General features: G+C 58.5%; 49 protein-coding genes, 1 tRNA gene and 2 pseudogenes (1 of these 52 running past the window's edge). 25 read left to right on the top strand and 27 right to left on the bottom strand.

Features of this window, described 5'->3' with window-relative positions:
- Positions 1-137 precede the first annotated feature (137 nt).
- The 6 genes from QRN38_RS11570 to dibA form a co-directional block, all read right to left on the bottom strand.
- Entirely contained in the window at positions 138-1,118 is a 981-nt protein-coding gene (locus QRN38_RS11570) for a sulfate/molybdate ABC transporter ATP-binding protein (RefSeq protein ID WP_003380252.1), read from the bottom strand.
- A gap of 2 nt (positions 1,119-1,120) precedes the next feature.
- A complete protein-coding gene (gene cysW / locus QRN38_RS11565) occupies positions 1,121-1,993 on the bottom strand; it encodes a sulfate ABC transporter permease subunit CysW (protein ID WP_003380253.1) in 873 nt (290 codons plus the stop codon).
- Between the two features lie 13 nt (positions 1,994-2,006).
- The gene (gene cysT / locus QRN38_RS11560) at positions 2,007-2,828 is read right to left on the bottom strand and encodes a sulfate ABC transporter permease subunit CysT (RefSeq protein WP_005763424.1); all 822 of its coding nucleotides are present in this window, start codon (positions 2,826-2,828) and stop codon (positions 2,007-2,009) included.
- A 94-nt stretch (positions 2,829-2,922) separates the two neighbouring features.
- Positions 2,923-3,939 carry a sulfate ABC transporter substrate-binding protein gene (locus tag QRN38_RS11555; RefSeq protein WP_011103091.1) on the bottom strand — a complete coding sequence of 339 codons (1,017 nt, stop codon included), beginning with the start codon at positions 3,937-3,939 and terminating at the stop codon, positions 2,923-2,925.
- Positions 3,940-4,085: 146 nt separating this feature from the next.
- Positions 4,086-4,268: a sulfur starvation response protein OscA gene (gene oscA / locus QRN38_RS11550; RefSeq protein ID WP_002551397.1), complete on the bottom strand. Its 183-nt coding sequence runs from the start codon at positions 4,266-4,268 to the stop codon at positions 4,086-4,088.
- A 190-nt stretch (positions 4,269-4,458) separates the two neighbouring features.
- Positions 4,459-6,390: a phosphodiesterase DibA gene (gene dibA, locus QRN38_RS11545; RefSeq protein ID WP_005763420.1), complete on the bottom strand. Its 1,932-nt coding sequence runs from the start codon at positions 6,388-6,390 to the stop codon at positions 4,459-4,461.
- A gap of 156 nt (positions 6,391-6,546) precedes the next feature.
- Here dibA and desA point away from each other — a divergent pair, with 156 nt between their 5' ends.
- Both desA and QRN38_RS11535 read left to right on the top strand, forming a co-directional pair.
- A complete protein-coding gene (gene desA / locus QRN38_RS11540; RefSeq protein ID WP_044393593.1) occupies positions 6,547-7,731 on the top strand; it encodes a delta-9 fatty acid desaturase DesA in 1,185 nt (394 codons plus the stop codon).
- 133 nt (positions 7,732-7,864) lie between these two features.
- The gene (locus QRN38_RS11535; RefSeq protein ID WP_005763415.1) at positions 7,865-8,863 is read left to right on the top strand and encodes a GGDEF domain-containing protein; all 999 of its coding nucleotides are present in this window, start codon (positions 7,865-7,867) and stop codon (positions 8,861-8,863) included.
- A gap of 219 nt (positions 8,864-9,082) precedes the next feature.
- Here the strand turns inward: QRN38_RS11535 and QRN38_RS11530 are convergent, their stop codons facing one another.
- From QRN38_RS11530 to QRN38_RS11510, 5 genes and pseudogenes are all read right to left on the bottom strand, one after another.
- Positions 9,083-10,474 carry a response regulator gene (locus QRN38_RS11530; protein WP_057417511.1) on the bottom strand — a complete coding sequence of 464 codons (1,392 nt, stop codon included), beginning with the start codon at positions 10,472-10,474 and terminating at the stop codon, positions 9,083-9,085.
- A gap of 156 nt (positions 10,475-10,630) precedes the next feature.
- Complete coding sequence (gene gabT, locus QRN38_RS11525; RefSeq protein WP_024420637.1) at positions 10,631-11,911, bottom strand: 4-aminobutyrate--2-oxoglutarate transaminase; 1,281 nt, start codon at positions 11,909-11,911, stop codon at positions 10,631-10,633.
- A 183-nt stretch (positions 11,912-12,094) separates the two neighbouring features.
- Positions 12,095-13,537, bottom strand: a complete 1,443-nt coding sequence (gene gabD, locus QRN38_RS11520; RefSeq protein WP_003380270.1) for an NADP-dependent succinate-semialdehyde dehydrogenase — start codon at positions 13,535-13,537, stop codon at positions 12,095-12,097.
- A gap of 263 nt (positions 13,538-13,800) precedes the next feature.
- The gene (locus QRN38_RS11515) at positions 13,801-14,436 is read right to left on the bottom strand and encodes a LysE family translocator (protein ID WP_005613755.1); all 636 of its coding nucleotides are present in this window, start codon (positions 14,434-14,436) and stop codon (positions 13,801-13,803) included.
- Positions 14,437-14,478: 42 nt separating this feature from the next.
- Positions 14,479-15,737, bottom strand: a pseudogene (locus QRN38_RS11510) (FAD-dependent monooxygenase).
- Between the two features lie 169 nt (positions 15,738-15,906).
- Between QRN38_RS11510 and QRN38_RS11505 the strand changes: the two are divergent.
- Positions 15,907-15,983 (top strand) — tRNA-Arg (locus QRN38_RS11505).
- Positions 15,984-16,016: 33 nt separating this feature from the next.
- On the opposite strand, the gene QRN38_RS11500 is transcribed toward QRN38_RS11505, so the two are convergent.
- Positions 16,017-16,379, bottom strand: a complete 363-nt coding sequence (locus QRN38_RS11500) for a hypothetical protein (protein WP_154072977.1) — start codon at positions 16,377-16,379, stop codon at positions 16,017-16,019.
- Between the two features lie 334 nt (positions 16,380-16,713).
- On the opposite strand from QRN38_RS11500, the gene QRN38_RS11495 reads away from it, so the two are divergent.
- From QRN38_RS11495 to QRN38_RS11455, 9 genes are all read left to right on the top strand, one after another.
- Positions 16,714-17,430: a hypothetical protein gene (locus QRN38_RS11495; RefSeq protein ID WP_007247164.1), complete on the top strand. Its 717-nt coding sequence runs from the start codon at positions 16,714-16,716 to the stop codon at positions 17,428-17,430.
- A 77-nt stretch (positions 17,431-17,507) separates the two neighbouring features.
- Positions 17,508-17,951, top strand: coding sequence for a hypothetical protein (locus QRN38_RS11490; RefSeq protein WP_005763400.1), 444 nt, complete (start codon positions 17,508-17,510; stop codon positions 17,949-17,951).
- Positions 17,952-18,624: 673 nt separating this feature from the next.
- The gene (locus QRN38_RS11485; RefSeq protein ID WP_010207484.1) at positions 18,625-20,541 is read left to right on the top strand and encodes a hypothetical protein; all 1,917 of its coding nucleotides are present in this window, start codon (positions 18,625-18,627) and stop codon (positions 20,539-20,541) included.
- 614 nt (positions 20,542-21,155) lie between these two features.
- Positions 21,156-21,491 carry a hypothetical protein gene (locus QRN38_RS11480; protein WP_005737305.1) on the top strand — a complete coding sequence of 112 codons (336 nt, stop codon included), beginning with the start codon at positions 21,156-21,158 and terminating at the stop codon, positions 21,489-21,491.
- A 157-nt stretch (positions 21,492-21,648) separates the two neighbouring features.
- The gene (locus QRN38_RS11475) at positions 21,649-22,413 is read left to right on the top strand and encodes a hypothetical protein (protein WP_007247161.1); all 765 of its coding nucleotides are present in this window, start codon (positions 21,649-21,651) and stop codon (positions 22,411-22,413) included.
- A 183-nt stretch (positions 22,414-22,596) separates the two neighbouring features.
- Complete coding sequence (locus QRN38_RS11470) at positions 22,597-22,962, top strand: histone-like nucleoid-structuring protein, MvaT/MvaU family (protein ID WP_007247160.1); 366 nt, start codon at positions 22,597-22,599, stop codon at positions 22,960-22,962.
- Between the two features lie 320 nt (positions 22,963-23,282).
- Positions 23,283-24,110: a M24 family metallopeptidase gene (locus tag QRN38_RS11465; protein ID WP_007247159.1), complete on the top strand. Its 828-nt coding sequence runs from the start codon at positions 23,283-23,285 to the stop codon at positions 24,108-24,110.
- A 220-nt stretch (positions 24,111-24,330) separates the two neighbouring features.
- Positions 24,331-24,687, top strand: coding sequence for a DUF4190 domain-containing protein (locus tag QRN38_RS11460; RefSeq protein ID WP_007247158.1), 357 nt, complete (start codon positions 24,331-24,333; stop codon positions 24,685-24,687).
- Positions 24,688-24,703: 16 nt separating this feature from the next.
- Positions 24,704-25,144 (top strand): DUF805 domain-containing protein, encoded by a 441-nt coding sequence (locus QRN38_RS11455; RefSeq protein WP_005760632.1) that lies wholly within the window; start codon positions 24,704-24,706, stop codon positions 25,142-25,144.
- Between the two features lie 100 nt (positions 25,145-25,244).
- Here QRN38_RS11455 and QRN38_RS11450 read toward each other — a convergent pair whose 3' ends face one another.
- The 4 genes from QRN38_RS11450 to QRN38_RS11435 all read right to left on the bottom strand — a co-directional run bounded on the left by QRN38_RS11450 (position 25,245) and on the right by QRN38_RS11435 (position 28,958).
- The gene (locus QRN38_RS11450) at positions 25,245-25,430 is read right to left on the bottom strand and encodes a hypothetical protein (protein WP_032641371.1); all 186 of its coding nucleotides are present in this window, start codon (positions 25,428-25,430) and stop codon (positions 25,245-25,247) included.
- 383 nt (positions 25,431-25,813) lie between these two features.
- Positions 25,814-26,689, bottom strand: coding sequence for a hypothetical protein (locus tag QRN38_RS11445; protein ID WP_007247157.1), 876 nt, complete (start codon positions 26,687-26,689; stop codon positions 25,814-25,816).
- A gap of 206 nt (positions 26,690-26,895) precedes the next feature.
- On the bottom strand, positions 26,896-27,486 hold the full coding sequence (locus tag QRN38_RS11440) for an anthranilate synthase component II (RefSeq protein WP_054069122.1): 591 nt from the start codon (positions 27,484-27,486) through the stop codon (positions 26,896-26,898).
- Entirely contained in the window at positions 27,483-28,958 is a 1,476-nt protein-coding gene (locus tag QRN38_RS11435; protein WP_010202849.1) for an anthranilate synthase component I family protein, read from the bottom strand. Before QRN38_RS11435 ends, QRN38_RS11440 begins: the two co-directional genes overlap by 4 nt.
- A 709-nt stretch (positions 28,959-29,667) precedes the next feature.
- Between QRN38_RS11435 and QRN38_RS11430 the strand changes: the two genes are divergently transcribed.
- Together QRN38_RS11430 and QRN38_RS11425 are read left to right on the top strand one after the other, a co-directional pair.
- Complete coding sequence (locus QRN38_RS11430; RefSeq protein ID WP_007247099.1) at positions 29,668-30,342, top strand: HAD family hydrolase; 675 nt, start codon at positions 29,668-29,670, stop codon at positions 30,340-30,342.
- A gap of 235 nt (positions 30,343-30,577) precedes the next feature.
- Positions 30,578-31,711, top strand: a complete 1,134-nt coding sequence (locus QRN38_RS11425) for an ImmA/IrrE family metallo-endopeptidase (RefSeq protein WP_007247100.1) — start codon at positions 30,578-30,580, stop codon at positions 31,709-31,711.
- Between the two features lie 36 nt (positions 31,712-31,747).
- Here QRN38_RS11425 and QRN38_RS11420 read toward each other — a convergent pair whose 3' ends face one another.
- Positions 31,748-32,002 (bottom strand): hypothetical protein, encoded by a 255-nt coding sequence (locus QRN38_RS11420; protein ID WP_005771123.1) that lies wholly within the window; start codon positions 32,000-32,002, stop codon positions 31,748-31,750.
- An 83-nt stretch (positions 32,003-32,085) separates the two neighbouring features.
- Complete coding sequence (locus QRN38_RS11415) at positions 32,086-32,556, bottom strand: Lrp/AsnC family transcriptional regulator (protein WP_005613713.1); 471 nt, start codon at positions 32,554-32,556, stop codon at positions 32,086-32,088.
- Between the two features lie 395 nt (positions 32,557-32,951).
- Here QRN38_RS11415 and QRN38_RS11410 point away from each other — a divergent pair.
- From QRN38_RS11410 to QRN38_RS11370, 9 genes and pseudogenes are all read left to right on the top strand, one after another.
- A pseudogene (locus tag QRN38_RS11410) lies at positions 32,952-34,101 on the top strand (cysteine desulfurase family protein).
- A 1,179-nt stretch (positions 34,102-35,280) separates the two neighbouring features.
- Positions 35,281-36,102, top strand: a complete 822-nt coding sequence (locus tag QRN38_RS11405; protein WP_122223202.1) for an energy transducer TonB — start codon at positions 35,281-35,283, stop codon at positions 36,100-36,102.
- 71 nt (positions 36,103-36,173) lie between these two features.
- Positions 36,174-36,860, top strand: a complete 687-nt coding sequence (locus tag QRN38_RS11400) for a MotA/TolQ/ExbB proton channel family protein (RefSeq protein ID WP_010220340.1) — start codon at positions 36,174-36,176, stop codon at positions 36,858-36,860.
- Positions 36,860-37,261, top strand: a complete 402-nt coding sequence (locus QRN38_RS11395) for an ExbD/TolR family protein (protein WP_005739842.1) — start codon at positions 36,860-36,862, stop codon at positions 37,259-37,261. Before QRN38_RS11400 ends, QRN38_RS11395 begins: the two co-directional genes overlap by 1 nt.
- 99 nt (positions 37,262-37,360) lie before the next feature.
- Positions 37,361-40,186, top strand: coding sequence for a TonB-dependent receptor (locus tag QRN38_RS11390; protein ID WP_057418409.1), 2,826 nt, complete (start codon positions 37,361-37,363; stop codon positions 40,184-40,186).
- Positions 40,187-40,330: 144 nt separating this feature from the next.
- Positions 40,331-42,214, top strand: coding sequence for an extracellular solute-binding protein (locus QRN38_RS11385; protein WP_057418408.1), 1,884 nt, complete (start codon positions 40,331-40,333; stop codon positions 42,212-42,214).
- Between the two features lies 1 nt (position 42,215).
- Positions 42,216-43,283 (top strand): microcin C ABC transporter permease YejB, encoded by a 1,068-nt coding sequence (locus QRN38_RS11380; RefSeq protein WP_005739846.1) that lies wholly within the window; start codon positions 42,216-42,218, stop codon positions 43,281-43,283.
- Positions 43,283-44,305 (top strand): ABC transporter permease, encoded by a 1,023-nt coding sequence (locus tag QRN38_RS11375; protein WP_011103059.1) that lies wholly within the window; start codon positions 43,283-43,285, stop codon positions 44,303-44,305. Before QRN38_RS11380 ends, QRN38_RS11375 begins: the two co-directional genes overlap by 1 nt.
- A gap of 1 nt (position 44,306) precedes the next feature.
- Positions 44,307-45,890 (top strand): ABC transporter ATP-binding protein, encoded by a 1,584-nt coding sequence (locus QRN38_RS11370; RefSeq protein WP_007247108.1) that lies wholly within the window; start codon positions 44,307-44,309, stop codon positions 45,888-45,890.
- Positions 45,891-45,905: 15 nt separating this feature from the next.
- On the opposite strand, the gene QRN38_RS11365 is transcribed toward QRN38_RS11370, so the two are convergent.
- The gene (locus QRN38_RS11365) at positions 45,906-47,402 is read right to left on the bottom strand and encodes a methyl-accepting chemotaxis protein (protein WP_044392594.1); all 1,497 of its coding nucleotides are present in this window, start codon (positions 47,400-47,402) and stop codon (positions 45,906-45,908) included.
- A 445-nt stretch (positions 47,403-47,847) separates the two neighbouring features.
- Here QRN38_RS11365 and QRN38_RS11360 point away from each other — a divergent pair, with 445 nt between their 5' ends.
- Entirely contained in the window at positions 47,848-48,306 is a 459-nt protein-coding gene (locus QRN38_RS11360; protein ID WP_007247110.1) for an REP-associated tyrosine transposase, read from the top strand.
- A gap of 28 nt (positions 48,307-48,334) precedes the next feature.
- On the opposite strand, the gene QRN38_RS11355 is transcribed toward QRN38_RS11360, so the two are convergent.
- From QRN38_RS11355 to gabT (QRN38_RS11345), 3 genes are all read right to left on the bottom strand, one after another.
- Positions 48,335-48,823, bottom strand: a complete 489-nt coding sequence (locus QRN38_RS11355) for an Lrp/AsnC family transcriptional regulator (RefSeq protein WP_002555947.1) — start codon at positions 48,821-48,823, stop codon at positions 48,335-48,337.
- 47 nt (positions 48,824-48,870) lie between these two features.
- Complete coding sequence (locus QRN38_RS11350; RefSeq protein WP_057418407.1) at positions 48,871-49,527, bottom strand: HAD family hydrolase; 657 nt, start codon at positions 49,525-49,527, stop codon at positions 48,871-48,873.
- A gap of 81 nt (positions 49,528-49,608) precedes the next feature.
- A complete protein-coding gene (gene gabT / locus QRN38_RS11345; RefSeq protein WP_057418406.1) occupies positions 49,609-50,913 on the bottom strand; it encodes a 4-aminobutyrate--2-oxoglutarate transaminase in 1,305 nt (434 codons plus the stop codon).
- Between the two features lie 284 nt (positions 50,914-51,197).
- Between gabT (QRN38_RS11345) and QRN38_RS11340 the strand changes: the two genes are divergently transcribed.
- Positions 51,198-52,127, top strand: coding sequence for a 2-hydroxyacid dehydrogenase (locus QRN38_RS11340; protein WP_057418405.1), 930 nt, complete (start codon positions 51,198-51,200; stop codon positions 52,125-52,127).
- 65 nt (positions 52,128-52,192) lie between these two features.
- Here QRN38_RS11340 and QRN38_RS11335 read toward each other — a convergent pair whose 3' ends face one another.
- The 5 genes from QRN38_RS11335 to QRN38_RS11315 form a co-directional block, all read right to left on the bottom strand.
- Positions 52,193-53,650, bottom strand: a complete 1,458-nt coding sequence (locus QRN38_RS11335) for an NAD-dependent succinate-semialdehyde dehydrogenase (RefSeq protein ID WP_057418404.1) — start codon at positions 53,648-53,650, stop codon at positions 52,193-52,195.
- Positions 53,651-53,764: 114 nt separating this feature from the next.
- Positions 53,765-54,922, bottom strand: coding sequence for an acetylornithine deacetylase (gene argE, locus QRN38_RS11330; RefSeq protein WP_024666697.1), 1,158 nt, complete (start codon positions 54,920-54,922; stop codon positions 53,765-53,767).
- Positions 54,919-56,073 carry an NAD(P)/FAD-dependent oxidoreductase gene (locus tag QRN38_RS11325; protein WP_057418403.1) on the bottom strand — a complete coding sequence of 385 codons (1,155 nt, stop codon included), beginning with the start codon at positions 56,071-56,073 and terminating at the stop codon, positions 54,919-54,921. Before QRN38_RS11325 ends, argE begins: the two co-directional genes overlap by 4 nt.
- Positions 56,070-57,479, bottom strand: coding sequence for an FAD/NAD(P)-dependent oxidoreductase (locus tag QRN38_RS11320; protein ID WP_024666699.1), 1,410 nt, complete (start codon positions 57,477-57,479; stop codon positions 56,070-56,072). Before QRN38_RS11320 ends, QRN38_RS11325 begins: the two co-directional genes overlap by 4 nt.
- Positions 57,458-57,671, bottom strand: partial view of a (2Fe-2S)-binding protein gene (locus QRN38_RS11315; protein WP_003382315.1) — the 3' portion only. 98 nt of this gene lie beyond the right edge of the window; the window shows 214 of its 312 coding nt (coding positions 99-312); its start codon lies beyond the right edge, outside the window — the gene reads right to left on this strand; its stop codon occupies positions 57,458-57,460. The genes QRN38_RS11320 and QRN38_RS11315 overlap by 22 nt, the downstream gene beginning before the upstream one ends.

Genomic DNA, 57,671 nt, shown 5'->3' with positions numbered 1-57,671 from the left:
TGAAGATGTATCGCCCGGAATGGAGCTTTCGTGGACAAGCGAAGCGTCGCCCGGTCCACTCCCACGGCCTTCGGCCAGTATCAAAAGCGAACCTGAGTACAGCGATTGACGCTGGAGCATCGCTCCAGCGCAGGCCATCAAAGCTTCTGCCACACCTTCGGCTTGAAGAACAGTGTCTCGCCCTTCGCCAGCCCGACCAGGCTGTCGTGGTCTTTCACCACTTCGGCCTCAATCAGTTCGTTCTGCCCTTCTACCTTCAGCGTCACCCGTGTGGTCGCGCCCAGCGGGCGGATGTCGCGGACTTCGGCTGCATGGTGGTCTTCGATTTCCTGGCGTGACAACGAGACTTCGTGCGGCCTGAACAACACATGGCCCTCGTCGCCCAGGCTCAGGCGGTTGGAGTCACCCAGGAAGTGGTAAACGAAATCGTTGGACGGGTTCTCGTACACCTCGCCCGGCGAGCCGATCTGTTCGATCACGCCCTTGTTCATGACCACGATGCGGTCGGCCACTTCCATGGCCTCTTCCTGATCGTGGGTCACGAACACCGAGGTCAGGTTGATGTCTTCGTGCAAACGCGCCAGCCAGCGACGCAGTTCCTTGCGGACCTTGGCGTCCAGCGCGCCGAACGGCTCGTCCAGCAACAGCACTTTCGGCTCGACCGCCAGTGCGCGGGCCAGGGCGATACGCTGACGCTGACCACCGGACAACTGCTCCGGGTAGCGATCAGCCAGCCAGTCCAGTTGCACCATGTTCAGCAGCTCGTGGACTTTCTCCGCAATGCGCGTTTCGTTCGGGCGCTCGCTCTTGGGCTTCATGCGCAGGCCGAAGGCGACGTTGTCGAACACGGTCATGTGGCGGAACAGCGCATAGTGCTGGAACACGAACCCGACGTTGCGATCACGCACGTCATGGCCGGAAACGTCTTCACCGTGGAACACGATGCTGCCGTCATCCGGAGTTTCCAGACCGGCAATAATGCGCAACAAGGTAGTCTTGCCGCAGCCTGACGGGCCCAGCAAAGCGACCAGCTCGCCACTCTGGATGTCCAGACTGATGTTGTTCAGGGCCTTGAAGGCGTTGAAATTCTTGCTGACGTTACGGACTTCGATCGACATGATTATTCCTCCGCCGCGTTATGGCGCAGACGGTTAATGCGCGATTCGCTCCACTGCTTGAGCAGCAGGATGAACAGCGCCAGGATCAGCAACAGGCTCGCCACGGCAAAGGCTGCGACGTGGTTGTACTCGTTGTAGAGAATTTCGACGTGCAGCGGCAGGGTGTTGGTAACGCCGCGAATGTGCCCGGAGACCACCGACACGGCACCAAACTCACCCATCGCCCGTGCGGTACACAGCACCACGCCGTAGATCAGGCCCCATTTGATGTTCGGCACCGTGACATGCCAAAACATCTGCCAGCCGTTGGCGCCGAGCAGCCGCGCGGCTTCTTCTTCCTGCGTGCCCTGCTCCTGCATCAGCGGGATCAGCTCACGCGCCACGAACGGCACGGTGACAAAAATGGTCGCCAGCACAATGCCCGGCAGAGCAAACACGATCTGGATGTCGTGGTCCTGCAACCACGGCCCGAACAGGCCCTGCGCACCAAACATCAACACGTAGACCAGACCTGCGATAACCGGCGATACCGAGAACGGCAGGTCGATCAGCGTGACCAGAATGCTCTTGCCACGGAACGAGTATTTACTCACGCACCACGCCGCGCTGACGCCGAACACCACATTGAGCGGCACCGAAATCAGCACCGCAATCACCGTCAGCTTGAGGGCCGACAAGGCGTCCGGTTCAAGGATGGCGGTAAAAAATGCACCCAGACCGTTCTTCAGCCCCTGCGACACCACGATGAACAGCGGCAGACCCAGAAACAGCACGAAGACCAGCCAGCACAGGCCGATCAGAATACGCCGCGACACCGCGCTGCCACGACGGGCTGCATTGGCGGAGGCGGCGGCTGAAACAGATGAATAAGACATGTTCTGCGCCTCCTCAGGATGGGGTTTCGATACGCCGCTGCAGCAGATTGATCAGCAGCAGCAGAATGAAGGAAACCACCAGCATCATTACGCCGATAGCGGTGGCGCCGGTGTAATCGTACTGGTCGAGCTTGACCATGATCAGCAGTGGCAGAATCTCGGTTTTCATGGGCATGTTGCCGGCGATGAAAATCACCGAGCCGTACTCGCCCACGCCTCTGGCAAACGCCAAGGCGAAGCCGGTCAGCCAGGCTGGCAGCAATGCCGGAACGAGGATGTGGCGGAACACCTGCAGCGGACGCGCACCCAGACAGGCGGCGGCTTCTTCGACTTCTCGCGGGATATCGGCCAGCACAGGCTGCACGGTACGCACCACGAACGGTAGCGTGACAAACGTCAGCGCCAGCGTAATGCCCAGCGGGGTGTAGGCGATCTTGAAGCCAAGATCAGCGGCGAACTGCCCGACCCAGCCATTGGGTGCGTACAGCGCTGTCAGGGCGATACCGGCCACGGCGGTCGGCAGGGCGAACGGCAAATCGATCATCGCATCGATGATCTTGCGGCCGGGGAAGGTGTAACGCACCAGCACCCAGGCCAGCAGCGTACCGATCACGCCGTTGATCAGGGCCGCGTAAAACGCGGTGCCGAAACTCAGTTTGAGTGCCGCAATCACGCGAGGCGCCGTGATGATGGTCCAGAACTGATCCCAGGTAAGCTGCGCGGCATGTATGAACATGGCGGCCAGCGGTAGTAGCACAATCAGACTGAGGTACACCAAGGTGTAGCCCAGCGTCAGCCCGAAGCCGGGTATGACGGGGGAGATACGACGCGACATAAAAGTCCCTGGTTTCACTTGCACGAAGCCCGGACGTTAATCCGGGCTGCTTGACCAAACCTGTGATGCCGCTCGCGCGGCATCGTCATTCGGTTTATTGCGCTTGGTAAATCTGGTCGAACACGCCGCCATCATTGAAAAACTTCGGCTGCGCAGTCTTCCAGCCGCCAAAGTCTTTGTCGATAGTCACCAGGTCAAGTTTCGGGAATTGCTTCTCGTATTTGGCAGCGACTTCGGCATTGCGTGGACGATAGTAATTTTTTGCAGCAATTTCCTGACCTTCCTTGCTGTACAGGTGCTTGAGGTACTCGGTCGCGATCTCGGTGTTGCCCTTCTTCTCGGCGTTTTTGTCGACCACGGCAACCGGAGGTTCGGCAAGGATCGACAGCGAAGGTACGACAATATCGAACTTGTCTTTGCCTTTGCCGCCGTCTTCGTTCTGCGCCAGGAATGCTTCGTTTTCCCAGGCCAGCAACACATCGCCCTGACCGTTGTTGACGAAGGTAATGGTCGAGCCGCGAGCGCCGGTGTCCAGAATCGGTACGTGCTTGAACAGCGTCTGCACGTATTCTTTGGCTTTGGCTTCATCGCCGCCGCCCGCTTTCAGGCCGTAGGCCCAGGCCGCCAGAAAGTTCCAGCGCGCCCCGCCGGAGGTTTTCGGGTTGGGGGTGATTACGGAAACGTCTTTCTTGATCAGGTCGCCCCAGTCCTTGATGCCTTTGGGGTTGCCCTTGCGCACCAGAAACACGATGGTCGAGGTGTACGGCGTGCTCGCGTCCGGCAGTCGGGTCTGCCAGTTTTCAGGCAGGGTTTTGCCGAGCTTGGCGATTTCGTCAATGTCACCGGCCAGCGCCAGGGTCACCACATCGGCACGCAGGCCGTCGATTACGCCACGCGCCTGCTTGCCCGAGCCGCCGTGAGACTGGTTAATCTTCACGGTGTCGTCCGGATGGGACTTTTTCCAGAAGTTGACGAATTCTGCGTTGTAATCCTGATACAGCTCGCGTGTCGGATCGTAAGACACGTTGAGCAGTTCGTAATCCTTGGCAACAGCCGAACCTGCGAAAACAGCACTGGCGAGAGCGGCCAGAGCAAAACGGCGAATGGACATAGATGAAGCTCCTGGAATGCAGTGTGTTGGCTTTTTTGATTTCTTCTTCGCGCGCCAGAGCGGCATCCGCAACGACGCGCTGCTTTTTTTCAGGGTTGTATCAGGAGTCAGGATGAAGCCCTCCGGTGGACCAGTCGGGTACCGTTTCAGCTCTGCTTGGCGGCGGGGTTCTGCAAACGAAACTTTTCCTTGCGCTCGATCTGCACCACTTGCGCGTTGTGCACAGTGATTTCGACGGCGCCAAAACGCAGGTCACGCAACGCACTCTGAATTTCACGCAGAATTGCTGCTTCGTCCTGACCGTCAACACTACGTAGAGATGCGCTCATTATCTTTTTCCTTGAAATGTGAGTTTCCGGCCTTCGCGACTGGGGGCGATGGCGTATGGCGGTAGGGCAATAATAGTGACGCGCGGATATTCTTAAAAAGACTATTTAAGAATGCAGATATAACCAAAAGACATTTAGCAAGTTGATGTCTCGCCAGGATGCGTTGCACACCCTGGCAAGCCTGATGTTTTCAGGACGCGCCAGGGCCAAAAACAGGCGCGTGAGACCAGTCGATCAGGTGCGCAGCCATCGGCCGTGCAAACCAGTAGCCTTGCCCCAGCTGACAGCCATTCTCCAGCAGAAATGCAGCCTGGCTGGCCTGTTCGATGCCTTCCGCCAGCACGCGCATGCCCAGGCTGGCGCCCAGTGCGATGACGGCTCGGACAATCGCGATATCGTCGCCATCACCCGGCAGCCCGGCCACAAAACCCTGGTCGATCTTCAACTTCTGCACCGGCATGCGCTTGAGCCGCAACAGTGAAGAGTAACCGGTGCCGAAGTCATCGATGGCCAGGCTCAGGCCTAGCTCACGCAGCCGGTGCAGCTGCTCGATCGCTTGTTCGGGGTCTTCCATGACTGCGCTTTCCGTCACTTCCAGCTCCAGAAAAGCCGGATCAAGCCCGATATCGTGCAGCACCTGCGCAACCTGACGGTCGAGATCGCCGCGGCTGAACAGGCGGCTGGACACATTGACTGCGACGAATGCAATCGGTACGCCCTCGGTCAGCCAGGCGCGCATCTGCCGACAGGCGGTGTTCAGCACCCAGGCATCAATGTCAGCGATCAAGCCGTTCTGTTCGGCGATGGGAATGAATTCGCCCGGCGAAACCATTCCGCGCGTAGGGTGCTGCCAGCGCACCAGCGCTTCGACGCCGCAGACAGAACGGGTGATGAGGTCGTGGACCGGCTGGTAGAAAACCCGCAACTCACCCTGTTCGATGGCCTGACGCAGCTCGCCGGCCAGTTGCACGCGCTGCTGGGCGTGGGCGGTCAGCTCCTCTGTGTACAGCGCATAACAGTCGCGCCCCTCACTTTTGGCCTTGAACAGCGCCGAATCGGCATTGCGCAACAACTGCTCGGCGCTCTGTGCATCGCCGGGATACAGGCTGATGCCCATGCTGGCGGTGACAAACAACTGATGCGCGGCGATGACAAACGGCGCCTTGAGCACCTCGCTGACCTGTTGCGCCAACGCAGCAGCCCGGACCACCTGCGAGCAATTCTTGACCAACAGGGCGAACTCGTCGCCGCCGGGACGTGCCAGGGTCGTTTCGTTGCCGCACAGGCCTTTGAGCCGCTCGGCGACGGCCTTGAGCACATCGTCACCGACGTTGTGGCCGAGGCTGTCGTTGATATTCTTGAAGTGGTCCAGGTCAATCAGCAACAGCGCGCAGCCGCGCTTGCTGGCGCGTGCAGAGGTCAGCGCCTGACTGATGCGATCCGTCAGCAGCAGCCGATTGGGCAAATCGGTCAGGGCGTCGAAATGGATCAACTGAGCCAGTTCTCGCTCGGAGCGTTTGATGGCCGTGATGTCGGAGAATACCGCGACAAAGTGTTTGAGCTGGCCATCGTCGCCCATAACGCTGCGAATGGTCTGCCACTGCGGGTAAATCTCGCCGCTCTTGCGTCGATTCCATATCTCGCCGCTCCACTGGCCCACGCTGAGCAGCGAGTGGTACATCTGCCGGTAGAACTCCGGGCCGTGGCGGCCGGATTTGAACGTGCTGGGGTTGAAACCCAGCACTTCCTCGGCTTGATACCCGGTGATGTCGACAAATGCACGATTGACGTGAACGATCCGCCCTTGCGCATCGCTGACCAGCACGCCTTCACGAGTGCTGTCGAACACCGCCTCGGCCAGCCGCAGCCGGTCGTAATCGTCCTGCTGGCGCTCGAAATGCGCCTCGCCACCGATGATTTTCCTCAACCTGTCACGCGCAACAAAGATCGTCACCGCGCTGAGCAGCGCCCAAGCGTAACCGGCCATCTGATGGCAGAACGCCAATCGAGCCGGTTCGTCGATGAAAAGGGGCAGCAAAATGTCGCACGCCATAAACCACAAAATGGACAGCAGCCCATACAGGACGGCCGTTCGCAGCGCGCCACGGGAGTAATCTGACATCAGAAACGAAAAACCTTATGAAAAGGCAGAATTATAAAGCAAGAAACATTCTGCGACGCTTATCTGAAAGGGTGACTGGTTTTCTGTGTGATGTCAGTGATAATGCTCATCGCAACTTTTTTCTTCACGAGTCACTTTTCGAGGGCCAAACAGCCTATGTGGTACAACGGTTTGCTCGACCTTTCTGTCTGGCAGGTAATAGCAGTCACGCTGGCGATGACCCACGTGACGATCGTCGGGGTCACGGTCTATCTGCACCGCTACTCGGCCCACCGCTCGCTTGAACTCAATGCGGGGCTGAAACACTTTTTCCGCTTCTGGCTGTGGCTGACCACGGCGCAGAACACTCGCGAGTGGACCGCCATCCACCGCAAACACCACGCCAAATGCGAAACCGTCGACGACCCGCACAGCCCGGTCGTCAAAGGCCTGTCCACCGTCTTGCGCAAAGGTGCCGAGCTGTATCGCGAAGAAGCCCAGAACCAGGACACCCTGCGTATCTACGGCAAGAACTGCCCGGAAGACTGGATCGAGCGCAATCTTTACTCGCGTTACAAAATGCTGGGTATTGTGCTGATGGCAGTCATCGACCTGGCGCTGTTCGGTGCCATCGGCATCACCGTCTGGGCGATCCAGATGATGTGGATTCCGTTCTGGGCTGCCGGTGTGGTCAACGGTCTGGGTCATGCCGTCGGCTATCGCAACTTTGAATGCCGTGATGCGGCCACCAATCTGGTGCCGTGGGGCATCGTGATCGGCGGCGAAGAGCTGCACAATAATCACCACACCTACCCCAACTCGGCCAAGCTTTCCGTCAAGCCGTGGGAATTCGACATGGGCTGGGCATGGATCAAGCTGTTCAGCTTCCTGCGTCTGGCCAAGGTCCAGCGGGTCGCGCCTATCGCCCACCGGGTAGAAGGCAAGGGCCATATCGACATGGATACTGCCATGGCGATTCTCAACAACCGGTTCCAGATCATGGCGCAGTACCGCAAGCTGGTCATCGCGCCACTGGTCACCCAGGAGCTGGCCAAGGCCGACGAGTCAGTGCGTCATCAGTTCCGCCGCGCCAAAAGGCTGCTGTCACGCGAGACCAGCCTGCTCGATGACAAGCACCATCTGCGCATCCAGACCATGCTCGAGCACAGCCACGCGCTGAAGGTGATTTATGAAAAGCGCCTGGCCTTGCAGCAGATCTGGGTCAAGACCAGCAGCAACGGTCATGACATGCTTTCAGCCATGAAAGAGTGGATTCACGAGGCCGAAGCCAGCGGCATTCAGTCATTGCGCGAGTTCGCCGATCAACTGAAAACCTACTCGTTACGCCCTGTCCACGCCTGATACCGTTGATCGGCGCGCCCCTGGTGGGCGCGCCCGTTCCGGAACTTCCCCCCGTTCAACCTATCTCATCAACTTTCCCGGGCTCTTTGGGAAGGTGTGTGGCGCTGGCCGCAATCGCTTGAGATGCGCTCTTATGGAAAAGCAGTCCCCTACCGCCCTACCCGGCACGCCGATCACTGATATGCCTGCAGCCGCAGAAACCCTGTTAGCCCTGATGCACGCCCAGGCAGAAGTCGCACGCCTGAGCGAGCGCGAACAATTGTTCAGCTCGTTGCTGGTGAGTGTGAACGCGGTTTTGTGGGCGTTCGACTGGGAAACCCAGCGCATGATCTACGTCAGCCCGGCTTACGAGCACATTTTCGGTCGCTCGGCCGGGCTGCTGCTGGCTGACTACAGCGAGTGGCGCGACAGCATCTACCCCGACGACCTGAATTACGCCGAGCGCAGCTTGAGCGAAGTCATCGAGAAAGGCGCTGTCGAGGACCGCGAGTACCGCATCATTCGCGCCGACGGCGAAGTGCGCTGGCTCAGTGACAAATGCTTCGTCAGCCACCGCGCCGACGCCAGTCAGCGCCTGATTGTGGTGGGCATTGCCGAAGACATCACTGATAAGAAGCACCTCGAAGATGAGCTGCAGCGCCTGGCCACGACCGACGTACTGACCCAAAGCAGCAACCGCCGGCACTTTTTCGAGTGCGCCCAGCGCGAGTTCGAACTGGCTCGCCTCAACGGCACGCCGCTGGCCTTCCTGTTGCTGGACATCGATGACTTCAAACTGGTGAACGACACCTACGGCCATCAGGAAGGCGACACCGTGCTGCAACGCATCGCAGAAAGCGGTCGCTCGGCATTGCGGCGTGGCGATCTGTTCGGCCGGATCGGCGGCGAGGAGTTTGCAGCGGTGTTTCCTGGCTGCGCACCGGAGATGGCCATGCAGATCGCAGAACGCTTGCAACGCGAGATCCAGCGCCAGAACTTCCAGGCAAATGGCAGCACCTTCAGCATCACCGCCAGCCAGGGCCTGACCAATCTTGGCCCAGAAGACCAAGGCCTGGAAGCCCTCTACGGCCGCGCCGATGCAGCGATGTATCAGGCCAAGCGCCAGGGCAAGAATCAGATTGTGCTGGTGTGACGCACCTTAAGTAATCTCAGCTACCGTGCGACGCTGGAGCGTGCGGAACGATAAATCGCAACTATCCCAACTATCGTGCGACGCTCCGCGTCGCATGCCGCCCTGGACGCTCTGCGTCCGATCTTGAATAGGCGGCGCATCTGAGCTTTTGACGCAGAGCGTCAGGATGATGTTCGTCTGTGGGAGCAAGCTTGCTCGCGAAGGGGTTTGGCCACGCTCTTATTTCTTCGTCACACCCTGAACCGCATCGCCCGGGTCCTCAAGCGCCGCGGGCTCTTGAATAGGTGCCTCAGGCGTAAGGTCCAGCAAGTCAGGCTCATCTTCCTCAACTGCATCGGCAACGGCCTCAGGCTCGACCGGCAGCGGTATCAGCAGGCTCGGATCCGTCACGCCGGTGAGTTTCTTGCGCAGACGCTGCAAGTCGCCAACGCTTAGCTTCAACAGCTTCGCCGACTTGGTCTTGATCAACGGGGTAACACTCTCTTCCTCGCCCAGACGCGCCATCTGGCCCGCCAGGTTCATCGCCAGTACCTCGCGAGTGAAGATGCCGGTGTTGTACTGATACACCGCAGCGATCAGCTCACGCAGCTCCAGCGGCAAGCGCCAGCGGGTGCGCAGCGCAGAACCGAAGGCAGCGGAATACTGCTCCAGCGATTGCTTGATCACCTCTTCATTCAGCACGCCACCAGCCAGCAGCCACTCCTGCAAACAGCCCAGCACAGCCAGATCACCCAGCGACTGCAACAGCCCGGCGCAGAAACAACGCTCTACATCCAACTCCAGCATGCCACCCAGAATGCGCGCGTAGTCAGCGGTGCGCTGCGACATGGTCCAGAATTCATGGGCTTGTGCCAGCAACGCGTCGTCGGTCAGCACCGCCATGCGCTTTTTAGCCAGGCCAACTGCGATGTTCGCACCTTGCACCGGCCCCAGAATGCCAAGCGCCCCGCCCATGGTCTGCACCGGCTTGCCCAGATGTTGAGCCGCACTGTTGGCGGCGGCGATTAAAACGGCGGTGATGTGCGGATCGTTGCGCAGTTCCTGCTCCAGCAAGGCAACGTCGATGCCATTCGCGGTTTGACTGAGCTTCACGGCGGTCGCGACATCAACGAATAGCGGCGCGCCGTCCGCCACGTCACGGCGCTTGTCGAGAAACTTGGTGAGGGTCAGCCCAGGCGTCAACGCAGGCACTTCACCCGGTGCCGGGGCGCGATGCGCCAGCAGCAGGCCTTCAAGGCGCTGGCGCAAACCCTCGGTGTTCAGGGGTTTGGTCAGATAGGCAGTCGGGGCCAGCGGCAGGACCTCACGCACGCTGGCGCTGTCACTGCGGCTGCTGATCAGAATGAAGGGGATAACAGGCTGACGGCGCAGGTTACGCACGCCACGCAACAGGCTGAGCCCATCGATGCCCGGCAGCTCGCGTGCAGCAATGACCAGATCCGGCAGTTGCTTCTTCATCCACTCGACGGCTTGCTTGCCATCGGTGCACATCTCCAGTTCGACGTCCGCGCGCACGCCCAGTACCAGATCGCTGAGTGTTTCGCGAACCCACGGATCAGACTCAGCAATCAAGACGCGAGGTACCGCGGGTAAAACTACAGCAGTCATCATGACTCTCCGACATCGATGCGTTCACCTTAGCCAATGCGTTCGCCCGGATATAGCCAAAAGAGTGAAATACCTTGCTCCAGACGAAAAAAAACCCGTCGAAACGGGCTTTTTTTGTCCGTTTGGTCACAAATTAATCAATTCGCGACCGCACGTTTTTCACGCTATTTCAGCGAAGCACTCGTCGAGAATTGCCAGACCACGGGTCAGCAGTTCGTCTTCAGCGGTCAGCGGTACCAGTACGCGCAACACGTTGCCGTAAGTACCGCACGACAGCAGGATCAACCCCTTGTCACGCGCCTTGGCGACAACCTGAGCCACTGCAGCGGCGTTAGGCTTGTGCGAGTCGCCGTCTTCAAACAGCTCGACTGCGATCATCGCGCCCAGCGCACGCACTTCGCCGATCACCGGGTACTTGGCCTGCATGCCTTTAAGCGCCGTCACCAGACGCTCGCCCACTGCCTTGCAGCGCTCCAGCAGGTGTTCTTCTTCAAAGATATCCAGCACCGCCAAGGCCGCCGCGCAGGCCACCGGGCTACCGGCATACGTGCCGCCCAGACCACCGGGCGCAATGGCGTCCATGTATTCAGCCTTGCCGCACACGCCCGCCAGCGGGAAACCGCCCGCGATGGACTTGGCGAATGTGGTCAGGTCAGCAGCAACGCCCATCTGCTCCATGGCGAAGAACGTACCGGTACGGCCAGCGCCGGTCTGCACTTCGTCAGCGATCAGCAGGATGCCATGCTTGTCGCACAGCTCGCGCAGACGCAGCATGAAGGCCTTCGGCGCCACGTAGAAACCACCTTCGCCCTGCACCGGCTCGATGATGATCGCAGCGATGTCCCGTGGCTCGGCGTCGTTCTTGAAGATGCGCTCGATGCTGGCGATGGAATCGTCAACGCTCACGCCATGCAGCTCGCACGGGTACAGCGCGCGGAAGATACCGCCGGGCATCAGGCCCATGCCGGCCGAGTAAGGCACAACCTTGCCGGTCAGGCCCAGGGTCATCATGGTGCGGCCGTGGTAAGCACCGGTGAACGCGATCACACCTGCACGGCCAGTGGCAGCACGAGCGATCTTCACGGCGTTTTCCACCGCTTCGGAACCGGTAGTGACCAGCAGGGTTTTCTTGTCGAAATCACCTGGCACTTTGGCGTTGATCTTTTCGCACAGCTCTACATAAGGCTCGTACGCCAATACCTGGAAGCAGGTATGGGTCAGCTTGGTGAGCTGCTCTTGCACGGCGGCGACGATCTTCGGGTGCAGGTGACCGGTGTTCAGCACCGCAATACCGCCGGCGAAGTCGATGAATTCACGACCTTCCACGTCGGTAACGGTGGCGTTCTTCGCCGAAGCAGCAAAAATCGGGTGGATCTGACCAACGCCACGCGGGACAGCGGCATGGCGGCGTTGCATCAGGGATTCGTTGGTCTGGCTCATGTATTCCTCATTCGCCGCTCATCGGTCGGCGTGGTTCAAGGAGCAAGCGGACTGGATCAACTGCAACAGCATACGATGATCGACTGCTGCAGCCTTCAGGCCGCCAAGAAATTACGGTGCAACAAAAGCCGATGGCACGTCGCTCTCGCGCGCCATCGGCTGCAACACCTCAGCACCAGTCAGTCAGACCGACAGGCAGAGGTATTTGATTTCCAGATAATCTTCAATGCCGTACTTGGAACCTTCACGGCCCAGGCCGGACGACTTGATCCCGCCGAACGGTGCCAGTTCGTTGGAGATCAGGCCGGTGTTGATACCCACCATGCCATATTCCAACGCCTCGGCCACCCGGAAAACGCGGCTCATGTTCTGCGCATAAAAGTACGACGCCAGACCGAACTCGGTGTCGTTGGCCAGCGCAATCGCCTCAGCCTCGTCCTTGAAACGGAACAGTGGGGCCAGCGGACCGAACGTCTCTTCTCGGGCAACGGCGGCATCTTTCGACACATTGACCAGAATAGTCGGCTCGAAGAACGAGCCTTCCAGGCTGTTGCCACCGGTCAGCACGGTCGCACCTTTGCTGACAGCGTCGGCAATGTGTTCCTTGACCTTGGCCACGGCCTTTTCATCAATCAACGGGCCAGTGGTAATGCCGTCTTCCAGGCCGTTACCGATTTTCAGCTTGCCGACCGCCGCCTTGAGCTTCTCGGCGAACGCGTCATACACGCCGTCCTGCACATAGATGCGGTTGGCGCAGACGCAGGTTTGACCGTTGTTGCGGTACTTGGAGATCATCGCGCCTTCGACGGCCTTGTCGAGGTCGGCGTCGTCGAACACGATAAAAGGCGCGTTGCCGCCCAGCTCCAGCGACACTTTCTTGATGTCCTTGGCGCATTCAGCCATCAACTGGCGACCGATCTCGGTCGAACCCGTGAAGGACAATTTACGCACGATCGGGTTACCGGTCAGCTCGCTGCCGATATCGCCCGCGCTGCCCGTCACCACGCTGAACACGCCGGCCGGAATACCCGCACGCTCGGCCAGTTCAGCCAGCGCCAACGCAGAAAACGGCGTTTGCGACGCAGGCTTGAGCACCATCGTGCAACCCGCCGCCAGCGCAGGGCCGGCCTTGCGGGTGATCATCGCTGCCGGGAAATTCCACGGCGTAATCGCCGCCGTCACACCAATCGGCTGCTTGAGCACAATCAGACGCTTGTCCGGCTGGTGACCGGGGATCACATCGCCGTACACGCGCTTGGCTTCTTCGGCGAACCACTCGATAAACGACGCTGCATACGTGATCTCGCCCTTGGCCTCAGCCAGCGGCTTACCCTGCTCCAGGGTCATCAGCAGACCCAGGTCGTCCTGATTCTCGATCATCAGCTCGAACCAGCGGCGCAGCTTGTTACCGCGCTCTTTGGCGGTCAGCGCACGCCAGGCCGGCAGCGCCTTGTCAGCCGCCTCAATCGCCCGACGCGTCTCGGCCGCGCCCATTTTCGGCACAGTGCCGAGGATCTCGTTGGTCGCCGGGTTGTTGACCTTGATCGACTGACCACCGTCCGCATCCAGCCACTGGCCGTTGATGTAGGCTTGCTGGCGGAACAGGGTGGAATCTTTAAGCTGCATGTCGGCCTCCTAAACAGCGCCGCACAAAGGCGGAGCGAACAAATGAATATCGATGCACCCCGTTTGGAAGCCATCGCCAGGAAAACATTCCATCGGGTTCCAGCGATGCGCAACGCATGAGAGCAGGAAGACCGAACAAGAGCGTTTGAAATCTCAAACGAATCCTAGGCATTGCGGGGGCAAAGGACAATAGGCCGTTCGAAAAAAAGAACGGCCATGTCGGAGATGTATGGTTTTCTGATCAGCGTCAAACCTCAACGCTGTCAGGCTGCCCTGCCCTTCAAGGTGAACAGGCTGAACCCCAGCCCGATAAACGACGCCCCGAACACCCGGTTCACGTTCTTGCGGCGGCGGGCGGAATTGAGGTGGCGCTTGAGCTTCTGTGCCAGCAGTACATAAAAGGCATGGGCGACCACAGAGCAACCGGCAAAGGTGACAATCAATACGCCCGTCTGCTGCACCTGAAAAGTGCCCGGCTGAATGAACTGGGGCAAGAACGCGATAAAAAACAGAATCGCCTTGGGGTTGGTCAGCGCCACCGAGATACCTTTGAAAAACAGACTCCCTGCGGACACCGCCTTTGGCGCAGCCTCCAGCGCATCAAAGGCGCTGCGCGCATTGCGCCACTGCTTGATGCCCAGAAAGATCAGATACCCCGCGCCCGCAAGCTTCAGGACCAGAAACGCACTGGCCGACGCCACCAGCACCGCGCCAAGCCCGGCCGTTACCGCCGTCGCAACCACCATCAGCCCGAGCGCATTGCCAAGCGAGCCGATCATCGCCCGCGCCGGGCCGTGGCTCATGGAATTCGACAACGCCATGACCACCGCAGGGCCCGGCGTGAGGGTGACGACCAGGGCGATCATCGCGAAGCTGAGCCAGTGTTGTAGTGAATCCATTCTTTAATTCTCCAGGTGACAGGTTCTAAACGCACTGTAGCGCTATCGATAATCCGGCAGCGTGAACGACTGAACCGCAGGCGTCAGCGCCCTGGCAGCACGCTTGCTGATAAAGGGGGTTGCCACCCACCGCTGCACGGCGCGAAGGATCCTGACACCCGTGCGACTGCGAGGATGCACCAGACGCGGAACAAGCTTGGGTACACTCTGCGACTTTTTCACCACCGGGCGCAGCACATACTCATAAGCCGCGGCAATTGAATCGGTTTTGGTCAGCTCGCCAGCCAGCACATACGCGCCAATCAGCGCCAGCGAAGCGCCAACCCCGCCCAGCGGCGTGACACACCAGGCCGCATCGCCCAGCAACACCACAGGCCCGTTGGACCAGCGATCAATCTTCACTTGGCGCAGATCATCGAACCAGAAGTCCTCCGCTGCCTCCATCCCGGCCAGCAGACGAGGCACCTCCCAGCCCGCGCCGTCGAAAGACGCCCGAAGAAACGCCTTCTGCTCGGCAATACTGTTGCCAACCCCGAGGTGGCTGCGGCCGTGCACATTAAAGAACGCACGCGTCGTACCGCGATTGTCCGGACGAACACCTGCACTGCGACCGCCTAATGCGTTATACCAACGCGCGGTCTGGCTATCGGTCGGCGCACGAGGCACGGTAAAGAATGCGCACGCCATGTCCATCCTGCGCGGCTGATTCTCACCGGGGAACACCAGCTCACGCGTACGCGAGCCGACCCCTTCCGCGATGATCAACAGATCAAAACGCTCCTCTTCACCGTTCTCAAACACGACCGACACACCCGCCTCATCATGCTCGACCGAGACGATACGATCACCAAAGCGATAGAAGGCATCGGCAGACGAAGCCTCATACAGCAGACGGGCCAGATCACCACGCAACACCTCAAGCTCAGCCGTAGGACCATCGCCGTCCAGCCCGGACAGATCAATTTGCGCCGCCGTGCGGTTATCCTCATCGACCCACGCCAGCCCCGTCTCGCCGGTATTAAGGTCCTTCACCGCCTGCTCAAGCCCCATCAAACGCAGCACCTCCCGAGCAGCGCCGCGCACATCCACATTCTGCCCACCATCGCGAAAAGCAGGCGCCTGCTCGACGACCGTGACATCGCAATTGCGCTGCGTCAGCCACCATGCCGCAGCGCAGCCTGCGATGCTGGCCCCGGTGATAAGAACGCGGCACGGGCTGCGCTCGATGCTTTTGAACTGATTGATAAGAGGACCTCGGGGAGAACGATCTGGCTGGGGGTATTGGGGGCATCATGCACCACGTGGTGGTTGTGTCGGAAGCGGGTGGCTGTCCCTTTGTGGGCGTCAGTGGATGTGGGGTGATGAAAGGCTTACTGGCGTCCGTCTGCCGGGGGGCGCTGGATGATTTGCGTTGCGGGCCGCCTGTAACTGGACGCCCCGTACCCATGTGAGTATCATGGCGCCCGCGCTGCACCAGTAGCTCAGCTGGATAGAGTACTGCCCTCCGAAGGCAGGGGTCGTGGGTTCGAATCCCGCCTGGTGCACCACCTTCTTTTCCCTTGTGTTCATGAGGGATGGCGCTACTGCCAGAAATATCCCCTAGTCTTGAAAGTCGGTTTTGCCATGAGTCTGCTCTGCCCCACAGTGGCGGTAGTGGTTGGAATGGCGACAGTCGGGAATCGTTGCCCGGTGTTCGTAACGTACAGTGGGAAGCGCAGATTCGCCGTAAGGGCTATCCAGCCCAGAGAAAAACCTTCGAAACCAAATCCGATGCCCAAGCCTGGGCACCCATGATCGAAAGCGAAATCGACCGGGGCATCTTTGTCTCTCGCGTCGAGGCTGAACGCACTGCCTTTCATCAACTCATTGATCGCTACATCTCCGATATCGCTCCGAAGCACAAAGGCGCGTATTCGGAATATCAAGCGTTTGGAAGCGATCAAACGTCATTCTCTCGCTACGCGCATTGTTGTGACTCTTGCCTCTTAACAATCTCAAGGAGCACACCGAGTACATGGGAGCACACCGGAGTACAGGGATAACAATGAGTACCGCGAAAAACTGCACAACTCAACAAATTATAGGTTTGTAGCTGGTATTCGTGCGTGATATAACGCATCTCGAATTGTCAAGTATCGTTATTAAGATCATTACGGCTGTCCTAATTTATCTTTTTTCAACCTGAATTTGCGTGATATCGCGCGCCGTTAGGGCTTGTGACACCTAGCTGTCCATTACAGAATATCAGCCATCAAATCACCAAAGGCGACAACGAAAATGGCTATTTCCAGCTCGAAAGAATCCCCCTCCAGCCTACCTAAACGTAAGCCTGATGCGCCGGACAGCAAAAAGGAGAAGCGCACCACACCTAGCGCTACGAAAGTAAAACCCAAGAGCACCGCAACCCAGCAGGGTGAGGATAGGGGATTGTCCGACAAGCAGAATATCGCGAAGAAGAAGGGGATGGCCGAGCGAGCAGCAGAACAGCTCAAAGAGTACTTTCCCGAGGTCCCGGCCAAAACACTTTGGATTCGCCAGAAAAACAAAGGGTTCACCACCATCCCACGCACCATGCCCAATGCCATGGAGCTTATAGACGCTCTTTCTGCGAAAGGGCAGCCGGCAGGGCATACCTATTTTTCCCTCTGGTGCAGAGCTCCTGACGGGCCTTTGGTTGTCATCCAAAACACACTCACATTCGCTGCGGAGGCTGGATTTAGCGGCGAGAGAGCAGTGGATACCTGGCGACGACGTATGAGAAAGCTCCGCGAACTGGGCTTCATCAAAACCAAGCCCGGCGTATCTGGGGAGTTTCACTACGTATTACTCATGAACCCCAATGTCGTGATGAAACTCATGGAGATGCGCGGCAATCCAGCCTTTAAGCAAGAGCTGTACTTCAAATTTCGAGATCGAATCACCGACATTGGAGCCCAAGCGGACCTTAGGGTGGCAGAAGAAATTTTTGAGGCAGGGGCAGGGCAAACCAAATGAAGAATAGCAACAAGAATCAATGCTGACCTCAAATTCACCAAGACACTACGTGGTAGATCGGCAGGAGAATCCGGAACATGCCGTTATTCGAAAATGCTGAGTACCTGATACGGGCAAATCTAGAGCAGCTTGCTGCCAGCAACCGCGTAAGACCGGTAGAAATCGGCGCTTTTACTGCCGAGCAGTTCGAAGCAATTAATAGGCAGAAAGAGAGTGAAGGGTTACCACTGCTGGAAGAGCCCGGCATCGTGTTCATCGGAAGCCACGCTTACAGAAGCCGGGTGGTAAGGGATGGCTATAACATAGATGACATGGTTTTACAGATCGCAGCGGCCTTGGCGGCGACGTCCATCTCAAAAATCTCACCCAATATGACCGCACTCCAGAGCACTGTGCGACGTAATGACGGATACGGGAATGAGGTGCTGGATGAAGCAATTTTTGAGCTTACGGCCAGAAAGCCAAAAGCAGAGCTCTATTCTATCGTTCCGAAGGGAGATAGAAACAAGCCGAAAAAATAAAGGCCGCTTTCGCGGCCTAAATGGTGAGATAGCTCTCGCCCGGATAACTTGAAACTCAGCCGACGCACCAGAACAATCTCAGAGCTAAGGCTACGCCCCAAGACCGCCTAGGTCAAGCGGCTACCCATCCCTCAGACCTATCGCCCCTATCGCAGCCGGCGACACACATTGCTGCTAACCACTACGGCGATGCAGGAAATCAAAATTGACGGCGCAGTCAATTTTACCGGTGAGGTGCGACGCTTAGCCCAGGATCTATGGCCTCAGCACAAGCAGCCGTTACAGCCTACTGTTTTCGACATCAGTGGTCGACATGAAGGCTTTCACTGATGGAGATGGAGATAGCCTTGGATTAGGTTATGCGTTAAAAAAATAACACGTACTTACAGGGCAGCCGCCCAAAGAGGCGCAGATGGCTTGACGCCTTTAGCTGTCGTAGCGACCAATCCGGTTCAGCAATTTGACTCTAACCGTCGGCCGGGGCCTTTCTCTGAGATAATCGAACCATCGTGAAACGCTGAATCACGCAGCTTCGGGGCCAGCACTGCACTTACGTCTAACCAGCCTTCAAGTAGCGCATTGGTGTGGCTTTGTGCTATCTATGTGCCAGTTGAGCTCGGTAGCTATTAATACACCTACACCGAGGGATCGACTCCGGGGGACAAGGAAGCTCATGACAACATCCAAAGGGGCTAACGCCACCTACCTTCGCCCATTTGCAAGTTTTCTACTCTACGAGTGGGACACGCCACCGACGGCCCCGACGGTCGCAGCGGCATTGGCCGGGCTGCAAGCGCCGCTGATGTCTACCCTGCCGATCAGCATGCACGTCGTTGACGGCATAAGTGTGAAAAAACTCGCGGGTGTCGCCGCATCCGCTTTCTACGTGGTGCACCACTCGCGCCCCGCATGGACGAATGATCCAAGTGTGGTGGACGTGGTGCACCATGCGGTCATCCTACTTAGCTACAAGCGATACCTGGGCGTTGTTGTGTCTGACCCTGGTCTGCGGCTGATAGTAGAGCGTGAGCTCGCCAACCATTCCACGGTCAAGAAGCTGGACTCGGACGAGCTGGAGAATGCTTTGGTCAGGGAAACGCCGCTACGGACTTTATGGCTCCGCTCCGCCCATCGCCCGAACCGACGCAAGGCCGATAGCAAGGTGCTGACTGGGCAATATCTACAGGAGGCGCTAAACCCGCTGGATGACCGCACTTTCACGTCGCCGTCCATGCGTGCGGAGGCGCAGCTGAACCCTGTCGGAAAGGCCTCAGTGGTGGGGGTCACGACTCAGCGCTCATACGTATGGCTGGGGCCTTGTCAAAGCTTCGCCGAGTTGCAGAACGTGTTCAAATCATTGGCAGATTATTTGACGCAACGCCGAAGCACTCAGCGCAAGGCCATCCCGGTGCTGGCAAAGGCACTCGCCAAGTCACCCAAGGTTGGCGACGTTGTACAAGCGTTTGACTTCTCTTTCTTGGCATCCTACGCAATTGCGGGTCTAGATCAGCCAACCCTCGCTGCGCTAGAGGACACGGAGGCGGACTTGGGCATCGACACCGTTGGCAGTGCTGGCCAGGACTTCTTGCTCGCGATAACCGACGCCAAGCATCCCAATAGCCAATGCCCTCAAGGGCTATGGCAGGTCATTGTGGAGGTGAAGCTCGGCGCAGCCAGGACGACTGTGTCGGCCTCATTGAGCGGCACCTCGGCGGGCTGGCCCTCTTGGGGAATGTTTAAGACTCTGTTTGATCAGAAGCATTTATGGAGCGTTTGGTACGAGTCTGGCCAAACGTTTTCCGATGGTGACTGGATATGGGTCGATCCCCGTAACTCAGCTTACGAGGGGGAAATCCTCTCAGCGGTCTTTGATGATAAGCGGTGGGAGGTTAGCCAGGAGAAACCGCTTCAGGGTAGAAGTGTGCAGTGGGACGACATTGGCAATAGCACTGATCGCAGCCTGTTTTCATGGTGGGTACATGAGGGTTACGCTTTCTGTTTTCCTTCGGTCAAGAGCCCGTTTAGTCCGGGTGAATTCGCGCTCGCACTATGTGACGACGGCGCAGGTGAAATTGGCGATTTCATTATGCTGGTCAAGCATGCGGGGTTCGCCACGAAGACTAATCCGTCTTCGCTAGCGGTCATCGTTGTGCATCTAAAAGGTGCCGCGAACAGTAAAAAGCGGGCGATGGCGCCAAAGCAGTATGAAGAGGTGCTAGGGCAGGCCACGAAGAACCTGAGCTGGATGTACTTGCCAGATCTTGCGAAGGGCCTGAAACAAGACTTGATGAGCGGCAAAAATTTATTGTGGTCTTGGAATGGTCAGGCTTTTGACAGAGTTCTGCAGCATAAACAGAAGCTCGCCAAGAGCGCGCCGCAGCTCAAGCTGCTAGATGCGTTCAATGGTCGGCGGGCTCATAGCTTTGTGATTGTGGTACAGCCTCACCAAGATGCAGATGATTTCATCACCGCGATGGCGCAGTCGCCCGTTGATTACAAGACGCGACTGTTGACGACGTTGTTGTGTGCGGCGCACGGAGCGTGTAGTGGGTCGTCGGCAACGTTGAAAGTGGTGATGTCGAAAACGTAGAACAGCTAGCAGCCACGGTTGCACCTTACCCAAGGGACATCCACCCTTGGCCCAGGAAGTTGGCTTGATGGGTTGCGCCTGCACAGCGTCGAGCTGGTGTAAAAATCGGTGAATCCTAATATCAGTTGCTTCTGGAAACGGCCACTCACTGGATTGGCAATCGGTACCCGAATTTACGGTTGCTCCGAATGACGACAAATACTGCATGAATAGGCAGATTGAGGTGCGAAAGGTTCAGGCTGAACATCAGCGCACAGTCACCTGGTATCGTACTCGTCCTTGATGCTAGGTAGTTTCACCCCTCAGCATCATCTAGATAGCGGAGCAAGTGCAGCACTTATTTGGATGCCAGACTCGGCATCAGCCTTCACAACTAGAACTGACTTGTAGAAGCTCACGAATGCCCTTTGTTTAGCTTCACTTCGGATCAAGCAGGGCCTGCCGGCAACCAACACCTCGCTACAACCGGAAACAGCCACTCTCGGATTTTAGCGAACACCTTGCTGCGAGAGCACCTCCACACAACTCTAAAAAAATACCTAAACCACAACCCCAGCGAGTAAAGTACCGCCGCCCGAGACGTGGATCCGGGCGTTTCCCCATGGAGTTTTATCTTGAAGTCATTTAGCAAAGTTGTAGCCGCAGCAGTATGTGGTCTGGTTCTGGCGGGCTGCACCGGCACCCCTATGAAAACTCAGCAATACGACAGCAACCAGTACACCGTCGTTGGCCACAGTGAAGCAAGCGCCACCGGCCTGATGCTGTTCGGTCTGATCCCGATTCGTCAGAACGACCGTTTTGTTCGCGCGCAGAACAGCGCTATCCAGGCCAAGGGTGGCGATGCGTTGATCAATACCCAAGTGCAGGAGAAGTGGTTCTGGGCCTGGGTCCTGAACGGCTATACCACCACCGTTTCTGGTGACGTGATCAAGCTGAAAACCGCTAAGTAAGCGCCGCTCGGTTTCAGAAAGCCCGGTTCGCCGGGCTTTTCTGTTTCTGGCCATTGGTGGATGCGCAGTGGGGCGGTGGTGTAAGAGCAGACGCGTATCGTTGCCAACCACTAAAAGGTTTAGCATCCTGCCCACCTCCAGATGTGAAGTTTTCTGCATGACGGCCTTCTACCTCAAGTTACTCATCACCCCCGCGCTCATGCTGGCCATTTCGTTGGCGGCCAGGCGCTGGGGCACTGGCGTGGCGGGGCTTCTTTCTGGCCTGCCGATGACTTCGGCGCTGGTCATGCTGTTTCTCAGCCTTGAGCAGGGCGCCGTATTCGCGTCGATGGCGGTGCCCGGGGCGTTGGCGGGGCTGGCGGCGATTCAGGCGACTTATCTGTTTTACTTTCTGATTACTCGACGCGTTTCAGCGGTGGCGGGATGCGTGCTGGCCTTGGCGTTGTATGGCGCAACGGCCTTTTTGATGAACCTGTCGGGATCGCTGACGCTGTCGATCCTGTTCACGCTGCTGATGGTTACGCTCATCGTCCTTGCCACCTCGAAACAGACGCCGCCGGACGCAGCGCCCTACGTCGCGCTGCCGCGCTGGGTTATTCCGATGCGAATGTTGACGGCCACTCTTCTGCTGCTGGCGATTACCGCAAGCGCTACCTGGCTCGGGCCTGTGGTCAGTGGGCTGCTGGCGCCGATCCCGGTGATTGCCTGGCCGCTTGCCGTGTTCGTCCACGTTCAAGGCGGGCGTTATGAGTTGGCGGCGATAATCCGGGGCAATGCCATTGGCGCTGTCGGGGTGCTGAGCTTTTACCTGACCCTCAGGTATTCCTTGCTGCAATGGGGCGCGCTTCTGTCTATCACCACTGCCGTTTTGTTGGCTGTCGTGGTGACGGCTGTGTTGGCGCGGTTGTTGGCAAAGCGATAGTGCTCATAGTTGCCTCCAAGGCGACTTCGACTAAAGCCAGCCAGATACAAACACTGACGACAAAGCGACTAGAACGGCAATGGTGCACACCGGAATCCAACCGCGTCTTCGAAAAATAAGCTGAACTTGTATCAGGTGCCGTCTCTCTCAATAACTACGCGCACCTATTATGAGGAAAACATAATGTCAAAACTCGCAGAATTCCGTCAGCTGGAAAAACACCTCGCCGAGCAGCTCCAGGCACTGGAGGCCATGAAAGGTAATGAGGGCCTGAAGAAGGAAATCGAGTTCGAAACCAAGCTGCGCAAGCTGCTTGAACACTACGGCTTCAGCCTGAAGCACATCGTCAACCTGCTGGAGCCACAGGGTTCGGCCAGTCGCCAGACTTCTGAAAAACCTGCTGGCACACGCAAACCACGCGAGCTCAAGGTGTACAAAAATCCGAAGACTGGCGAAGTGATCGAAACCAAGGGTGGGAATCACAGAGGTTTGAAGGAGTGGAAGGCAGAGCATGGCAGTGATGTTGTTGAGGGGTGGTTGAAGAAGTAAGGTTGCCTCACTGGAAAAGGGCCCTGAGGGGCCTTTTTTGGTTTACGCGCTTCACTGAAATTAACGGTCTTGGTTGTAACTCGCAGTCTCGTGGCAACACGCACAAGATTTGTGTTTCTCTGCCCCCTTCAGTCACAGCCTGCTTTCGGCCAGATGCGCTCTCTCGCCATCCAGGGATGTGTTGTTTTCGTACCATCCCTGGAAGCAGTGTTTTCAACGCGAACGAATCCTTATAATGGCGCCGTAAAATTATCTATCAAGGCCTGCCAGCCAAGGAATTAAGTTTGAGAAGCGTAGGGATATTGTTGTTGCTCTATTGCATGAATGGTTTCGCCATAGAGTCGTCGCTCGAGCATTATGCCGACGCTAATCGCGCCCGTGCCGCAGGCATCACTCAACTGGAAAGCTCAACAATTCTTGCCGAGGAGGCGCGGCTCGCGCCGTTGGCCAGTGACCTTTTACTCAGCGTCAAGCCAATGATCCGTGAGGGCGGCAGCGGTGCTGCGATTCAAAGCTACGTGTTGACGCAATTCGAACGCTACGGCTGGCTGCCTATGCTGGTGGGCTATAAAGGCTATACAGCGGCGGTGCCGGTGTCGGTGAATAACCAAGTGGGTAACGTGCAGCCTACTGATACGCCATTCCCGGACGCAGCCTTGGTCAAAGTAGAGTTGGTTGCCGCATCGACCCAAGCCCATGTCGCCCAGGTTTGGACATTTGCCACACCTAACGCCACACCACAGCAGCGTCAGTTGCTGGCAACGGCCCGCAGCGCGTTGCGCAGTGGCATTGATCAGGTTTGTGCTGGCGAGCGGTTATTCAATGTGGGCCAGGCCATCCAAAAGGTGCTTGATGCCAATCAGGCGGTCGCGATTCATGAATTGTCGGGTTACGCCATGGGACAGGCGCGAATTCAGAAACCTCAGGTGCTGGGTTACAAGGGCAACATAAACGATGACACCCTCATGCTACCCGGGCAGGTACTGAACGTTTATGTGATCGCTAAGGCGGGCGCGTTCGGGGTGCGATTCCAGCCGCCTGATTTTTGGACCATCCTCACTCAGGACGGTGCGGACAGCGTCATGCTCTCGGCAATGGTGGAGGTTACCGCTGACGGGCACCGACTGCTGAGTAGATTGGTAGACTAATTACTGTTAACCAAGTAGTGGAGGATAGGCACGGAATACGCCAACGAGTCTGTCGAAAGTTATGCCTTCAGGGATTTTGGCACCTCAAAAACGTCGTGCAGTCGCCATATTCATAAATTAAATTAACTAATTCTTGGCAATGCCACCATTTTGCCCCAAAATTTCCCGGCGTCTAAACGCTTGCTGGTAGCCTGAAAGCTACTCGATATAAGGAAATACAATGGCGATGGTCTTCTGTCGTGGCTGCGCGAAGGAAATACATGAAACGGCGCTCAACTGCCCGCAATGTGGCGCTAGCCAGTTCCCCGCAACCCCTGTGAAACAGCTACAAGAGAATGGCTCTCCGTGGATGGCTATCACCTCACTGGTGCTGGGCATTCTCTGCTCGCTGGCATTGTTTGACGATGGCGAATGGGATCTGGAAACCATCGTCGGGCTCGGCATGTGCTCGGTGGCCGGACTGGCTCTGGGTATCGTCAGCATCAATAAAAAGATGCCTGGATACGGAATAGCGATCGCTGGCACTGTCTTGTCAGCCGTATCGCTACTGGTATTTTTTGGATTAATCGTTAACTGATTTAGGGAAGAATGAAATGGTATTTTGTCGTGGTTGTGCAAAGGAAATCAGTGACGACGCTGGCACGTGCCCGCACTGCGGGGCACCGCAGCTGATTATTTCGTCAGCAAGTGCCAACAAAGAGGCTCCCGCATCAGGGAACTGGTATTTCGAAGTTCTGAAGAAATATGCAGTGTTCACCGGTCGCGCTCGCAGAAAAGAATACTGGATGTTCTTTCTGTTCAACGTCTTGATCTCGATAGTCATCGGCGTTATCGGTGGGCTCGTGGGCGATGGCGGTATACTCGCCAACCTGTACTCCCTGGCCGTATTGGTCCCGGGTATTGCAGTGGGTGTCCGCAGGCTGCACGACACAGATCGTAGCGGCTGGTGGTTGCTGGTGCCGATTGCCAACCTGGTGTTCCTGATTCAGGAAGGTCATGCAGGCCCTAATCGCTTCGGCCCAAGCCCTAAATAAATGCTGCTTGAAGATGTGGTCGTGTGACCACATCTTCACAGGCATGTACAGGTTTGAAGCACATTTATTTTTACCGCATATCGCGTGTTTCGTAAAAAACTCAACCTGCCCCGCCGCCGCCGCACGCAACCAGTTCAATAAGTCCCATTTGATACCATTTGTTCTGGCAACTCCATCCATGTTCAAATGTAAACGCACTTGCAGTGCCGCTGAATGCAACGCCCAATGCGAGCGCCAGAGCCACTCCAATATTTCGCGAACGCACTTTCTTCATGTTGTCTTTCATAAATGCTCCATCGTTTTAGCAGGTAATGCGAGCCTGTAAAGGCTGCATGAACGTCCCAATACCTTACCGACTTTAACGCTTGATTATCGGCACCCAAGGTACACTGCCACGGCCCTGAACCTTGACCAGGCAAACAGCGACCCTAAGTCAGCTGCATGATTTTTGATTTAGAGATGCGCGTCTCTATGGCACATTTGAGTACTGAAACCCAATACAATCAATAGCACAAATGGGCTAATAGCCTCATGCCACAAGGTCAGGCAGCACGTGCGCGCTATCACGATTTCTACGGATACGATGCTGATATCAATCCGTACCCGCGGAAAACATGAAAACTAAAGCTGCATCAGGAAGATGCCTGATCATTATCAGCCGATGACATTTCAGGGCGCAGATAGGTACGATCGTACTTTTGCCCATAACGCTTGAAGCGACATAAACAATACAGAGCTCACCTTCAGCAATACACGCACTGCCTTGGGAACCGGAGTGACAGGCTCACTCGCATTGTGGACAGCAAGCAGATATCGGTAAACACGACGGTTACTTACAGGCAGCAACCCCATCTGCTCAAGTAATGAAGGGCCTACCTCGCTAATCATGCCGGTGACCATTATCCAGAGCCAGACGATTTCAACACTCAGGAACGTTCCGACTACGATGTTGAAACCTATCGTTCGCCAGTCTTGTACGGCTGCAAAGATAGCGTCGATGTTGCTGCCCAAGGTGATCACCGTTGTGAAAATGGCTGCGATGGCAAATAGCATTCCGATAAATCGGGCAGGATCGGGCAGACGGAAGAAGGCAGCGATGCGTGGGCCCATCGTGTCATTGCTGGCCAATCGTTTGAGTTCCTCGCGCTCCTCCCAGAGGTGCCTCATCACCCTTGCCTTATCGACGAGTTCATCGGGGCCGCAATGGTAGCGTGTGCAAAACCAACGTTGCCGCAGTTGTGAGCGCTCCAAGGGGCTAGTGGCCGGTCCTGCGCCCATCTGCTCTGCCCGAACCAACTCGTATACCTCAGCCAGTCTCACCGCGCAGATCATGAATACCAGCAATACTGGAAGCAAATGGGGCATGTAGTCAGTCAGCATGGCTCCAGGTAAAAATATCAATGCGCCCGAGAGTGCCAACATAAATGCAGTTATCAAAACCAGGCATATACGAGCATCACGTCGACGCCAGGCCTCTTTGAAAGGCACCCGATCAAAAAGCTGGAAGTGCTCTTCTACATCCATACGCAGTTGGTTAATGCTCATAGTTTGCTTCCATTGTCAGGCAAACGTACGAGCTTAAACGGCCTGCTCGACAACGCAACCGGGAAGCGTAGTACAAAAAACCGGGAGAACCGGTGTGCTAACTGGTACGGCTTCCGACACTCGGCGGGTACCCGGACAATCCGTTGACCTGAGCCCGGATACCCAGACTCAGGTGTTGATGCACGAAGCTCGCTTTAGGCGCGGACCTATCCAACGCTCCTTACATACTGCTCTATGAAACTCCTGAAAATCTCCACCCCGTCCTCCGTCATAATGCTTTCCGGATGAAATTGAACACCCTCAATCGGGTACTCAAGGTGACGCACGCCCATGATGTATCCGTCATCCGTTGAAGTGGATGTCACCACCAGCACATCGGGCAGACCTTCATTGCTAATGATCAACGAATGGTAGCGGGTCGCTTTGATGGATCTTTTATCCGTATGAGCATAAACACCTCGGCCATCATTTTTGATCGTGCTGATCTTGCCATGCATGACATGGTCAGCCCGAATGACAGCCCCTCCAAAGGCCAGTCCGATAGCTTGATGCCCCAGGCATACGCCCAGGATGGGCAGGCTTCCCTTGAAATGCTGGATCAGCTCACTATAACCGGCATCCTGCGGGTGACCGGGGCCAGGTCCGAGGACACAGAAATCCGGAGCATACGCTTCGATCTTTTTTATGAGGTCCGGAACGTCATTACGCTCCACATGCGTTTCCAGGCCCAACTGCTCGAGGTACTGGCTGATGATGAATACAAAGCTGTCATAAGCATCTATCAAGAAAACCTTCATTGCAGCATCTCCTTTCCGGTCACAGCGCGGTAAACAGAGCCCATCTTGTGAAACGTCTCTGTCCATTCGTGTTCCGGAACCGAGTCGGCAACGACACCTGCAGACGCCCTCAGGTAATAAGTACCCTCCTTATGAACAGCTGATCGAATGCACAGAGCCGTGTTGACGCTGCCGTCGAATCCGATCAGTCCTACCGCTCCTGCGTAAATACCACGGCGGTTTATTTCCATACCTTCGATAATCTGCATCGCACGGATCTTCGGCGCGCCCGTCATGGTGCCCGCAGGAAAAGACGCTTTGATAACGTCAAATGCGTCCAATCCAGCCCTTAGTAAACCGCGCACGTTTGACACCATGTGATAGAGGTGTGAGTACTCCTCGACCAACATCAGCTCGTCAACATCCAGTGATCCCGACTGACAGACACGACCGATATCGTTCCTGCACAGGTCCACCAGCATCAGATGCTCAGCGCGTTCTTTTTCAGAGCGCGTCATGCTCAGGATCAACTCGCTGGAAGGTATGCCAGATGTTTTACCCACGGTGCCCGCGATAGGTCTCATCTCGATCAGCTCATTCTTGATCCGGACAAACAGTTCGGGACTCGCACCGATCAGGTCGACACCGCCAAGATTAGCCAGGTACATATAGGGTGACGGGTTGTTCTGGCGCAAAGTCCGGTACACATCAAAAGGTTTGACCGACGTATCAACCTGCACTTCGTGGCCCAGTTGGATCTGGTAGATATCGCCTTTAAGAATGTGCTCCAGCGCCTTGTCTACCCAGCCAAGGAACTGCTCTTTGTCCACGGTATCCCGAGCGACGGTAACGGAAGGGTAGACAATCTGCTCGTCGAAAATCGGCATGCGTGCGGCGTCGGCCATCAAGGCAACATAGTCATCGGTGCCACGGGTTTCCCACAGCGGGCAGTTGTTGACCATGACCTCCACCGTTCGGTTTGCATGGAAATAAACCAGCGTCTGGAATACGGTCAGGGCAATGATCGGATAGTCATTCGTCCGCTCCGTCAGATCCGGAATTTCCTCGACGAACCGGACGCAGTCATAAGAGAGGTAGCCAAAAAAAGCGAGGCTGGGGTCAGACTGGCGCGGAATATCAAAGGCGGCCTGCAATGCCCGCAGCAAATCCCATACAGCATCGTTGGAATCAATGCAGACACGCCGACTGCCGTCCAGGAAGATACCTCGCTCCAGCAGAGAATGTCTCAAATGGCCTATCAGCCGTTCGCCCCCTTCAAGCTCTGCGTAGGCTTCATAAACATTTACTGAGAATAACGGGTCAAATCCAATTACAGTGGCTTTACGATCACGGCTGGGGCCGGATAGAGACTCAAGAATAAATACGCTTTCAGGACCTGAAGAGCCTAAAGCTAATTGATATACGTCCAGCGGATCACATTTCATATTCTCAGTGTGTAACTGCACACTGACAGAGGCCATTATTCTGGTCATGCTATTTCTTCCTTTGTTATTAATAAGCAGCGCACAGATGAGCAGCCGACAAAAACACAGGCGAATTAACCTGCAACGCGGCACATCAGCGGGTTGTTATTTAAAGTGCCCTTGATCAGACAGGCGCGCGAACTCACACAACTTCTTGCCTCGGTGAGAAGGCAAAAAACTGCCGCCATTCGTGCAGATCGATTTCTATGCTATAAGGCACAGAGGACCGAACAACCGCGCATGGCTGTTTAAGAAGTCACTGTTTAGGGGTGTTTGACTGAAACAGACAGAAATACACCGGCAGTTGCTGAATTAGCGACGCCAGGTATTGCTTTTGAAAACAGAGAGATAGACGGCATTGGACGCGAATAAGCATCCGGAGGAGGTTTTCAGCACTGACAGTCGATAATACATTTAAGACTTCCTGTGTCTTGAAAGGTATTGCAGGAGCGATTCCTGAATACCGCTTGGATACTACTCACGGGTTCAAACACCGTCAATAAACAATTGTTCATGCTCGGCAGAGCTCGTCATCCTGGTATGAAAATCCGCATTGGCAAGATTGCTCCCCTTCAAAAGATCGAACGCCCCGTGCTCAAGCGACTCGAAAAACCATGACCTCACAAATCCCTACCTCTCCCTGCCTCTGGCTTGATGCCTGAACATTCATTCAGCTCCCGCCAGACGGCCAACCCACACTCAAAAAGAGCTCCCCATTATGAGACCCCAAACCTCCTTCATCTTCGACCTCGACGGCACGCTGACCGACAGCGTCTACCAAAACGTCGCTGCCTGGAAAGAAGCACTGGACGCAGAGAACATCCCGCTCGCGATGTGGCGTATCCATCGCAAGATCGGCATGAGCGGCGGGCTGATGTTGAAGTCGTTGTCGCGTGAAACCGGCATGAGCATTACCAATGAGCAAGCCGAGCGGCTCAGCGAAAAGCATGCGCAGGCGTACGAGCGGTTGCAGCATCAGATCATTGCGCTGCCGGGTGCGGTCGAGTTGCTTGAGACGCTCGACAAGGAGAACCTCAAGTGGTGCATCGCCACGAGCGGCGGGATTGATACGGCGACGATCAATCTGAAGGCGCTGAAGCTGGACATCAATAAGATCAACATTGTTACGCGCGATGACGTGAGTTACGGCAAGCCGGACCCGGACCTGTTCCTGGCGGCGGCGAAGAAGATCGGCGCTCCGATTGATGAATGCCTGGTGATCGGCGATGCGATCTGGGACATGCTGGCGGCGCGTCGCTGCAAGGCGACCGGCGTCGGCCTGCTTTCGGGTGGCTATGACATCGGCGAGCTTGAGCGGGCGGGTGCCTTGAGGGTGTACGAGGACCCGCTGGATCTGCTGAATCATCTGGACGAGATTGCTTCACGTCCTTGAATGCTTGGCTGGAATAGTGAATGAGGTAACTATTTACCTACACGCTACGGATTATCAGGTTCATCATTGCGCTCATAACCCAACGCTGCTGTCGTTGACCGTGACGGTGCCAGCCCATAATGTACGAGCATGTGCCGCGCTCTGCGGTGCGTGATATCGCCAAGGAGAAGGCAATGCCTGACAGCCCGCGCATGGATCAGCTCGAGACAGCCTTCTCTGACGTTCCGAATTCGCCATGAGCCAAGCCGCATTTGTTAATCCAAGCATCCTCACGTGGTCCCGAGAACGTGCGGGGCTTTCTGCTGCACAGGTCGCTAGAAAGCTGCCCGTAAAGCCTGAGCGGGTCGAGGAATGGGAATCGGGCGAGGCAAGGCCAACCTTTCTGCAAGCCCAAAAATGGGCAAGCGTCGCGCACGTTCCTTTCGGCTTCCTGTTCCTGCTTCAGCCTCCTGTTGAGCAGCTTCCGCTGCCAGACCTGCGCACGGTCGGTAACTCGGCACCATTGCGGCCGAGTCTGGAGCTTTTGGACACAGTAAAAGACGCGATCCGCAAACAGGACTGGTATCTGGAATACCTCCATGTGCAGGAGCGTCAGCCTCTTCCATTCGTGGGTCGCTTTGACAGCCGGACGCCGGTGAAGACGGTTGTGAGCGATATTCGGCAAACCCTGGGCGTCGATCCGGAAAAATCCCGCCTCGATTACGATAAATACAGCCGCGCGCTGATTGATGCTGCCGAAGTGGCTGGCGTGCTTGTCATGCGCAGTGGCATTGCGCTGGGCAACACACACCGGAAACTGGAAGTCAGTGAATTTCGAGGCTTCGCCATCAGTAACCCGCTGGCACCGGTGGTGTTCATCAACAGCTCTGATGCTCCAACAGCTCGGCTATTCACGTTGATGCATGAACTCGCTCATATCTGGATTGGCAGCAGCGGCGTCTCTGATGCAGGTACTGCTAACGGTCGAGAGGAAGAGCGATTCTGTAATGCTGTGGCAGGTGAGTTTCTTGTGCCGGAAGCGCTTTTTCGTACCGTATGGAGCGCCAGTATTGAGTGGGAAAGTAATCTGGCCACGCTCGCCACGCGGTTCCATGTCAGCAAACTTGTCATTGGTCGACGCGCGATGGACCTGGGCTACGTAACGCAAGAACAGTACGGCGCGTATTACCAGAAGATCCTGAAAGCATTCCGGGACGAAAAAGGCGGGGCTGGGGATTACTACCGCAATGCAACGGCCAAAAACAGTACGCGTTTGAGTAAGGCTGTATTGACCGAAACCCTGAGTGGCCGGATGCTGCTGCGTGAAGCAGGCAATCTGCTCGGCGTACAGCCTGCCAAGTTAAGAACGCTGGCCGCTGAACACCTTTGAGCTGCTACACCACCTGAACGCCATATTCGTGCTGCCTCACCCCGGCGAAACACCGCCGCCCTCATCCGCCACGATATCCGGATCATCCGAATACACTTCCGGCTCGTCGTCTTCGTAGGCCTCATCTTCTTCTGTACGCGCCTTCACTTCGTCGCCCTTTTTCGCGCCGGCGCCGGGTTTGTTGGCGTTCATGGCGAGGACGGGGTCGGCTTCGCGGTCGTATTGGCCGAGCCTGGCGCTGGCGGGATCTTCTTTGGGTACGGTGTTGGTCAGTATGGGATCGGTCGTCATGTCAGCCACCTTTTTCATTTGCCAAAGAAAGTGGACGTGGCGCGGGGCTGAGGGTTCGATTCAATTGATGAGCGTGGCGGTGCTTATCCGCCGAACGATGCGTATTGCAGCGGCAGGCCGGTGGTGAATTTGATCTGCTCCATGGCAAAGCTGGAGCTGACGTCGCTGATGCCGGGGATGCTGATCAGCTGTTTGTAGACGGCGTCATACCCTGCGATATCGGCTACGACGATGCGCAGCATGTAGTCGGTGTCTCCTGCCATGCGGTAGCACTCGACGACCTCGGGCAGTTCGCCGACGGCGGCGTGAAACTTTTCGAGCCAGGCGGCGTTGTGCTGGTTGGTGCGGATGGCGGCGAAGACGCTGACCGAGACGTTCAACTGCTGCGGATTGAGCAGTGCGACGCGGCGGTCGATGATGCCCGACTCTTCCAGCTTCTGGATTCTGCGCCAGCACGCGGTGCTGCCCAGGCCGATGCGCTCGGCAATGTCGGCGACGGAGCGGGTGCAATCGGTTTGCAGGATGTCGAGGATTGCCCGGTCGAATTTGTCCATGGGGGGTTCCTGAGTGAAATGGGGGCAGCGATCTGCGTTGTTCGCTAAGACCGTAGTTCAAACGATACATTTTCAGAGAATGTACCGGCCCTTTCGCGAACAAGTTCGCTCCCACGCCCTTCGGGCAGAAGCTCACTCTGCGGGATCTTTAGAAACGATGCATGCGATGAGCGCTCTGCGTGGGAATGCCTGTCTGGTTATGAAATTACGCATCAAGCGACATCCTAGATTTTTTAATCGCATTAATCCAATCAGAAGCGAATAATTTTTCGCATTCGTCGTCAGTATCCGTGCAAATATCAAAAAATTTTCGCCTCTGGATCAGTAACCTTTCAAGTCATTAGCCTTGCGAGGCTAACCCCTGATTCTGACCCGATCACGAAGTGAATTTGCCCATGACCACACCTGCTCTTTATCTGGATTACGCCGCTACCACGCCTGTTGATGAACAGGTCATCGAAGCCATGGTGGCCTGTATGGGCCGCGAAGGTCATTTCGGTAACCCGGCGTCCAGCGGGCACGGGTATGGGCAGGTTGCGCGGCAGGCGGTCGAGCTGGCACGGCGTCAGGTGGCCGATGCGGTGGGTGCGCCTGCGGATACTATCGTCTGGACGTCCGGCGCCACGGAGTCCAACAACCTGGCGATCAAGGGCATCGCTCATGACAGCAGCGCGCAGCGCCGGCACATCATTACCAGTGTTCTGGAACACAAGGCGGTGCTTGATACCGTCAGCACGCTGGAGCGTCAGGGCTTTCCGGTTACCTGGTTGAAACCGGACGCCCAAGGCCTGATCCAGCCGCAGGCGGTTCAGGCTGCGCTGCGCGAAGACACGCTGCTGGTGTCGCTGATGCTGGTGAACAACGAACTGGGCACGCTGACTGATATCGCCCGTATTGGCGCTATCGTACGCGAACACGGCGCGCTGTTTCATGTGGACGCGGCGCAGGCGGTGGGCAAGGTGAAGGTTGATCTGGCGAGCCTGGCTGTGGACCTGATGTCCTTTTCCGCGCACAAGGCGTATGGCCCCAAAGGGATCGGCGCGCTGTATGTAGGCCCGCGTGCTCATTCGCTGCTGCAGGCGCAAATCCACGGCGGCGGGCACGAAGGCGGTTTTCGGTCGGGCACGCTGGCGACGCATCAGATCGTCGGCATGGGCACCGCCTTTGCGTTGGCGATCAGCCAGGCAGAAGCTGAAAATCGTCGCATCGATGAGCTGTCATTTGCGTGAAGGCCTGCTGGCCCTGCCGGACGTGCAACTCAATGGCAGCCCTGAGCAGCGCATCCCGCACACGCTCAACCTGTGTATCACCCGCAGCGGCTTCACAAGCTCGCAGTTGTCCCACAGCCTGGCGTTGTCCTCGACGTCTGCGTGCAACTCGGCGAGCAATGCGCCTTCGCATGTACTGCTTGCCCTGGGTATGGACTCCACGAAAGCGCTCGCCAGCGTACGCGTCAGCCTGGGCCGCTACACCACGCAGGCGGATGTCGAGCGTGCTGTTGAAGTGTTCAGCAAAGCCCTCAGCGCTCCCGCTGCATTCTGGTAATTTTCAACGCCTCCCAAGCCGCCCTGCCAACGGGCGGCTTCCTGCCTTTCTTCCACTCCCACTAAAACCTACTGCCTTGCATCCCGCCACTTGCAGCTCGCAACTAAAGAAAATGTACTCCTCCAGATACAAAAAGACACAAATTGGCACAGTTCTTTCAAGTGGAACGGTCGTGCCATAAACCAATGGTGCGCGCTGCAGTCAAGGGGTGCCCACACGCACCAAATGCAGTCCACGGGCGCGAGAGCGTCCACAAACAGTGCAGGCGTCGGATCACAAGTCTTGCGTCTCACCAGGAAAGGAATCTGGCTGTGCCCTACCCGTACCGTGTCACATCACCGTTGCGCTGGCCGCTTACCCCTTGGGTATCACCTGCCCTCGACGCTGCCCGCCCGGTCGCTGCGCCTTTGCCCGGCCCTGCGCGCTGCTTCATGAACGCTTTGCATTTCTGGACCTGAGACATTTCGCGCTCAACGCTGCCTGTTCTGATGATTAATCAGCGCCTTGCGAAACTGTGCGCGCGATATAAGAAAAACGTACCGGCTTATCATTAACTGACACTTAACATACACCCGTTGTCCGACAATTTTTTCTAGCCAGTTCCATTTGGCCACTCTTTTTATGACGGCCTTTATTTCATTAGCGGTTACCTGCATTACCCACCACGAGCATTAGGAGCATCCTTTTTGAGCGACTGACCAACTAACGCACCAACTTGATCCCCGCCACACAGTATTGGTGCATCAAGCAAAGTGACTTGCACGTCACGCTTTTCGAACTCGTCTGCTCAAGCAGAGGGTGTTTAGTCACGCGCTGTTTTTTATGACGTGTCATTCGAGTGAGTGCTTTTCAAGCCCATGAAATCGGGATTCGATAAATAGTTACACGAATGCGACACCCGTTCTGAACCAAGGCTTACCGCCCTTACGTTCTGGCACAGCGGTTGCAATGTAGCCTTTAAGGAACATGGATGTACGTACCCGTACATCACGATAAGAAGACAAGGATCAGCAATGCCAGCGCCCTGATGTAGAACTCGTTTTCCCTGTTTGAGCCTGTGCGCACGCACAGGCTCAGTGGTGTCATGCACCTGATCAATGTGCGGATATCCAGCATTCGAATATTCACGAAATATTCGAACGGACTCTTATTGCCCTTCAACTACCCGAGGGAGCGTTAATGAATGATGCGGTAATAATGAAAGCAGTGCCCGGTCCATCGCCCGATATAACACCTACGGCGTGGCAGGGCATTCCTTTCACGGCCAATACGTCACGCCCGGGCGGCCTTAACAAGCCGCAAGTCATGGTATTGATTGCTGCGTCGGTACTTATTCACGGTGTGATCTGGTGGTACATGCAAACGGCGCAGCCAGCACTGCCCGAAGTTGCACCACAGGTTCCGGAAATGACCATTGAACTGACCAGCCCGACACCGCCGGCGCCGGAACCGCCGCCACCCGAGCCACCACCTCCGCCTCCCCCGCCGCCGCCACCCGAACCGGAACAGCCGGTCGAGGATCCGGACGCCGTGGAGCCGCCGCCCAAGCCGATCGAAAAGCCGAAGGTCGAGAAGCCCAAGCCGGTCAAGAAGGTTGAGCCGGTGAAAAAGCCGACGCCGCCCGCGCCAACGCCTGCTGCCGCACCGAGCCCGCCTGCGCCGCCAACACCTGCGCCCGCGCCTGCTGCCCCGCCTGCACCACCGGCGCCGGCCAAGGAAAGTGCGGCTGTTTCCGGGCTCGCCAGCCTGGGCAATCCGCCACCGGAGTATCCGGGGCTGGCCTTGCGCCGCAGTTGGGAAGGTCGCGTGATTCTGCGCATCAAGGTGCTGCCCAACGGCCGCGCTGGTTCGGTCGAGGTGACCAAATCCAGCGGCAAACCGGCACTCGACGATGCCGCCGTGGAGGCCGTGCGCAACTGGAAGTTTATCCCGGCCAAACGTGGCGATACGCCGATAGAAGGCTTCGCGACGCAGACCATCGACTTCAAGCTGCCGGAATGATCCGGCCCATGACAACCGACAATTCATTTAAAGCTGGTGAGGTTTAAACCATGAACGCATCGCTCTCTTCCATGATCGTCCCCGCCGTACTCTGGGCATTGATTGTGTTTTCCGTGTTGAGTTGGGCCCTGTTGCTGATCAAGTCGGCACAGTACGTCCGCCAGAAGTCGCAGAACAAACAGTTCACCAAAGCGTTCTGGAGCGCGCCGGATTTGCTCACCGCCGCCGAGCACTCTGCGCAATACCCTGGGGCGCTGGCGCGTATTGCCAACAGCGGTTTCGAGGCAATGGCAGTCGATGAGTCGCCACGCACCACGCAACAACTGGCGCACACCATCAACCGCTCGGACCGCCTGGAGCGCAACCTGCGCCAGCAGATTCAAAAAGAGCGTCGTGCGCTGGAAAGCGGCCAGGCCATTCTCGCCAGTATCGGCTCCACCGCGCCCTTCATCGGCCTGTTCGGTACGGTCTGGGGGATCATGGAAGCCCTGCAAAGCATCGGCGTGACCGGCTCGGCCAGCCTTGAAGCGGTCGCCGGCCCCATCGGTCACGCACTTGTTGCGACCGGCGTGGGTATCGCTGTCGCGGTGCCGGCGGTGCTGATCTACAACTTCTTTCTGCGCCGCCTCAAGCTCGCCGTGGCCGACATGGATGACTTCGCCCACGATTTCGACGCCCTCGCCCAGCGCAGCGCCTTCGCCGTGACCCGTCAGCCCATCGCCAGCAAGAATGGCCATGCCGTTCGGGAGGCCAGCTAATGTCTTTCTCCACTCAGGACAACGACGAAGTACTCAGCGAAATGAACGTCACGCCGCTGGTGGACGTGATGCTCGTGCTGCTGGTGGTGTTCATCGTCACCACGCCGCTGATGACCAACGCGATCAAGGTCAACCTGCCCAAGACCGACTCGGTCGCGCCCGCCGAGAAGAAAAATCCGGTGGTGGTCAGCGTCGATCAGGACGGCAAGTTCTACCTCGCCAAATCGGAAATCGCCCCGGAGCTGCTGGAAAAAAGCCTGCAGGACGAGAAAGCCAAGGACCCGGAAATCCGCGTTCAACTACAGGCCGACACCGCCGTGAACTATGGCCAGGTAGCCAAGGCGATGGCGTCCATCGAGCGCTCCGGTATTACCAAGATATCTGTCATGACGGCGAAATGACCCGAACGTGATCTGAGGGCTTCGCCGCGCGACGCCGTCTGACCCGACTCCCGTGAATGCGGTCGTCCGTGGGCTGAAAAGCCCCTGGAGGGGAGCGGCTTGCTGGAAAACGAAGAAGTGGAATACCCGCTCGGCACAACCGCGTCGGGAACAGAGGGCTCACAAGGCCATTTCAATAATGTCTGGACCAAGTCGGAACTAACCATGCTGATGAATCTTCCCGGTAGCACCCTCAAACCACTGGCCCTCGCGGTCCGGCGTCATCCACGTGCCCTGCTCTGTGCATTGGCCATGGGCATGAGCGGTGCCCAGGCGGCTGAAGCCGTCGATGCAGACACCAGCGGCTCGGCCGTGTCCTCCAGTGCAGCGGTTGTGCCTGCCACAACCCAGTTGCAACGCGTTGAAGTGACCGGTTCGGCGATCCGCCGGGTCGATGCCGAAACGGCAGTGCCGATTACCATCCTGCGCGCCGACGACCTGAAGAAACAGGGCGTGACCACCACTCAGGAAATGGTCCAGCGCATCACCGGCAGCCAGTCGATCAACAACAGCGCAGGCTCGGTCGGAGCCGGAACAGGGGGAGCCTCCTTTGCTGACATGCGCGGTATCGGTGCGAACAAGACGCTGGTCCTGCTCAACGGCCGACGCCTGGCTAATAACGCCTTGTCCGGCGTGGGCACGCCCAATGGCAGCGCCATCGACCTGAACATGATCCCGTTCGCCGCCATTGACCGCGTGGAAGTGCTGCGTGACGGTGCCTCGGCGCTTTACGGCACCGACGCCATCGGCGGTGTGATCAACTTCATCACTAAAAAGTCACTGACTGACGGCAGCCTGACCCTGGGTGGCGAGACGCCGACCGCCAGTGGCGGTGGTGCTACCAAGGACATGAGCGCCAGTTGGGGCTTTGGCGATCTGGAAGAAGACCGCTTTAACGTCATGGGCGTCTTCAACTACAACAAGCAGCAAAACCTGGACGCCAACGACCGCTCGTTTGCCAAAGATTACGTACCGGGACGCGGTCTGAACCAGACCTCCGGTACGGCTTATCCCGGCAATTACTTCCAAGGTGACAACTCCGCCAACCCGCTGGGCAGAAACTGCGGTGGCGCCAACCTGATTGCCAGCAACGGTATCTGCCGCTTCAGTACCCGCGAATACATCGACCTGATTCCGCAGACCGAAAAGACCTCGTTCTTTGGCAAGGCCACCGGCAAGCTGGCAGACGATCACAACGTCAGCCTCGAATACTTCTGGGCCCGTAACAACAACCATACCGATATCGGGCCAGCGCCCTTGACTGGCCTTTCTCTGGACTCATCGTCGCCTTTTTACCCCGGCAACGGCATTACCCCGGCACCGACCGACTTCACCCTCGACCCGACCCAACCCATCAGCACTGCCTGGCGAGAAACGGCGGCCGGGCCACGCGGGTCCAGCGATCAGAACACCAGCCAGCGTTTTCTGCTGAATTTCGACGGTTTGGTGGGCGGCTGGGATTACAACGTCGGGGCCTCCTACAACCAGAACAAAGTCTTGTCATCGCTCACCAACGGGTACATCAGCGACGCTGCAATGCTCAACGGCCTGGCCAATGGCACCCTTAACCCGTTCGGCCCGCAAACCACTGCCGGTCAGGCGCTGATCGACGCCAGCGAATATCACGGCCAGTATTCCAGCGCCGTGGGCCGGGTCGCAGGTCTCGATGCGCGCATCAGCCGGGAAATCGGCGACTGGTTCGGTGCAGGTCCTGCCGGCATTGCGCTGGGCGGTGAATACCGCAAAGAGAAAATGCATCAGGAGTACGAAGCTTACGTCAACGACATCAGCAGTCTGGGCGCAGATGCCGCAGGCAGCGTCGAAGGCGACAGGAGCGTCAAGGCGCAATACGCCGAACTAAACGTCCCTGTGCTGGACAGCCTGGAGCTGACCGCCGCAGTTCGTCACGACAAATACAGCGACTTCGGTAGCACCACCAACCCGAAATACTCCTTCCGCTACCAGCCGTTCAAACAACTGGTGGTCCGTGGTGCCTACAGCGAAGGCTTCCGCGCACCGTCGCTCTATGAACTGTATGCACCGCGCAGCACGACCTTTACGCAGGGCTATTACAACGACCCGGTTCTGTGTGCCGGAGGTGTCGTCCAGCCTGGTGGCAACGCCGGTCGTGATTGCCAGCAGCAGTTCCTCAACAATGGCGGAGGCAACACCGAGCTGGCCCCGGAAAAAGCCCGCAACATGACCCTGGGCTTCGTCTATCAGCCGGTCAGCAACCTGTCGATGGGCCTGGATTTCTGGTGGATTCATATTTCCAACCAGATCCAGGCGTTCCCCGAGTCGACTGTGTTCGATGACCCGAACACCTACGCTGACCGCTACGTGCGTGCCGCCGACGGTTCGATTGCCAATATCGTCACCGGTAACGCCAACCTGGGTATCGTCAAGACCAGCGGCGTTGACGTATCGCTCGACTATCGCTTTCCGAACACACCGTACGGCCAGTTCGGCCTGGGCATGACTGGCACCTATGTGACGCGTTATGACTTCCAGAACATCATCGACGGCCCGTACACCGACAAGGTCGGCGACTTCCAGGGCGATGGCGTGATCTCACGCTGGAAACACGTACTGACCGGCACCTGGGCACTGGGCGACACCCGCGCCTCCCTCACCAACCGCTTCACCAGCGGTTACAACGACTACGACCGCACCACCAATGCGCGGGTCGCGTCGTACGCGCTGTGGGACATGTCGGTGGGTCATACCTTCGACAAGGTACTGGATATAGATGCCGGGGTACGCAATATGTTCGACCGCAACCCGCCGTTCTCCAACCAGGCCTACAACTTCCAGTCCGGCTATGACCCTCGTTACGCCGACCCGTTGGGCCGGACCCTGTTCGCACGCGCGACTTACCACTTCTGAGTGTGACGACATGGCCCATACATGCTCCGTGGGCCACGTCAGATTGCGAGCTCGCCCCCTCCGGCCCAGGCTTCATCCACCTTCCCCGGCCGGGGGCTTTTTCGCGACTCATTGTCATTCAGTGCGTACGAGGAAAGCCCCACCATGTTGCGTCATACCCGTTTGTTGCAGCGCCTGATTCTGGGTGTTGCGCTATTGAGTGGCTGGCAGGTCACGCAGGCCGCGCCGACCCACGCCTTGACTGTCTACGGCGAGGCACCCAAATACCCGGCTGGCTTTCAGCACTTCGACTACGTCAACCCGAACGCCCCCAAAGGCGGTTCACTGACGCGCTCGGCGGAAGAAATCGGCCAGTTCAACTACCTCAATCCTTATGTCGATCAGGGCATCAATGTGCGGGAGGTCGATAGCTGGGTTTATTCACCCTTGGCCTATCGCTCGCTGGATGAGCCGTACACCGTTTATGGCTTGATCGCGGAAAAGATGGAGATGGACCCGAACGGTCTGTGGATTCGTTTTTTCCTCAACCCCAAGGCACGTTTCGAGGACGGCAAGCCCGTCACTGCGCAAGACGTGCGCTACACCTTCGAGCTGATGACCACCAAGGCCAGCTTCAGCTATCGCCCCATGTTCGCCGACGTCAAAGAGGTGACCATCGAGGGGCCGCTACAGATTCGCTTCGACTTCAAAAACAACCTCAACCGCATGCTGGCGCTGGACATTGCCAGCCTGCACATCCTGCCGGAGCACTGGTGGAAGAGCCGCGACTTCGCCAACGGCGGCGGTTTCGAGCCACCTCTGGGCAACGGGCCTTACCGGGTCGCCAAGGTTGATGCCGGGCGCAGCGTGGCCTTTGAACGGGTCAAGGACTGGTGGGGCAAGGACCTGCCGGTCAGCCGTGGCCTGTACAACTTCGACAGCCTGACCGTGAACTACTACGGCGACACCGAAATCGCCCGGCAACTGCTGCAGGCCGGGGCCTTCGACTATAACCGGGAGTTTTCCTCCTCAGGTTTCGTGGTCGGTTACAGCGGCCCGGCGATTGACGACGGGCGTCTGCAAAAAAACATCTTCGCCCAACAACGCCCGGTCGCCGCGCAGGGTTTTGTGTTCAATCTGGACAACCCGATCTTCAAGGACCGCCGCGTGCGTGAAGCGCTGTCATTGCTGTGGGACTTCGACTGGATCAACCGCCGGGTCATGCGCAATTTCTACGTGCGCGAGCAGAGCTACTTTCCGAAAAGCGACATGGCCGCCACCGCGCTGCCGACGCCCGCCGAACTGAAGATTCTCGAACCATTGCGCACTCAGGTGCCGGACGAGGTGTTCACTACGGTGTATCAACCGCCTAAAACCGATGGCAGTGGTTACATCCGTGACAAACAGTTGCAGGCCCTCAAGCTGCTGGCCGAGGCCGGCTGGCACCCCAAAGACAACAAGCTGGTCAACGCGGCGGGCGAGCCGATGGTGTTCAGTTTTCTCGACGGTCAGGGCGGTTTCGACCGACTGATTCTGCCCTTCAAACGCACCCTGGCGCAGATCGGCATCACCCTGGATTTTTTGCGCATCGATTCGGCGCAGTACATCAACCGGCTCAATGCACGGGACTACGACATGATCGTGGTGACATTGCCGAAAAACGGCAACCCGATCATTTCTCCAGGCCGCGAACTGTACAACCTGTACGGCTCGCAAAGCGCCACGGAGGTGGGCAGTTCCAACGCGATGGTGCTGCGCAACCCGGCAGTGGACACGCTGATCGACGGGCTGGTGAGCGCCAACACGCGCAACGACATGGTGACCTATGCCCGCGCGCTGGATCGGGTCCTGCAATGGGGTTACTACATGATTCCCAACTACTACTCCAAAGGCACGCCGCTGGTGTTCGCCAACCGTTTTGGCATGCCTGCGGTGGCGCCGATTTACGACGTAGGCCTGGAAACCTGGTGGCAGATCAGCCCGACCCCGCTGACCAACGCCCAGGCTGCTGCGCTTGCCGGCAAGAACACCGCTGCGAAGGAGCATTGAGATGCTGGCTTACGTGATTCGACGCCTGCTGCTGATCATCCCCACGCTGCTGGCCATTCTGATTGTCAACTTCCTCATCGTGCAGGCCGCCCCCGGCGGGCCGGTCGAGCAGGCCATCGCCCGCATTCAGGGTTTCAGCCCCAACGGGGTCGGTGGCGGCGGTGGTGAAGTGGCCGCAAGCGGCACCGCCAGCCGCAGCACGCGCGGGCTGGACCCGGCGCTGATCGAGCAGATCAAGGAGCATTACGGTTTCGACAAACCCATGCACGAACGGCTCTGGCTGATGCTCAAGAACTACGCGCAACTGGACTTCGGCACCAGCTTCTTTCGGGGTGCGCCGGTCACCGAACTGATTGCGCAAAAGCTGCCGGTATCGCTGTCACTCGGGCTTTGGGCGACGCTGATCACTTACCTGATTTCCATCCCGCTGGGCATTCGCAAGGCGGTGCGGCATGGCAGCGCGTTCGATGTGTGGAGCAGCACGCTGGTGATCATCGGCTACGCTACGCCCGCGTTTCTGTTCGCCATTCTGCTGATCGTGGTGTTTGCCGGTGGCAGCTACCTGAGTTGGTTTCCGGCGCAGGGTTTGCTCTCGGAAAACTTCGACAGCCTGAGCACCTGGGGCAAGGTGAAGGACTACCTGTGGCACCTGGTGCTGCCGGTCAGTTCGCTGGTGATTGGCGGGTTTGCCACGCTGACCATTCTCACCAAGAACAGCTTTCTCAACGAGATCAGTCGCCAGTACGTAGTCACGGCGCGGGCCAAGGGTCTGACCGAGCATCGCGTGCTGTACGGCCATGTGTTCCGCAACGCCATGCTGCTGGTCATCGCAGGCATTCCGCAGGCATTGATCGAAGTGTTCTTCGCCGGTTCCCTGCTGATCGAAACCATCTTCGGCCTCGACGGTTTGGGGCGCATGAGTTACGAGGCTGCGGTGTCGCGGGATTACCCGATTGTGTTCGGCACGCTGTTTCTGTTCACGCTGTTCGGCCTGCTGATCAAACTGATCGGTGACCTGTGCTACACGCTGGTCGACCCGCGTATCGACTTTTCCGCGAGGAGCGCCTGATGTTCGAGTTCTCTCCCCAGACCCAGCGTCGCTTCGCCCTGTTCAAGGCCAACCGGCGTGGCTGGTGGTCGCTGTGGATCTTCATCGGTCTGATGCTGGTGTGCCTGTGCGGCGAGCTGATCGCCAACGACAAACCGTTACTGATCAACTACGACGGGCAGATGTATTACCCGGTGTTGCACACCTACATGGAAACCGATTTCGGCGGCGAGTTGCCGTTTGAGCCGGACTATGCCAGCGACTACGTGCGCAAGCTGATCGCGGCAAAAAACGGCTGGATGCTCTTCGCGCCGATCCCGTTCAGCTACGACACCATCAACTATGACCTGGACGCACCATCGCCCAGCCCGCCCGACGGCACCAACTGGCTGGGCACTGATGAGCAGGCCCGCGATGTGCTGGCGCGGGTGCTGTTCGGGGCGCGGATTTCCATCCTGTTCGCGCTGCTGCTGACCGTGATCAGCACGGTGATCGGTGTCTGCGCCGGGGCCATTCAGGGCTATTACGGCGGCATGACCGACCTGATCGGCCAGCGGATTCAAGAGATCTGGTCGGGTTTGCCGGTGCTGTACCTGCTGATCATTCTGTCCGGCTTTGTATCACCGAGCTTCTGGTGGTTGCTGGGCATCATGGCGCTGTTTTCCTGGCTGTCGCTGGTGGACGTGGTGCGTGCCGAGTTCCTGCGCGGGCGCAATCTGGAATACGTCAAAGCCGCCCGCGCACTGGGGCTGACCGATGCTGCGCTGATGTGGCGGCACATCCTGCCCAACGCAATGACCAGCACCCTGACCTACCTGCCGTTCATCATCACCGGCGCCATTGCCACGCTCACCGCACTGGATTTTCTCGGCTTCGGCATGCCGGCGGGCAGCGCTTCGCTGGGTGAACTGATCGGCGAAGCCAAGCGCAACCTGCAAGCACCCTGGCTGGGGCTGACCGCGTTCGTGGCGCTGGCCTTGATCCTTTCGTTGCTGGTGTTCATCGGCGAAGCCTGCCGCGACGCTTTTGATCCTCGGAGCTGACATGCAAGACAATCTGATTGAAATTCGCGACCTGCGGGTCGCCTTCAACGGCCACGAAGTGGTGCATGGCATCAGCCTTGATATCCGCCGTGGCGAATGCCTGGCGCTGGTGGGCGAATCCGGTTCCGGCAAATCAGTGACCGCGCATTCGATTCTGCGCTTGCTGCCCCCGAAAAACGTCAGTACCCAGGGTTCGATTCGCTACGACGGGCTGGATCTGGTCACGGCCAGCGACAAGCAATTGCGCAGTCTGCGCGGCAACCGGGTGGCGATGATTTTTCAGGAGCCCATGAGTTCGCTGAACCCGCTGCACACGGTCGAAAAGCAAATTGGCGAAATCCTCGTCACGCACAAGGGCCTGAAGGGCAAGGCCGCGCTGAGCCGGACGCTGGAGCTGCTGGAGCTGGTCGGCATTCGCGAACCGTTGTCGCGGCTCAAGGCTTATCCGCATCAACTGTCGGGCGGGCAACGCCAGCGGGTCATGATCGCCATGGCGCTGGCCAACGAACCTGACTTGCTGATCGCTGACGAGCCGACCACCGCGCTGGATGTGACGGTGCAGGTGAAGATTCTCGAGTTGCTCAAATCGCTGCAACAGCGGCTGAACATGTCGCTGCTGCTGATCAGCCACGACCTCAATCTGGTCCGGCGCATCGCTCAGCGAGTCTGTGTGATGCGTGAGGGCGAGATCGTCGAGCAGGCTGATTGCCAAGCCCTGTTCGATAACCCGCAACACCCTTACAGCCGCCTGCTGATCAATGCCGAGCCGGATGGCGAACCGGTGCCGTCCACGCACAGCAATACGCTGCTGTCGGTGCAGGACCTGAAGGTCTGGTTCCCGCTGGGCAAAGCCTGGTTCCAGCGCGAGCAGCAGTACGTGAAGGCGGTGGACGGGGTGAGTTTCGAGCTGCTCAAGGGCAAGACGCTGGGCATTGTCGGTGAGTCCGGTTCGGGTAAATCGACCTTGGGCCAGGCGATTTTGCGGCTGGTGGATTCAGAGGGCAGCATCCGCTTCGGTACCAAGGAACTGAGTTTGCACAGCCAGCACTTGATGCGTCCGCTGCGTCGCCAGTTGCAGGTGGTGTTTCAGGACCCGTTCGGCAGCCTGAGCCCGCGCATGACCGTAGAGCAGATCATCGCCGAGGGCTTGGTGACGCACAAAATCGGCACGCCCAAAGAGCGTGAGCAGACGGTGATTCGGGTGTTGCAGGAAGTGGGGCTCGATCCGGCGACGCGGCATCGTTACCCGCATGAGTTTTCCGGTGGCCAGCGCCAGCGCATTTCCATCGCCAGGGCATTGGTGCTTGAACCGGATCTGATCCTGCTGGACGAGCCGACGTCAGCCCTCGACCGCACCGTACAGAAGCAGATCGTCGCACTGTTGCGCGACCTGCAAATCCGTCATGGCCTGACGTACCTGTTCATCAGCCATGACCTGGCGGTGGTGCATGCGCTGGCCCATGACCTGATCGTGATCAAGGACGGCAAAGTGGTCGAACAAGGCCCGTCCCGCGAGATCTTCGCCGCGCCGCAGCAGGCCTACACACAGGAACTGCTGCGCTCGTCGGGGCTAGTGTTTGCCTGAGCCTGAGCACGAACGCTAATTGTGGAAACTCTGGCCCAGCGCTGCCAGGCGTACGGCCAGCGGCGACAGGCTCTGGCTGCTGCTCGCCAGTACGCCGATATTGGCGGCAGTGTGTTCGGCGATGGCCTGCACCGAACGCAGTTGATCGGCGATTTCGCGGCTGGCGGTGGCCTGCTGTTCGGTGGTCGTGGCGATCAGGCCGTTGAGCTGCGTGATGTGCCCGATGCCTTCGCCCACCGAGCGCAGGGATTCAGACGCGCGCTGACTGTTTTCCACACAACGCCCGACGCCTTGCAGGCTGTCGCTCATGGCCGTTGCAGCCTGGCGACTGCCCTTTTGCAGGTCTTCGATGATGGTCTGGATCTCTTTGGTGGATGACGCGGTGCGTTGTGCCAGGTTGCGCACCTCGTCGGCTACCACCGCAAAGCCCCGGCCCTGCTCACCCGCGCGGGCGGCTTCAATCGCAGCGTTGAGCGCCAGCAGGTTGGTCTGCTCGGCGATACTGCCGATCACGTCCAGCACCTTGCCGATCTGTTCTGACTGATTGGCAAGTGCCTGCACGGTTTCGTCGGTGGTGCTGATGCGCGCCGCAAGCTGGGTGATTTCGCTCTGCGCCCGGTCGACACTGTCGCGCCCGTGGGCCACCTGATCACTGGCGTCACCGGCACGCTGCACGGCCTGCGCGACGTGGCCGGAAATGTCATTCATGGCATCGCCCATGCGCTGCATTGCGCCGGTCATGCGGGCGATCTCGCTCAACTGGTGCTGCGCACCGGTTTCCAGCGTGCCACTGGCTTTGGCGAGGTCATGGCCCAGTTCGCCAAGCCCGCGCGTGTCGCGCACAACACCGTCGACAAGGCCGGTGATCTGCGCCAGAAACTGCTCGAAACGCTGCGCCAGCGAGACGTGTTTGCCCGATCGCTCGTCGATCCGGCTATCGGGGGAAAACTGGTTGGTGGTGGCCAGCATGCGGTCGAGCATGTCCTGATTCTCGACCGCCTCGGCCTGATTCTGCACGGCCAGGTAGACCAGAATGGCACTCTCGACCACCACGTAAACCGCATGCATAGCCACCATGCTCCAGCCGCCGCCATGTTGCATGACGTACACCGGGAAGCCCGAGTGGTGCAGGGCATGAAAGCCGATGTGGTGGATAGCGATGGTGACGGCGGCGACCAGAATCGGCAGCCAGTCGCGGTAGAAGGTCAGCACGGCGAGAAATACGAAGATGCCGAAGTGTATTTCAATCTGCCCATGTGCCTGATTGATGTGCAGCGCGGCCATGACCATCAGCCCGATACCGACGCAGCAGCGCATCAATCGAGTGCCCCCGATCACGCGATACAGCCCGGTCAGCACCAGCGCGGTGCCACCACCGACCACAACCGCCTGGGTAAACGTATCAAACCAGAACCCCAGGCCCAGCGCGTACACAAACAACAGCCAGATCAGACCCAGCATGATGCGGTCGGCCTTACGGTAATGCTCAAGGAAACGAGGGGCTGCGGGCATCGAACACATCCTTTTGAAATCCATGGCGACAGGGAAGCCCGGTCGGAGTCAGGTCTTGACGAGCAAAAGCCCGGCCAACGCACCGCCCAGATAGTAGCCCCGTGCCATAAATTCAGAAATAGATTATTTACCCGGTGTTGAGGCGCGATGATGGAGCGGGCATCCGTTGGTAGCAGGCCGGACCTCTTCGCGGACAAGTCCGCTCCCACCACATCAACCGGTGATCCTGACCCTGTGATCCTGATCCTGATCCTGATCCTGATCCTGATCCTGATCCTGATCCTGATCCTGAGATCCTGCACTCCTGTAGGAGTGGACTTGTCCACGAAGACTGATCATCAGACACCGAATGAATCACTGAAATTACATGCTGTAAAGCATTACTCAGTTGATCCACGGGCCACGCACTAAAGTTCACCGATGAAGTGATTTTAGGGGCAAGGGAATGCATGTTTACTCTGCGTCAAAACGTTTGCGTACAGGCCGATATTCCGCAATAGGCCAGATATACATGGTGACTTCAGTGACACGAGGACGCGAACCGGTATTCGCCGATGTTCGTCTCGGGCGCTTGCTGGTTCGAGAGCTGAGACGATGCGAAGAGCAGGAATTGGTCAAGTCGCTTGCCTGGGTCGTAATGCCTGACCACTTTCACTGGCTTTTTGAGCTCAAAAAGAATTCCCTGCCCATGTTGATTCAACAACTTAAAGCACGCAGTTCAATAGCCATCGGAAAAATCAGAGCACATCCCGACACCTTATGGCAGTCCGGGTATCACGACCAGGCTGTGCGCAACGAACAAAACATGGTCGGTCTGGCTCGCTATATCGTCGCAAACCCGCTACGCGCAGGACTGGTCAAGAAGATAGGAGACTATCCATTGTGGGATGCGATCTGGATTTGATCCCCTCGCATCCACACTTTACGCCGTTTCAATGCCGCAACAACTTGCGCAACGGCACGCCGTCTTTCATGACCGGGGATTTGATGACGATGTAGCTGAAGTACTTGGAGATGCCGATGTTCTTGTCCAGCAGCTCTTCGATCACTTCCTGATAATGCTGAATGCTGCGGGTCATGAAGCGCACCAGGTAGTCGTAGCCGCCGCTGATCAGGTGGCACTCCAGCACTTCGTCCACATGGCGGATGTTCGCTTCAAATTTGGCGAAGTCTTCGCGTTTGTGGTCGCTCAGGGAGATTTCGGTGAACACGGTAACCGATTCGGTGATTTTTGCGAGGTTGAGGTGCGCCTTGTAACTGGAGATGTACCCAGCCGACTCCAGACGTTTGACGCGCTGCAGGCAAGGGCTCGCGGAAAGCCCGACGGCGTCGGCCAGGCTGACGTTGGTCATGCGCCCGTCTTTCTGGAGTTCTACCAGGATATTGATATCAATCCGATCCAGTTTGACCAAGCCTTCCATTACCTACCTCTTGTATTGCCATTCACGGTGCCTACCTTCTAGCAAAATCAGCGCCGTAAAGACAGCTGATGCTGAGCAACGAGGTCGGCCATGCTGCTGATACAGATGTCTGCGGTACATGGCTGGCGGTGCTGTTCGCGGCGGCGACGGATCAGGCACAGCCCGCCCAGACCCGGCGCAGAAGCAGGCGGACGGGAAACCAGAAGGGTGTCGCGGGTGTCCAGGTCCATCTCGGCGAGCCAGCGCGTGTCGTCCAGCGGGTGAGTGGCCCGCGACAGCAGGCTGTCAGGCTCAAGCCCCAGGCGCTCGCACAAAATGCCGCGATCCTGCAGGTCGCGGTCGGCGTACACCAGCAGTCGATAGAACTTGCGCAGATAAAGCATGGCGCCCGGCGCGTCCTCGAACAGCGTCCAGTCGGGCACTGAACGTGCGAAGGTCATGCCCTCTTCCCAGCTGGTCTTGATGGCGAGGCGCTCGGCCATCTGGCGGTGCGCAAAGCACAGCAGGCCGCTGAAACCCAGCTCGTCGAAGCGCGCATACAGCGTGCGCACCACGTCATTGAATTCGGTCAGTATCGACTCTTTATCCGGTGTATTCAGGCCGTTCTCCAGTAACGGCTGCAACGCCGCCCAGACACCTGAATCACGGTCCACCAGAACCTCGTCACAATCGATCAACAGTGCGCGGTAATCAATAAGCCCCATGGCAGGCAACGTCTCCATTCAACAATGATCCCCAGCGCTGGTGGTCGCAGCGTCTCGCGACAACCACGACCACGCCGACGCTTAGCTGGACTTCAATACTCGTGCCAAGGCGGCATCGAGAATGCTCAGTGCTTCATCGATCTGCTGCTCGGTGGTCACCAGCGGTGCGAGAAAACGCAACACGTTGCGGTACACACCGCACTTGATCACCAGCAGGCCGCCGATGCGCGCCTGATCGATGACTTTCTGGTTGAGATCAGCGTCCGGGCTGCGTGCAGCGTCGTTCTTGATCAGCTCCATCGCCAGCATGAAACCGGTGCCGCGTACGTCGCCGATGCAGGCGTAGCGGTCCTTGAGCCTGAGCAAACCGGCACGCAGGTGCTCGCCCAACTGTTCGCCACGCGCCAGCAGATTGTCCTGCTCGTAAGTATCGATTACGGCCAGCGCTGCGGCGCAGGACAGCGCATTGCCGCCGTAAGTGCCCCCCAGACCGCCCGGAAGCGGTGCATCCATAATCTCGGCACGCCCCACCACGCCCGACAGCGGCATGCCGCCCGCGAGGCTCTTGGCAACCGTCACCAGGTCCGGCTGGATACCGGCGTGCTCGAAACCGAACCACTTGCCGGTTCGACCAAACCCGGTCTGGATTTCATCGAGAATCAGCACGATGCCGTGTTGTTCAGTCAACGCGCGCAGGGCCTTGAGGAATTCGATCGGAGCAGTCAGAAAGCCGCCGTCACCCTGAATCGGCTCGATCAGGATGGCCGCGACGCGATCCGGCGCGACCTGGGTCGCCAGCAGTTCATGCAGCGCAGCCAAGGCCACTTCGGTGGTCAAGCCGCGGTACTCGTTCGGGTACGGGGTGTGGAACACTTCCGGCGCCATCGGGCCGAAATTCTGTTTGTACGGCTGGCTCATACCGGTCAGCGTAGTGCCGAGCAACGTACGGCCGTGGAAGCCACCACGGAACGAGATGATCGCCGGGCGATTGGTGTGCGCGCGGGCTATTTTCACCGCGTTTTCCACCGCTTCGGCGCCGGAGGTGAAGAACACCGCTTTGTGATCAATACCGCTCTGGCCGGCGATCATCAGGCTCAGGCGTTTGGCCAGATCCAGGTAGGGCTGATAGGACGCCACCTGAAAGCAGGCGTGGGTGACTTTGCTCAGTTGCGCCTGAATCGCCTTGACCACGTTCGGGTGGTTGTGGCCGATGTTCAAGACGCCGATGCCGCCGACGAAATCCAGATAGCGCTTGCCGTCGACGTCCCACAGTTCAGAGCCCTGGGCGCGGTCGATAACCAACGGGTGGGCTGTGACGATGCCACGCGGCACAAACTGGTCGCGCTGGCGGAGCAGATGAGGAGTTTCGTCGACTTTGCTGTTCATGGTTTTACCTATCGTGGGCCTGGCAGCCGGCGGGGTGGCTGCGATGTTGTTCAGGTTAAGCGTTCAGCGAAATGATCTACGCCGAACTTGCCCTCTCAGATGTCCAGATCAACTGTTTTTCGCCTCGCAAACGGCAGATTCCTTCATGCCCTGCGAGCACCACGCAATCTGCCGGGCGGCGCTGATTTTCAGTCATGCAGACGCTCTGCCAAAGACTGTTTCGACAGATCCTGCTTGCGACTTGCGGCATGATGGGGCTCCACTTTCATACTCAGGAAATGCCCATGCCCGCCCTGCTCTACAAAGCCGACCCCGCACGTGCAGAACGCTGGCGTGTCCTGTTTGCCGAGCACGCGCCGGACATCGAATGGCGCGTATGGCCGGACATCGGTGACCCGGCCGATATCCACTATCTGGGTGCCTGGCTGGCACCTGATGACCTGCAGGACCTGTTGCCCAACCTGAAAGTGCTGTTTGCGCTGTCGGCTGGCGTGGATCAACTGGACCTGAGCCGCATTCCCAAGTCGTTGCCGGTGGTTCGCCTGCTCGACCCCGGCATCAGCCACGGGATGTGCGAGTACGCATCTTTTGCGGTGCTGAGCCTGCACCGGGAAATGCTGCGCTATCGTCAGCAGCAGGTTGAAGGGCTCTGGAAAGCCCAGCCGTTGATACCGGCGAACAAGCGTCGAGTGGGCGTGATGGGGTTGGGCTTGCAGGCGCAGCATATTCTGTCGAGCCTCAAACCGTTCGGTTTCCAGCTGTCAGGCTGGGCGCGCAGTGCGCATCAGGTCGCAGGTGTGACGTGTTATGCGGGCGAGGAGCAGTTGAGCGAGTTTCTTGGGCAGTGCGACATTCTGCTGTGTGTGCTGCCTTTGACTGCGCAAACCGAAGGCATCCTCAACCGCCAGCTTTTCGAGCGCCTGCCCGAAGGTGCCGCCCTGATCAACATGGGCCGTGGTGGGCATCTGGTGGAGGCCGATCTGCTTGAAGCACTGGACAGCGGCCAACTCAGCGCGGCGGTGCTGGATGTGTTGCAGCAAGAGCCAGCACCTGCCGACCATCCATTCTGGCAACACCCGAAAATCCTGCTGACACCGCACGTCGCGGCCATGACCCAACCGGAAAGCGCCTTCCCCGGCCTGCTCGACAACATCCGCCGCTTTGAGCGCGGAGAAGCGATGCAAGGACAGGTTAATCGCGGGCAGGGTTATTGACGACTTGCATTTGATTGATCGTTCCCACGCGGAGCATAGGCACGATAGTCAGTTGCACCGCGCGCCTACAACCCACCCACATGAAACGCCTTCACTTCCAGGTATTCATCCAGGCCGTAGCTGGAGCCTTCGCGGCCCAGGCCGGATTGTTTGATGCCGCCGAACGGGGCGATTTCCATGGAGATGATGCCGGTGTTGAGGCCGACCATGCCGAATTCCAGTGCTTCACCAAAGCGCCATGAGCGACGCAGGTCCTGGGTGAAGTAGTAAGCGGCAAGGCCGTAGGGCGTTGCGTTGGCCAGTGCGAGGGCCTCGGCTTCGTCGGTGAAACGCATCAGCGGGGCAACCGGGCCGAAGGTTTCTTCGTTGGCCAGCAGCATGCCCGCATGGGTATCACCCAATACCGTTGGCTGGACGAACTGGCCGTCACCGTTGGGCAACCCGCCGTACAGCAACTTCGCGCCCTGGCTCAGCGCATCGTCGATGTGCCGGGAAATCTTGCTGACCGCTGCCGGGTTGATCAACGGGCCGATGGTCACGCCTTCTTCCAGACCGTTGCCGACCTTGAGTTTGGCGACTTCTTCCACCAGCCGCGCAGCGAAACGGTCGTAAATGCCGCTCTGCACCAGAATCCGGTTGGCGCACACGCACGTTTGCCCGGCGTTGCGGAATTTGCTGAGCATAATGCCGGCCACAGCCTGCTCCAGATCAGCGTCGTCAAACACGATGAACGGCGCGTTGCCCCCCAGTTCCAGGCTCAGGCGCTTGATGTGTTCGGCGCTCTGGCGCATCAGCAGACGGCCGATCGGCGTGGAGCCGGTGAAGGAAATTTTGCGCACCACCGGGTTGCCGGTCAGCTCTTCGCCGATGGCGGTCGGCATGCCGGTGACGACGCTGAACACACCAGCAGGAATGCCCGCGCGCTCGGCCAGCACCGCCAGCGCCAGCGCCGACAGCGGCGTGAGGTCCGACGGTTTGACGATGATCGTGCAGCCTGCAGCCAGGGCTGGCGCGCATTTGCGGGTGATCATGGCGTTGGGGAAATTCCACGGGGTGATCGCGGCGCAGACACCGACCGGCTGCTTGAGCGTCATCAAACGACGATCAGCGCTGGGCGTGGGAATGGTTTCGCCGTACGAGCGGCGCGCTTCTTCAGCGAACCATTTGACGAAGCTTGCGCCATAGCGGATCTCGCCACGCGACTCGTTCAGCGGCTTGCCCTGCTCAAGGGTCATGATCAGCGCGAGGTCTTCGACGTTGTCGAGCATCGCCTGATGCCAGCGCTCCAGTAGCGCCGCACGCTCGGCGGCAGGACGCGCGCGCCAGGCAGGCCAGGCGCGATCAGCGGCCTCGATGGCGCGGCGGGTTTCAGCGCCTTGCAAGGCCGGAACCTGCGCGATCAATTCGCCGGTCGCCGGGTCGCTGATGGCCAGCGTTGCACCATCATCAGCGCTGATCCATTGCCCATCGACGTAGGCGCGGTCCACCAGCAGGCTGGGGTCTTTCAACTGATTCTTGAGCATGGTCGAGTCCTGTTTCGGGATACCTGCCAGTCTAGGCAGGCGTCGCAGTCCAGGATGCTGAAAGCAGGATAACGGCAGCGTCCGATGCTGAAATTCGCGCCCGGACGGCAGCCTCTACTGCTTCAGCGAGCCGAGCAGGCTGTGCAGAAAGCGCTCGCCCGCGTCCATCTGGCTCTCGTCGATAAATTCATCCGGCTTGTGCGCCTGCTCGATGGAACCTGGCCCGCACACCACCACCGGCACGTTGAGCCGCCCGGCGAACAGCCCGCCTTCGGTGCCGTAGGACACCTTGATGTGCTGAGTACCCGGCTCGGCAAATGCGTGCAGCATGCGCACCGCCTCAACGCTTGGATGCGTCTCCAGCGCGGGGTATTCGTTCATCACTTCGATCTCGATAGCGGCCACGCCCGACAATTGTTTCGCTTCGCGTACCAGCACGTCGGCACGCTCGCGCAGTTGCTCCAGCAGCACCTCGGGATTGTCCCCCGGCAGGTTGCGGTACTCGAATTCCATGGTGCACAGGTTGGGCACAATGTTCAGCGCCTTGCCGCCATCGATACGACCGATGTGCACGGTGCTGTAAGGAATGTCATAACCCTCGTCGCGGCTGCCTTGCTGCTCGATTCGTTTCTGGCTGTTGCGCAGTTCGGCGATGAAATCGCTGGCCAGGTGAATCGCGTTGACCGCCCGGGGGGCCAGCGAAGAATGCGCTTCCTGGCCTCGGCAGAAGGTGCGATACGACGCCTTGCCTTTGTGCCCGACGGCAAACTGCATCAGCGTGGGTTCGCCGACCACGCACAAGAATGGACGCACCGGCGCAAGGTGCAATACATCCAGCAGACGCCGCACGCCGACGCAGCCGATTTCTTCATCGTGAGACAAGGCCAGTTGCAGCGGACGCAGCAGGGCCATGTCTGCCGCATTGAGCATGGCGTCGATGGCCAGCGCAATAAAACCCTTCATGTCGCAGGTGCCACGGCCATAGATACGGCCGTCGCGCAGGGTTGCCTGAAACGGCGGCATCGTCCATGCCTGACCGGCAGCCGGCACCACGTCGGTGTGGCCGGAAAGCAGCACGCCCGGCACATCTCGCGGGCCGGTGCTGGCAAACAGGTTGGCCTTTTTGCCGGTCTCGTCCTTGACGATCAGCGACTCGATGCCTTTGCTGGCCAGCAGCTCGCGGACGTATTCGATCAACGCCATGTTAGGCTCCGACGACACGGTGTCGAAGGCGATCAGGCGCTTGAGGATTTCCAGTGCACGGGGGCTCATGAGGCTTTGCTCGCGTGTTCGGTGACGATTTCAAAACGGCGAATGTCGAACGGGCTGATCGAGGTGCTGGTCGTGCCGGTGCTGATCAGTTCAGCCATCACGTCGCCCACGCCCGGACCAAGCTGGAAGCCGTGCCCGCAGAACGCGAACGCATAAAACAGCCCGTCGACCTTGCCGCTGCGGCCCATCACCGGCAGTGAATCGGGTGTGTAGCCTTCGATGCCGCTCCACACGCGGATGATGTTCAGGTTGCCGACACCGGGCAGCAGACGACGCATCTGCTGGACCTGATTGACGATGCTGCGCGGCTCGACATAGGCGCGACGATTGACCATGTCCGGCTTGCTGCGAAAGCCACCGCCAATGACAATGTTGCCGCGCTCGATCTGCCGGAAATAAATCACTTCATGGGGGATTTTGGTGAACACGCCGATGACGGTCGGCAGCGCATAAGGCACCGGTTCGGTCACGGCCATCTGCGGGCCATTGGTCTCCAGCGGCACGGGTTCGCCAAACTGCGCAGAGAGCTTCTGCCCCCACGCGCCAGCGGTGATCAACAATTGATCAGCTGTGAAAATACGCCCGTCACTGGTGGTGACTTCAAATTCGTTACCGACCTTTTCGACATGCGCCACTTCAGTACGCTCTTCGATCCGCGCCCCGGCACGAATCGCTGCGCGCGCAAAAGCGGGCGCGGCCAGACGCGGGTTGGCGTGGCCATCGTGCGGCGCGTAGGAACCGCCCTTCACGTCAGACCCGAGAAACGGAAAACGCTCGTGCAGCGCTTTGCCGCGATAGATTTTCAGGTCCAGCTCACGCGCTTCTGGCGCAGCGGCATAAGCTTCCAGCTCGGCAATTTCGTCCTCGCGGTAGCAGACGCGCATGTGCCCGCTGGGCAGAAATTCCAGGTCCTCGCCGATCAGTTCCGGCAGCCGCTGCCAGAGTGCACGGGAACGGTTGGACAGCTCCAGCTGGCCCAGATGACGACCCTGACGCCGCACGTTGCCAAAATTCACGCCGCTGGCATATTGGCCGACCACGTCACGCTCCAGCAGGGTCACCGACTTGCCGCGCTGGCGCAGGAAAAACGCCGACGCCGAGCCCATGAAGCCGCCACCGACAATCAGCACATCGACTTTCGGTTGTTTCATGACACCACCTCGTCTATCAGCATCGACAACGGTTTGACCGGTGCCTGACCGCGCTGCCGACCCACCTGCTCGACCGGCACACCGGCTTCGGCGGCGATCACCTCGGCCCCGGCCTGCGAGCAATAGCGGCCCTGACAGCGGCCCATGCCGACACGGCTGAACGCCTTGGCGCGGTTGACTTCGCACGCGCCCTTTTCACGCACCACGCCACGCAATTCGCCTGCGCTGATCATCTCGCACCGGCAGACAATCGCCTCATCAGGCAGCGCCGCCGCCTGAGCAGCAGGCCACGGGAAGGCTTCGGCCAGCCCCACGCGGAAGCGGTCCATAACCACCAGGTTCTTGCGCACGGCTTCCCTGTGCGACTTATCCACAGGCCGGCCGAGGTCTTCCAGCAACGCCATCGCCGCCAGCCGACCGGCCTGCTCGGCCGCATCGGCACCGCGAATCTTCGCGCCGTCGCCAGCGGCATACACGCCTTTGACCGAGGTGCGGCCTTCTTCATCGACGGCCAGCACCCATTGCCCGGAGGCGTCATCGAAGCGCAACTGGCACCCGGCCAGATCAGCGAGCTGGGTTTCCGGGCGCAGGTGGTAGCCCAGCGCCAATGCATCGCAATCGACGGTCAGTACGTTGCCGCTGGCAAGCTTTACCCGCACGCCGGTCACGCCGTCCTGCTCGCTGCCCATGATCTCTTCAGGCTGCACGCCCAGATGCACCGGCACGTTGGCGCTGTACAACTGCGCCAGCAGTTTCATGCCGTTGAACAACAAACCGGGGCGCGCCAGCAACTTGGGCACCGCGCCGATGCGCTTGCTGAACGGAGAGGTGTCGAGCACGGCGGCCACCTCGGCACCGGCTTTGACGTACTGGCTGGCAACCAGATACAGCAGCGGCCCGCTGCCCATGAACACCACGCGGCTGCCGATGGAAACCGACTGCGACTTGAGGGCAATCTGCGAGCCGCCAAGGCTGTAGGTGCCCGCCAGTTGCCAGCCTTTGATCGGCATCAGACGGTCGGTGGCACCGGCGCAGAGTATCAGCGCGTCGTATTCGACCACGCTGTGCACGCCCTGGCTGGCGCAGCACAGTTCGCCCTGCGTGAGGTTCCAGGCCAGCGTGTCAGGGCGATAGTCGATCTGTTTGCGCAGGCGGTCGAAGCTCTCGTGCAGGTCGCGCGCCTTGGCCGCTTCAGTGCCGTACAGCGCCGAGTAATCACGCTTGAAGCCTTCGGGCTGGCGGCGATAGATCTGCCCGCCGTCACGCCGGTTTTCGTCGATCAGGATCGGCTTGATGCCCGCCGCCAGCAGGGTTTGCGCACAGCGGGTGCCGGCCGGGCCCGCGCCAATGATGACGACTCTGGGGCTGCCAGGGTTATGAACGTCTAACCGTGAAGAAGTGGCCATTTCGCCTCCGGCTGGGTGGTGACGATGTCGAGTCCATCGCGAACTTCGTTGGAGCAGGCGCGCAGGCGCTCGCCACTGCGGGTCCAGACCCAGCAATCCTGGCAGGCGCCCATCAGGCAAAACCCGGCACGCCGCCCCGAGTCAAACTCGGACTGGCGCAGCGTGGCTTTGCGGGTCAGCAACGCGACCATC

It is taken from the genome of Pseudomonas sp. CFBP2511, assembly GCF_030209255.1.
GTDB lineage: Bacteria > Pseudomonadota > Gammaproteobacteria > Pseudomonadales > Pseudomonadaceae > Aquipseudomonas > Aquipseudomonas avellanae.
This window is presented reverse-complemented; position numbering and strand designations above follow the sequence as displayed.

Coding starts and splice junctions, on each gene's coding strand:
- QRN38_RS11515 (WP_005613755.1), bottom strand. CDS start 14,436: ATGGATTCACTACAACACTGGCTCAGCTTCGCGATGATCGCCCTGGTC.
- QRN38_RS11555 (WP_011103091.1), bottom strand. CDS start 3,939: ATGTCCATTCGCCGTTTTGCTCTGGCCGCTCTCGCCAGTGCTGTTTTC.
- QRN38_RS11340 (WP_057418405.1), top strand. CDS start 51,198: ATGCCCGCCCTGCTCTACAAAGCCGACCCCGCACGTGCAGAACGCTGG.
- QRN38_RS11435 (WP_010202849.1), bottom strand. CDS start 28,958: ATGACCAGAATAATGGCCTCTGTCAGTGTGCAGTTACACACTGAGAAT.
- QRN38_RS11470 (WP_007247160.1), top strand. CDS start 22,597: ATGTCAAAACTCGCAGAATTCCGTCAGCTGGAAAAACACCTCGCCGAG.
- QRN38_RS11485 (WP_010207484.1), top strand. CDS start 18,625: ATGACAACATCCAAAGGGGCTAACGCCACCTACCTTCGCCCATTTGCA.
- QRN38_RS11320 (WP_024666699.1), bottom strand. CDS start 57,479: ATGGCCACTTCTTCACGGTTAGACGTTCATAACCCTGGCAGCCCCAGA.
- gabD (WP_003380270.1), bottom strand. CDS start 13,537: ATGCAGCTTAAAGATTCCACCCTGTTCCGCCAGCAAGCCTACATCAAC.
- QRN38_RS11440 (WP_054069122.1), bottom strand. CDS start 27,486: ATGAAGGTTTTCTTGATAGATGCTTATGACAGCTTTGTATTCATCATC.
- QRN38_RS11475 (WP_007247161.1), top strand. CDS start 21,649: ATGACGGCCTTCTACCTCAAGTTACTCATCACCCCCGCGCTCATGCTG.
- QRN38_RS11375 (WP_011103059.1), top strand. CDS start 43,283: ATGTTCGAGTTCTCTCCCCAGACCCAGCGTCGCTTCGCCCTGTTCAAG.
- QRN38_RS11455 (WP_005760632.1), top strand. CDS start 24,704: ATGGTATTTTGTCGTGGTTGTGCAAAGGAAATCAGTGACGACGCTGGC.
- QRN38_RS11465 (WP_007247159.1), top strand. CDS start 23,283: ATGAATGGTTTCGCCATAGAGTCGTCGCTCGAGCATTATGCCGACGCT.
- QRN38_RS11360 (WP_007247110.1), top strand. CDS start 47,848: ATGCATGTTTACTCTGCGTCAAAACGTTTGCGTACAGGCCGATATTCC.
- cysW (WP_003380253.1), bottom strand. CDS start 1,993: ATGTCTTATTCATCTGTTTCAGCCGCCGCCTCCGCCAATGCAGCCCGT.
- gabT (WP_024420637.1), bottom strand. CDS start 11,911: ATGAGCCAGACCAACGAATCCCTGATGCAACGCCGCCATGCCGCTGTC.
- QRN38_RS11415 (WP_005613713.1), bottom strand. CDS start 32,556: ATGGACAAATTCGACCGGGCAATCCTCGACATCCTGCAAACCGATTGC.
- QRN38_RS11380 (WP_005739846.1), top strand. CDS start 42,216: ATGCTGGCTTACGTGATTCGACGCCTGCTGCTGATCATCCCCACGCTG.
- QRN38_RS11395 (WP_005739842.1), top strand. CDS start 36,860: ATGTCTTTCTCCACTCAGGACAACGACGAAGTACTCAGCGAAATGAAC.
- QRN38_RS11495 (WP_007247164.1), top strand. CDS start 16,714: ATGGCTATTTCCAGCTCGAAAGAATCCCCCTCCAGCCTACCTAAACGT.
- QRN38_RS11490 (WP_005763400.1), top strand. CDS start 17,508: ATGCCGTTATTCGAAAATGCTGAGTACCTGATACGGGCAAATCTAGAG.
- argE (WP_024666697.1), bottom strand. CDS start 54,922: ATGAGCCCCCGTGCACTGGAAATCCTCAAGCGCCTGATCGCCTTCGAC.
- QRN38_RS11430 (WP_007247099.1), top strand. CDS start 29,668: ATGAGACCCCAAACCTCCTTCATCTTCGACCTCGACGGCACGCTGACC.
- QRN38_RS11370 (WP_007247108.1), top strand. CDS start 44,307: ATGCAAGACAATCTGATTGAAATTCGCGACCTGCGGGTCGCCTTCAAC.
- QRN38_RS11570 (WP_003380252.1), bottom strand. CDS start 1,118: ATGTCGATCGAAGTCCGTAACGTCAGCAAGAATTTCAACGCCTTCAAG.
- oscA (WP_002551397.1), bottom strand. CDS start 4,268: ATGAGCGCATCTCTACGTAGTGTTGACGGTCAGGACGAAGCAGCAATT.
- QRN38_RS11350 (WP_057418407.1), bottom strand. CDS start 49,527: ATGGGGCTTATTGATTACCGCGCACTGTTGATCGATTGTGACGAGGTT.
- QRN38_RS11425 (WP_007247100.1), top strand. CDS start 30,578: ATGAGCCAAGCCGCATTTGTTAATCCAAGCATCCTCACGTGGTCCCGA.
- QRN38_RS11385 (WP_057418408.1), top strand. CDS start 40,331: ATGTTGCGTCATACCCGTTTGTTGCAGCGCCTGATTCTGGGTGTTGCG.
- QRN38_RS11450 (WP_032641371.1), bottom strand. CDS start 25,430: ATGAAAGACAACATGAAGAAAGTGCGTTCGCGAAATATTGGAGTGGCT.
- QRN38_RS11405 (WP_122223202.1), top strand. CDS start 35,281: ATGAATGATGCGGTAATAATGAAAGCAGTGCCCGGTCCATCGCCCGAT.
- QRN38_RS11355 (WP_002555947.1), bottom strand. CDS start 48,823: ATGGAAGGCTTGGTCAAACTGGATCGGATTGATATCAATATCCTGGTA.
- QRN38_RS11460 (WP_007247158.1), top strand. CDS start 24,331: ATGGCGATGGTCTTCTGTCGTGGCTGCGCGAAGGAAATACATGAAACG.
- dibA (WP_005763420.1), bottom strand. CDS start 6,390: ATGTCAGATTACTCCCGTGGCGCGCTGCGAACGGCCGTCCTGTATGGG.
- QRN38_RS11325 (WP_057418403.1), bottom strand. CDS start 56,073: ATGAAACAACCGAAAGTCGATGTGCTGATTGTCGGTGGCGGCTTCATG.
- QRN38_RS11335 (WP_057418404.1), bottom strand. CDS start 53,650: ATGCTCAAGAATCAGTTGAAAGACCCCAGCCTGCTGGTGGACCGCGCC.
- QRN38_RS11445 (WP_007247157.1), bottom strand. CDS start 26,689: ATGAGCATTAACCAACTGCGTATGGATGTAGAAGAGCACTTCCAGCTT.
- QRN38_RS11400 (WP_010220340.1), top strand. CDS start 36,174: ATGATCGTCCCCGCCGTACTCTGGGCATTGATTGTGTTTTCCGTGTTG.
- QRN38_RS11365 (WP_044392594.1), bottom strand. CDS start 47,402: ATGCCCGCAGCCCCTCGTTTCCTTGAGCATTACCGTAAGGCCGACCGC.
- QRN38_RS11535 (WP_005763415.1), top strand. CDS start 7,865: ATGGAAAAGCAGTCCCCTACCGCCCTACCCGGCACGCCGATCACTGAT.
- QRN38_RS11530 (WP_057417511.1), bottom strand. CDS start 10,474: ATGATGACTGCTGTAGTTTTACCCGCGGTACCTCGCGTCTTGATTGCT.
- desA (WP_044393593.1), top strand. CDS start 6,547: ATGTGGTACAACGGTTTGCTCGACCTTTCTGTCTGGCAGGTAATAGCA.
- gabT (WP_057418406.1), bottom strand. CDS start 50,913: ATGAACAGCAAAGTCGACGAAACTCCTCATCTGCTCCGCCAGCGCGAC.
- QRN38_RS11420 (WP_005771123.1), bottom strand. CDS start 32,002: ATGACGACCGATCCCATACTGACCAACACCGTACCCAAAGAAGATCCC.
- cysT (WP_005763424.1), bottom strand. CDS start 2,828: ATGTCGCGTCGTATCTCCCCCGTCATACCCGGCTTCGGGCTGACGCTG.